The 57,671-nt window shown below is 69.6% G+C and carries 50 protein-coding genes and 2 tRNA genes (1 of these 52 running past the window's edge); 22 read left to right on the top strand and 30 right to left on the bottom strand.

Annotated features, from left to right (window positions below; all coding sequences use genetic code 11):
• The 3 genes from GY24_RS06270 to hpaD all read left to right on the top strand — a co-directional run.
• A protein-coding gene (locus GY24_RS06270; RefSeq protein WP_104474864.1) for a GntR family transcriptional regulator crosses the window boundary here: on the top strand, positions 1-605 show its 3' portion. Its footprint begins 115 nt before the window's first position; only the last 605 of its 720 coding nucleotides appear in the window; its start codon lies beyond the left edge, outside the window; it ends in the stop codon at positions 603-605.
• Positions 606-706: 101 nt separating this feature from the next.
• Entirely contained in the window at positions 707-2,203 is a 1,497-nt protein-coding gene (gene hpaE, locus GY24_RS06265; protein ID WP_104474863.1) for a 5-carboxymethyl-2-hydroxymuconate semialdehyde dehydrogenase, read from the top strand.
• Positions 2,204-2,256: 53 nt separating this feature from the next.
• Complete coding sequence (hpaD, locus tag GY24_RS06260) at positions 2,257-3,372, top strand: 3,4-dihydroxyphenylacetate 2,3-dioxygenase (protein WP_104474862.1); 1,116 nt, start codon at positions 2,257-2,259, stop codon at positions 3,370-3,372.
• 308 nt (positions 3,373-3,680) lie between these two features.
• Here hpaD and GY24_RS06255 read toward each other — a convergent pair whose 3' ends face one another.
• From GY24_RS06255 to GY24_RS06245, 3 genes are all read right to left on the bottom strand, one after another.
• Positions 3,681-4,265, bottom strand: coding sequence for an isochorismatase family protein (locus GY24_RS06255; RefSeq protein ID WP_104474861.1), 585 nt, complete (start codon positions 4,263-4,265; stop codon positions 3,681-3,683).
• A gap of 39 nt (positions 4,266-4,304) precedes the next feature.
• Positions 4,305-5,786, bottom strand: coding sequence for a D-alanyl-D-alanine carboxypeptidase/D-alanyl-D-alanine-endopeptidase (locus GY24_RS06250; protein WP_104474860.1), 1,482 nt, complete (start codon positions 5,784-5,786; stop codon positions 4,305-4,307).
• Positions 5,787-5,862: 76 nt separating this feature from the next.
• Complete coding sequence (locus tag GY24_RS06245) at positions 5,863-6,855, bottom strand: Gfo/Idh/MocA family protein (protein ID WP_104474859.1); 993 nt, start codon at positions 6,853-6,855, stop codon at positions 5,863-5,865.
• A 147-nt stretch (positions 6,856-7,002) separates the two neighbouring features.
• Between GY24_RS06245 and GY24_RS06240 the strand changes: the two genes are divergently transcribed.
• From GY24_RS06240 to GY24_RS06225, 4 genes are all read left to right on the top strand, one after another.
• Positions 7,003-7,075: transfer RNA gene (locus tag GY24_RS06240), tRNA-Thr, on the top strand.
• A 100-nt stretch (positions 7,076-7,175) separates the two neighbouring features.
• Positions 7,176-7,376 carry a hypothetical protein gene (locus GY24_RS06235; protein WP_104474858.1) on the top strand — a complete coding sequence of 67 codons (201 nt, stop codon included), beginning with the start codon at positions 7,176-7,178 and terminating at the stop codon, positions 7,374-7,376.
• A 62-nt stretch (positions 7,377-7,438) separates the two neighbouring features.
• Positions 7,439-8,443, top strand: coding sequence for an alpha/beta hydrolase (locus GY24_RS06230; protein WP_233279227.1), 1,005 nt, complete (start codon positions 7,439-7,441; stop codon positions 8,441-8,443).
• Between the two features lie 44 nt (positions 8,444-8,487).
• Positions 8,488-9,384, top strand: coding sequence for an alpha/beta fold hydrolase (locus GY24_RS06225; protein WP_233279226.1), 897 nt, complete (start codon positions 8,488-8,490; stop codon positions 9,382-9,384).
• Positions 9,385-9,444: 60 nt separating this feature from the next.
• Here GY24_RS06225 and GY24_RS06220 read toward each other — a convergent pair whose 3' ends face one another.
• Positions 9,445-10,227, bottom strand: a complete 783-nt coding sequence (locus GY24_RS06220) for a glycosyltransferase family 2 protein (RefSeq protein ID WP_104474877.1) — start codon at positions 10,225-10,227, stop codon at positions 9,445-9,447.
• 87 nt (positions 10,228-10,314) lie between these two features.
• Here GY24_RS06220 and GY24_RS06215 point away from each other — a divergent pair, with 87 nt between their 5' ends.
• A complete protein-coding gene (locus tag GY24_RS06215) occupies positions 10,315-10,506 on the top strand; it encodes a hypothetical protein (protein ID WP_104474856.1) in 192 nt (63 codons plus the stop codon).
• A 36-nt stretch (positions 10,507-10,542) separates the two neighbouring features.
• On the opposite strand, the gene GY24_RS06210 is transcribed toward GY24_RS06215, so the two are convergent.
• The 4 genes from GY24_RS06210 to topA form a co-directional block, all read right to left on the bottom strand.
• Entirely contained in the window at positions 10,543-12,114 is a 1,572-nt protein-coding gene (locus tag GY24_RS06210; protein ID WP_104474855.1) for an alpha/beta hydrolase, read from the bottom strand.
• Between the two features lie 60 nt (positions 12,115-12,174).
• A complete protein-coding gene (locus GY24_RS06205) occupies positions 12,175-13,386 on the bottom strand; it encodes a DNA polymerase III subunit delta' (protein WP_104474854.1) in 1,212 nt (403 codons plus the stop codon).
• A 194-nt stretch (positions 13,387-13,580) separates the two neighbouring features.
• Positions 13,581-14,234, bottom strand: a complete 654-nt coding sequence (tmk, locus tag GY24_RS06200) for a dTMP kinase (RefSeq protein ID WP_233279225.1) — start codon at positions 14,232-14,234, stop codon at positions 13,581-13,583.
• Positions 14,231-17,158, bottom strand: coding sequence for a type I DNA topoisomerase (gene topA / locus GY24_RS06195; RefSeq protein ID WP_104474853.1), 2,928 nt, complete (start codon positions 17,156-17,158; stop codon positions 14,231-14,233). Before topA ends, tmk begins: the two co-directional genes overlap by 4 nt.
• A gap of 220 nt (positions 17,159-17,378) precedes the next feature.
• Here topA and GY24_RS06190 point away from each other — a divergent pair, with 220 nt between their 5' ends.
• Complete coding sequence (locus tag GY24_RS06190) at positions 17,379-17,618, top strand: hypothetical protein (RefSeq protein ID WP_104474852.1); 240 nt, start codon at positions 17,379-17,381, stop codon at positions 17,616-17,618.
• Between the two features lie 90 nt (positions 17,619-17,708).
• Here the strand turns inward: GY24_RS06190 and GY24_RS06185 are convergent, their stop codons facing one another.
• From GY24_RS06185 to GY24_RS06165, 5 genes are all read right to left on the bottom strand, one after another.
• The gene (locus GY24_RS06185) at positions 17,709-18,056 is read right to left on the bottom strand and encodes an Rv3654c family TadE-like protein (RefSeq protein ID WP_233279224.1); all 348 of its coding nucleotides are present in this window, start codon (positions 18,054-18,056) and stop codon (positions 17,709-17,711) included.
• Positions 18,053-18,424: a TadE family type IV pilus minor pilin gene (locus tag GY24_RS06180; protein WP_104474851.1), complete on the bottom strand. Its 372-nt coding sequence runs from the start codon at positions 18,422-18,424 to the stop codon at positions 18,053-18,055. Before GY24_RS06180 ends, GY24_RS06185 begins: the two co-directional genes overlap by 4 nt.
• Positions 18,405-18,725 (bottom strand): DUF4244 domain-containing protein, encoded by a 321-nt coding sequence (locus tag GY24_RS18150; protein WP_104474850.1) that lies wholly within the window; start codon positions 18,723-18,725, stop codon positions 18,405-18,407. Before GY24_RS18150 ends, GY24_RS06180 begins: the two co-directional genes overlap by 20 nt.
• Before the next feature lie 113 nt (positions 18,726-18,838).
• Positions 18,839-19,978 (bottom strand): type II secretion system F family protein, encoded by a 1,140-nt coding sequence (locus GY24_RS06170; RefSeq protein ID WP_104474849.1) that lies wholly within the window; start codon positions 19,976-19,978, stop codon positions 18,839-18,841.
• Positions 19,979-19,983: 5 nt separating this feature from the next.
• Entirely contained in the window at positions 19,984-21,279 is a 1,296-nt protein-coding gene (locus GY24_RS06165) for a TadA family conjugal transfer-associated ATPase (protein ID WP_324778190.1), read from the bottom strand.
• Positions 21,280-22,151: 872 nt separating this feature from the next.
• Here GY24_RS06165 and acs point away from each other — a divergent pair.
• Together acs and GY24_RS06155 are read left to right on the top strand one after the other, a co-directional pair.
• Positions 22,152-24,101: an acetate--CoA ligase gene (gene acs, locus GY24_RS06160; RefSeq protein WP_104474847.1), complete on the top strand. Its 1,950-nt coding sequence runs from the start codon at positions 22,152-22,154 to the stop codon at positions 24,099-24,101.
• Positions 24,102-24,235: 134 nt separating this feature from the next.
• Positions 24,236-27,034 (top strand): cell wall-binding repeat-containing protein, encoded by a 2,799-nt coding sequence (locus tag GY24_RS06155; RefSeq protein ID WP_104474846.1) that lies wholly within the window; start codon positions 24,236-24,238, stop codon positions 27,032-27,034.
• Positions 27,035-27,114: 80 nt separating this feature from the next.
• On the opposite strand, the gene GY24_RS06150 is transcribed toward GY24_RS06155, so the two are convergent.
• Entirely contained in the window at positions 27,115-27,585 is a 471-nt protein-coding gene (locus GY24_RS06150; protein ID WP_083364980.1) for a RidA family protein, read from the bottom strand.
• An 11-nt stretch (positions 27,586-27,596) separates the two neighbouring features.
• On the bottom strand, positions 27,597-27,824 hold the full coding sequence (locus GY24_RS06145) for a hypothetical protein (protein ID WP_104474845.1): 228 nt from the start codon (positions 27,822-27,824) through the stop codon (positions 27,597-27,599).
• A 108-nt stretch (positions 27,825-27,932) separates the two neighbouring features.
• On the opposite strand from GY24_RS06145, the gene GY24_RS06140 reads away from it, so the two are divergent.
• The 4 genes from GY24_RS06140 (at position 27,933) to GY24_RS06125 (ending at position 32,264) form a co-directional block, all read left to right on the top strand.
• Positions 27,933-30,551 carry a transglycosylase domain-containing protein gene (locus GY24_RS06140; RefSeq protein WP_104474844.1) on the top strand — a complete coding sequence of 873 codons (2,619 nt, stop codon included), beginning with the start codon at positions 27,933-27,935 and terminating at the stop codon, positions 30,549-30,551.
• Positions 30,551-31,531 carry a metallophosphoesterase gene (locus GY24_RS06135; RefSeq protein ID WP_104474843.1) on the top strand — a complete coding sequence of 327 codons (981 nt, stop codon included), beginning with the start codon at positions 30,551-30,553 and terminating at the stop codon, positions 31,529-31,531. Before GY24_RS06140 ends, GY24_RS06135 begins: the two co-directional genes overlap by 1 nt.
• Positions 31,532-31,608: 77 nt before the next feature.
• Positions 31,609-31,682 (top strand) — tRNA-Pro (locus GY24_RS06130).
• Between the two features lie 126 nt (positions 31,683-31,808).
• Positions 31,809-32,264: a VanZ family protein gene (locus tag GY24_RS06125; protein WP_161498694.1), complete on the top strand. Its 456-nt coding sequence runs from the start codon at positions 31,809-31,811 to the stop codon at positions 32,262-32,264.
• Here the strand turns inward: GY24_RS06125 and GY24_RS06120 are convergent.
• The 8 genes from GY24_RS06120 to GY24_RS06085 form a co-directional block, all read right to left on the bottom strand.
• Positions 32,261-33,022, bottom strand: coding sequence for an HAD-IIB family hydrolase (locus GY24_RS06120; RefSeq protein WP_104474841.1), 762 nt, complete (start codon positions 33,020-33,022; stop codon positions 32,261-32,263). The genes GY24_RS06125 and GY24_RS06120 overlap by 4 nt on opposite strands.
• 49 nt (positions 33,023-33,071) lie before the next feature.
• Positions 33,072-34,037, bottom strand: a complete 966-nt coding sequence (locus GY24_RS06115) for a hypothetical protein (RefSeq protein ID WP_104474840.1) — start codon at positions 34,035-34,037, stop codon at positions 33,072-33,074.
• Between the two features lie 104 nt (positions 34,038-34,141).
• Positions 34,142-35,404 (bottom strand): sensor histidine kinase, encoded by a 1,263-nt coding sequence (locus GY24_RS06110; RefSeq protein ID WP_133161131.1) that lies wholly within the window; start codon positions 35,402-35,404, stop codon positions 34,142-34,144.
• On the bottom strand, positions 35,397-36,089 hold the full coding sequence (locus tag GY24_RS06105; protein ID WP_104474838.1) for a response regulator transcription factor: 693 nt from the start codon (positions 36,087-36,089) through the stop codon (positions 35,397-35,399). The genes GY24_RS06110 and GY24_RS06105 overlap by 8 nt, the downstream gene beginning before the upstream one ends.
• Positions 36,090-36,154: 65 nt before the next feature.
• Positions 36,155-36,799 carry a thymidine kinase gene (locus tag GY24_RS06100; RefSeq protein ID WP_104474837.1) on the bottom strand — a complete coding sequence of 215 codons (645 nt, stop codon included), beginning with the start codon at positions 36,797-36,799 and terminating at the stop codon, positions 36,155-36,157.
• Positions 36,799-37,527, bottom strand: coding sequence for a LuxR C-terminal-related transcriptional regulator (locus GY24_RS06095; protein WP_104474836.1), 729 nt, complete (start codon positions 37,525-37,527; stop codon positions 36,799-36,801). The genes GY24_RS06100 and GY24_RS06095 overlap by 1 nt, the downstream gene beginning before the upstream one ends.
• A gap of 57 nt (positions 37,528-37,584) precedes the next feature.
• Positions 37,585-38,637 carry an Rv2578c family radical SAM protein gene (locus GY24_RS06090; RefSeq protein ID WP_104474835.1) on the bottom strand — a complete coding sequence of 351 codons (1,053 nt, stop codon included), beginning with the start codon at positions 38,635-38,637 and terminating at the stop codon, positions 37,585-37,587.
• Between the two features lie 85 nt (positions 38,638-38,722).
• Positions 38,723-40,201 (bottom strand): malate:quinone oxidoreductase, encoded by a 1,479-nt coding sequence (locus GY24_RS06085; protein WP_104474834.1) that lies wholly within the window; start codon positions 40,199-40,201, stop codon positions 38,723-38,725.
• A gap of 292 nt (positions 40,202-40,493) precedes the next feature.
• Here GY24_RS06085 and GY24_RS06080 point away from each other — a divergent pair, with 292 nt between their 5' ends.
• The 5 genes from GY24_RS06080 (at position 40,494) to GY24_RS06060 (ending at position 43,808) form a co-directional block, all read left to right on the top strand.
• Positions 40,494-41,045 carry a hypothetical protein gene (locus GY24_RS06080; RefSeq protein ID WP_104474833.1) on the top strand — a complete coding sequence of 184 codons (552 nt, stop codon included), beginning with the start codon at positions 40,494-40,496 and terminating at the stop codon, positions 41,043-41,045.
• Between the two features lie 106 nt (positions 41,046-41,151).
• Positions 41,152-41,736, top strand: a complete 585-nt coding sequence (locus tag GY24_RS06075; RefSeq protein WP_104474832.1) for a signal peptidase I — start codon at positions 41,152-41,154, stop codon at positions 41,734-41,736.
• Positions 41,733-42,329 carry a hypothetical protein gene (locus GY24_RS06070; protein ID WP_104474831.1) on the top strand — a complete coding sequence of 199 codons (597 nt, stop codon included), beginning with the start codon at positions 41,733-41,735 and terminating at the stop codon, positions 42,327-42,329. The genes GY24_RS06075 and GY24_RS06070 overlap by 4 nt, the downstream gene beginning before the upstream one ends.
• Positions 42,326-42,931, top strand: a complete 606-nt coding sequence (locus GY24_RS06065; RefSeq protein WP_104474830.1) for a hypothetical protein — start codon at positions 42,326-42,328, stop codon at positions 42,929-42,931. Before GY24_RS06070 ends, GY24_RS06065 begins: the two co-directional genes overlap by 4 nt.
• A 91-nt stretch (positions 42,932-43,022) precedes the next feature.
• On the top strand, positions 43,023-43,808 hold the full coding sequence (locus GY24_RS06060; protein ID WP_104474829.1) for a response regulator transcription factor: 786 nt from the start codon (positions 43,023-43,025) through the stop codon (positions 43,806-43,808).
• On the opposite strand, the gene GY24_RS06055 is transcribed toward GY24_RS06060, so the two are convergent.
• Positions 43,805-46,090 carry a glycosyltransferase family 2 protein gene (locus GY24_RS06055; RefSeq protein ID WP_104474828.1) on the bottom strand — a complete coding sequence of 762 codons (2,286 nt, stop codon included), beginning with the start codon at positions 46,088-46,090 and terminating at the stop codon, positions 43,805-43,807. The genes GY24_RS06060 and GY24_RS06055 overlap by 4 nt on opposite strands.
• Positions 46,091-46,296: 206 nt before the next feature.
• On the opposite strand from GY24_RS06055, the gene GY24_RS18195 reads away from it, so the two are divergent.
• Positions 46,297-47,829: a chitinase gene (locus tag GY24_RS18195; RefSeq protein WP_324778185.1), complete on the top strand. Its 1,533-nt coding sequence runs from the start codon at positions 46,297-46,299 to the stop codon at positions 47,827-47,829.
• A 33-nt stretch (positions 47,830-47,862) separates the two neighbouring features.
• On the opposite strand, the gene GY24_RS06045 is transcribed toward GY24_RS18195, so the two are convergent.
• From GY24_RS06045 to GY24_RS06030, 4 genes are all read right to left on the bottom strand, one after another.
• Positions 47,863-50,250, bottom strand: a complete 2,388-nt coding sequence (locus GY24_RS06045; protein ID WP_104474826.1) for a putative bifunctional diguanylate cyclase/phosphodiesterase — start codon at positions 50,248-50,250, stop codon at positions 47,863-47,865.
• Between the two features lie 326 nt (positions 50,251-50,576).
• Positions 50,577-51,785 (bottom strand): diguanylate cyclase domain-containing protein, encoded by a 1,209-nt coding sequence (locus GY24_RS06040; protein WP_104474825.1) that lies wholly within the window; start codon positions 51,783-51,785, stop codon positions 50,577-50,579.
• On the bottom strand, positions 51,782-53,452 hold the full coding sequence (locus GY24_RS06035; protein WP_104474824.1) for an ATP-binding protein: 1,671 nt from the start codon (positions 53,450-53,452) through the stop codon (positions 51,782-51,784). The genes GY24_RS06040 and GY24_RS06035 overlap by 4 nt, the downstream gene beginning before the upstream one ends.
• Before the next feature lie 44 nt (positions 53,453-53,496).
• Positions 53,497-54,255: an SDR family NAD(P)-dependent oxidoreductase gene (locus GY24_RS06030; protein WP_104474823.1), complete on the bottom strand. Its 759-nt coding sequence runs from the start codon at positions 54,253-54,255 to the stop codon at positions 53,497-53,499.
• Between the two features lie 102 nt (positions 54,256-54,357).
• Here GY24_RS06030 and GY24_RS06025 point away from each other — a divergent pair, with 102 nt between their 5' ends.
• Positions 54,358-55,014 (top strand): GntR family transcriptional regulator, encoded by a 657-nt coding sequence (locus GY24_RS06025; RefSeq protein WP_104474822.1) that lies wholly within the window; start codon positions 54,358-54,360, stop codon positions 55,012-55,014.
• 118 nt (positions 55,015-55,132) lie between these two features.
• On the opposite strand, the gene GY24_RS06020 is transcribed toward GY24_RS06025, so the two are convergent.
• Positions 55,133-56,182: an aspartate-semialdehyde dehydrogenase gene (locus GY24_RS06020; protein WP_104474821.1), complete on the bottom strand. Its 1,050-nt coding sequence runs from the start codon at positions 56,180-56,182 to the stop codon at positions 55,133-55,135.
• A gap of 73 nt (positions 56,183-56,255) precedes the next feature.
• Complete coding sequence (locus GY24_RS06015; RefSeq protein ID WP_104474820.1) at positions 56,256-57,536, bottom strand: aspartate kinase; 1,281 nt, start codon at positions 57,534-57,536, stop codon at positions 56,256-56,258.
• Positions 57,537-57,671 lie beyond the last annotated feature (135 nt).

Raw genomic sequence — 57,671 nt, 5'->3', positions numbered from 1 at the left:
TGCTCGGCCAGATCGCCAAGGAGCTCGACGTCAGCGTCGTGCCGGTGCGCGAGGCCATCCGCCTGCTCGAGGCCGAGGGCCTCGTCACCTTCGAGCGCAACATCGGCGCGCAGGTGGCGATGATCAAGGAGACCGAGTACCTGCACACCATGCAGACGCTCAGCATCGTCGAGGGCGCGGCCACCGCGATGTCGGCGCCGCACATCTCCGCCGACCACATCGCGCGCGCCAGGGCCATCAACGAGCGCATGATCGACTGCCTCGGCGACTTCGACCCGCACAGCTTCACCGCGCTCAACCTCGAGTTCCACTCCGTCCTGTTCGAGGAGTGCCCCAACCCGCACATCCTCGACCTGGTGCACCGCGGCTGGAACCGGATGAACGTGCTGCGCGACTCCAGCTTCAGCTTCGTCCCCGGCCGCGCCCGCGCCTCGGTCGAGGAGCACGAGGAGCTGCTGCGCCTTCTCGAGGCGGACGCCCCGGCGCTCGAGATCGAGTTGGCTGCACGCGCGCACCGCACCCGCACCCTCGACGCCATGCTCGCCTACCAGGCCGAGCACAAACGGGCGGCCCCGGTCGGGGAGCTCGACGCGACCAGCGCCTAGCCGCGGCATCCGCCCCCGCCAGCGGGGCACCCCAGACAGCATCGCCAGCCCAGCCCGCACCGTGGCCAGACCACGGCCTCAGCAATGGAGTTATGAGAACCATGAGTCACTACATCCCCGAGAACCTGCCCAGCAAGATCCAGCACTTCATCGACGGCCAGTTCGTCGACTCGATCGGCGGCGAGACCTTCGACGTGCTCGACCCCGTGTCGAACGAGAGCTACGTGCAGGCCGCGGCCGGCCAGAAGGCCGACATCGAGCTCGCCGTCGCCGCAGCCCAGCGGGCGTTCAAGACCGGCCCGTGGCCGCGCATGCTCCCGCGCCAGCGCTCCCGCGTGCTGCACAAGATCGCCGACCTCATCGAGGCCCGCGACCAGCGCCTCGCCGAGCTGGAGACCTTCGACACCGGCCTGCCGATCACGCAGGCGCTCGGCCAGGCCAACCGCGCCGCCGAGAACTTCCGCTTCTTCGCCGACCTGATCGTGGCCCAGCGCGACGACACCTACAAGGTGCCCGGCCGCCAGGTGAACTACGTCAACCGCAAGCCGATCGGCGTCGCCGGCCTGATCACCCCGTGGAACACCCCCTTCATGCTGGAATCGTGGAAGCTCGCCCCCGCGCTGGCCACCGGCAACACCGTCGTGCTCAAGCCGGCCGAGTTCACCCCGCTCTCCGCCTCGCTCTGGGCCGAGATCTTCCGCGAGGCCGGCGTGCCCGACGGCGTCTTCAACCTGGTCAACGGCCTCGGCGAGGAGGCGGGCGACGCGCTCGTCAAGCACCCCGACGTGCCGCTCATCTCTTTCACCGGCGAGAGCCGCACCGGCCAGATCATCTTCGGCAACGCAGCCCCGTTCCTCAAGGGCCTCTCGATGGAGCTCGGCGGCAAGTCCCCCGCCGTCGTGTTCGCGGATGCCGACATCGAGGCCGCCCTCGACGCGACGGTGTTCGGCGTGTTCTCGCTGAACGGCGAGCGTTGCACCGCCGGCAGCCGCATCCTGGTCGAGCGCCCGATTTACGACGACTTCGTCGCCCGCTACGCCGAGCGCGCGAAGAACATCGTCGTCGGTGACCCGCACGACCCGAAGACCGAGGTCGGCGCGCTTGTGCACCCCGAGCACTACGACAAGGTGATGAGCTACGTCGAGATCGGCAAGACCGAGGCCCGCCTCGTCGCCGGCGGCGGCCGCCCGGAGGGCCTGGAGACGGGCAACTACGTCTCCCCGACCGTGTTCGCCGACGTCGCACCGGATGCCCGCATCTTCCAGGAGGAGATCTTCGGCCCGGTCGTGGCGATCACCCCGTTCGACACCGATGAGGAAGCCCTCGAGCTGGCCAACAACACCCGCTACGGCCTGGCCGCCTACATCTGGACGAACAACCTCAAGCGCGCCCACAACTTCTCGCAGTCGGTCGAAGCCGGCATGGTCTGGCTCAACTCGAACAACGTGCGGGACCTCCGCACCCCGTTCGGCGGGGTCAAGGCCTCCGGCCTCGGCCACGAGGGCGGCTACCGCTCGATCGACTTCTACACCGACCAGCAGGCCGTGCACATCACGCTCAACGAGGCGCACTCCCCCCGCTTCGGCACCGCGAAGTAACCCCTTTCACAATTTCGGCCCGAGTCCCCACTCAAGGAAGAGAACGCACCACCATGACTGAACCAATCGTCACCACCGGCAGCCCGATCGCCGCGCCGGCCAACCGCATCGCGACCCCCACGTCGCCCGCACCCGACATCCTGCGCTGTGCCTACATGGAGCTCATCGTCACCGACCTGGCCGCCTCGCGCGAGTTCTACGTCGACGTGCTCGGACTCGTCGTCACCGAGGAGGACGACGAGGTCGTCTACCTGCGCAGCTTCGAGGAGTTCATCCACCACAACCTCGTGCTGCGCAAGGGCGACGTCGCCGCCGTCGCCGCATTCAGCTACCGGGTGCGGAGCCCGCAGGAACTCGACGCCGCCGTCGCCTTCTACACCGAGCTCGGATGCCGCGTCGAGCGCAACCCGAACGGCTACAACAAGGGCATCGGCGACTCGGTGCGCGTCGAGGACCCGCTCGGCTTCCCGTACGAGTTCTTCTACGACGTCGAGCACGTCGAGCGCCTCGCCTGGGCCTACCACCTGCAGACCCCCGGCTGCCTGGTGCGCCTGGACCACTTCAACCAGGTCACCCCGGACGTGCCCCGCGCCGTCGCCTACATGGAGGACCTCGGCTTCCGCGTGACCGAGGACATCCAGGACGAGGAGGGCACCACCTACGCCGCCTGGATGCGCCGCAAGCCCACCGTGCACGACACCGCCATGACCGGCGGCGACGGCCCGCGCATGCACCACGTCGCATTCGCCACGCACGAGAAGCACAACATCATCGCGATCTGCGACAAGCTCGGCGCCCTGCGCAAGTCCGACTCGATCGAGCGCGGCCCGGGCCGCCACGGCGTCTCGAACGCGTTCTACCTGTACCTGCGCGACCCCGACGGCCACCGCGTCGAGATCTACACGCAGGACTACTACACGGGCGACCCGGACAACCCCGTCGTCACCTGGGACGTGCACGACAACCAGCGCCGCGACTGGTGGGGCAACCCCGTTGTGCCCAGCTGGTACACGGACGCCTCGCTCGTGCTCGACCTCGACGGTCAGCCGCAGCCGCTGGTCGCGCGCACCGACTCCTCCGAGATGGAGGTGACCGTCGGCGCCGACGGCTTCTCGTACACCCGCGAGGGCGACAACGAGAAGGGCTTCAAGCTCGGCAACACGCTCTAAACCGCTGCACCCGCGTCAGGCCCGGCCGTTCTCGGCCGGGCCTGACGTCGTTCGGGGCGCTGCGGCAGCCGGCATCCGCCCGCCCCTTGAGCCCGCCGAAACCCCCGCCCCGTGAGCCTCGCGAAACCCCCGCTGGTCGAGTAGCGAGGAACGAGCGTATCGAGACCCCGCACGAGACACAGCGCCCCGCGAGAAACCGATTCTCGACACGGCCCTGGCGGGCCTACTCGGCCGGCGGGATCTGCACGGCGGTGTTGGCTTCGGTCGCTGGCGCTCCCTCGAGCCAACGTGGGGAAACACGCCAGCGGCTACGGGGCGGAGTCGATGATCTCGGCCCCGGCATGGCCCAGTTCGGCCAAGGCGGCCACGGAGCTCGCGGCAGCCACGCCGGCGACGAGGTCCTGCAGCACGCGCACGTGCTGGCCGTGCTCGAGTGCGTCCAAGGCGCTGGCGCGCACGCAGTAGTCGGTGGCGATGCCGACGATGTCGATCTCGGTCACGCCGCGCTCGGTGAGCAACTCGCTGACGGTCTCGCCGTTCTCGCCGGTGCCCTCGAAGATCGAGTAGGCGGGCTTCCCCTGGCCCTTGCGGATGTGGAACGTGACGGCGGCCGTGTCGAACGCCGGGTGGTATTCGGCCCCGGCCGTGCCGGCGACGCAGTGCACCGGCCAGCTGTCGACGAAGTCCGGGGCGGCATCCGTGGCGAAGTGCCCGCCGTTGTCGTTGCCCTCGTCATGCCAGTCCCGCGAGGCGAAGATCGCGCCGTAATCGCCCGCGTGTGCGGCGAGCAGGGCACTGATGCCTGCTGCGACGTCCGCGCCTCCGACCACTCCGAGCGCACCGCCCTCGGTGAAGTCGTTCTGCACGTCAACGATGAAAAGCGCCCGAGTCATGCCCCCATTATCCCCGTCGAACGGGTGAATCGGCCGGGACTACAGGTTGGAGAGGGTATTTCCGCAGCTGTAGAAGCCGGCGGTGAGCGCGTCGATCGCCGTCTTGGCGCTGTCGTCGACGTCGTCCAGCGCGTAGATGGCGAAGGTGAGCGGGGTGCCGTCGGCGGCGTGGATGACGCCGGCGAGCGTGTACCCGGTGTCGATCCAGCCGGTCTTGGCGAACACGGAACCGTCGGCGATCGCGCTGTCCCCGCCGAACCGGTCGCTGTAGGAGAGCGAGCCGCTCTGCCCGGCGACGGGCAGGCCGTCGAAGATCACGCCGAGGTTGCCCTCGCGGGCGTTGATCTTCATGAACAGCTGGGTGAGGTAGCTCGGCGGGATGGCGTTGTCGTCGCTCAGCCCGGAGCCGTCGACGGCCACGATGCCGGTGGTGTCGATGCCGTAGCCGGCGAGGCCGGCGAGCGTTCCGGCCTGGATCGCCTCGAAGCTGTTGCCTGCGCCGGATTCCACGGCAACCAGGCGGGCGAGCATCTCGGCGATCGCGTTGTCCGAGACGATCAGCGTCTGCTGGATCAACGTCGAGACCGGCTGCGACTGCACGGAGCCGAGCACGGCTGCGCCGGCCGGGGCGGTGCCGCGCTCGACGCTGACGCCGCCGAGCTCATCGGCGAAGGCCTCGCCGGCGCGCCCGATCGGGTCCTCGCTGCGGCTGGAGGTGTTGCTGTAGGCGTTGTCGCGGTCGCCGTCGACCTGCAGCGCGGTGATCGGCGGCATGTAGCCGTCCCAGAGTTCCTTGCTGTCCCAGCTGGGCTGCCACTCGGCGCCGCCGAACAGCGAGGAGTCCAGCACCAGCTTCGTCAACGGCGGGTTGGCCGGGTTGGCGTCCCAGGCGGCGCGCACCTGCGCGGCGAGCTCGTCGAGGTGCGCGGCGCCGGCGTAGGCGGACTCATCACCGCTCGGGGTGCGGCTGAGCGTGATGTCGCCGCCGCCGACGAGCACGACGGAGCCGGGCTCAGCACCCGCGACGACGGTGGTCGTCGCCCGGTAGTCGGGGCCGAGGACGTCGAGCGCCGCGGCCGAGGTGAGCACCTTCATGACGCTGGCTGCGCGGGAGGCGGTGTCGCCACCGCGGTCGTAGAGCACCTCGCCGGTGGCGGCGTTGCGCACCTGTGCCTGAAAGCTGCCGAGCCGGGGGTCGCTGGCGAGATCGGCCACCGAGCACAGGCGCACGATGCTCGCGGCCGGTGCCGCGGCCGGCGCCGGCCGGGCCGTTTGCGTGGGGGTGGGCGTCGGGGTGTTGCTCGGGGTCGCCAGTGCGACGGATGCCGTCGCCGGGGCGCCGAACGCGCTGCCGGCCGCGACGGCGATGCCGCCGAACAGCACGAGCGCCAGCGCGCCGGCCGTGATCAGTGTGGCGCGCGGGTGCTTGCGCAGGGTGCCGAGGAAGCCGCCGTGCTCGCGCGTGGCACCGCTGCCCTGGGCGGGAGTCGGTGCAGGGCGGGGCAGGTCGGAATCTGGCATCCCGCTATTTTAGGCCGCCAGCCTGAGCGCCCCGTGGGCGCGCTCGCTCCCCGCCAGCGGGCGGCCGCGCCCCCGCCTACTCGCCCGGGTAGACGAGGCCGATCTCGGCACGCACGGCGTCGAGGGTCTCCATGATCTGCACGATCTCCGACAGCGGCAGGCGCGGGTCGTTCAGCTCGCCGCGGGCCACGAGCTCCTCGAGCGCGACGGCCTGGTAGTGCTTGCCGCCGCCATTCTGCTCGGTTGTGTACTCCTCGATCACGGCGCCTGCGGCATCCAGCACTTGGAAGCCGGTCTGGGTGTACCAGACCCCGTCGATATCGATGCGGCCCTTGGTGCCGATGACGCTGGCGCGGTTTGGGCCCTGCACGTCGCTCGCGGAGAGCGTGGTGGCGATCGCCCCGGAGGCGTAGCGGAAGGTGGTGGCGACCTGCGCGTCGGCGCCGGTCGACCGGAAGCTGGCGGTGGCCTGGATGCTCTCCGGCTGGCCGAACAGGGAGGAGGCGAAGGAGATCGGGTAGATGCCGAGGTCCAGCAGCGCGCCGCCGCCGAGCTCGAGGGCGTTCAGACGGTGGGCGGGGTCGTCGGAGAGCTTCTGGGTGTGGTCGGCGATGAGCGTGCGCACCTCCCCGATCGTGCCTGCGTCGAGGATCTCGCGGATCCGCTGCATGTGCGGCAGGAAGCGCGTCCACATGGCCTCGAGCACGACGAGGCCCTGCGCCTCGGCCAGGGCCACGACCTCTCGGGCCTCCTCGGCGTTCAGGGCGAACGGCTTCTCGACGAGCACGTGCTTGCCGGCGTTCAGCGCCATGGTGGCGTGCTCGGCGTGGAACGGGTGCGGCGTCGCGATGTAGATGACGTCGACGTCCGGGTCGGCGACGAGATCCTCGTAGCTGGCGTGCACGTTCGGGATGCCGAACTCGGCGGCGAACTGCGCCGCGCTCTCTGCACGCCGCGAACCGACGGCCTGCACCGTAATCCCGTTCGCAACCAAGTCGGAGGTCACCGCGTGCGCGATGCCACCGGTAGCGAGTATTCCCCAGCGCAGTGATGTCGTCGTTGTGTTCACGCGCCCAGCATAGTCCCGACGACGATCTCGACGAGGGCCGCGACTGGCGCAGAGCCGTCGCCGACCCGGGGCGTGTACACGAACACCCAAAACGTCAGCTAAGCTTTATTGCTGTGCCATTCACACGAGAAATCGTGCGGTTGCCACGCCGCCTTAGCTCAGTCGGCAGAGCGTCTCACTCGTAATGAGAAGGTCGTGGGTTCGATTCCCACAGGCGGCCCAGATATAAAAAGGCCAGCCGGGTTTTCCCGGCTGGCCTTTTTCGCGCCCGCCGCCGCTGGCCCCTGCCGGGATCGGGCGCCGGCTCGTAGACTCTGGCCATGACCAGCGACGACGGCTACACCGCGATCCTCTACGGCGACGAGCTCGGGGCCGTGGGGTATGACATCCGCGTGCACTACCTTCCCGGCGACACTCCCCATGAAGAGCTGACGCATGCGGGATTCACCTACCAGCTCATCGGCAGCACGGAGGACGCGGACGACTCCTTCGACTACGGCCACCCGGTGCCCGCCGACTAGGCACTCGGCCATGCCCAGCTAGCGGTGAGCGCGCTCCCAGCGCCCCGGCGTACCGTGTGGGCGTGAAGGTGCAGGGACAGGCCGAGCCCTCGGCCAGCGCGGCCGCGGGGCGTCGCGCCCGGGGAGCGCTGCGACGCGTGCCCGTCTGGGCGTGGCGGCTGCTGATGCGCGCCGTCAGCCCGGGCGAGCGGCGCCGATTCAACGTCGAACCGGTCAGCGGCGTCAGCTACTGGTTCGACATCGACTTCGTCGGCGACGGCATCCGCTCGCACCGGCTCGACGTCATGGCGCCGGCGAACACCGGCGGCCCGGTGAGCCCGCTGCCCGTCTACGTGTACTTCCACGGCGGCGGCTGGACGTCGGGAGACAAGGCGTCGCTCACGAAGTACTGCGCCACCCAGGCGGCCGACGGGGTGGTCGTGGTGAACGTCAACTACCGGATGGCGCCGCACTTCCACCTCGGCCATGTGCTGGAGGATGCCAACGCAGCGCTGGCCTGGGTGAACTCCACCATCGGCGACTTCAACGGCGACGGGCAGCGCTGCGTGCTGGGCGGGGATTCGGCCGGCGGACAGATCGCGGCCCTGATGACCGCGGCCACCTTCCAGCCCGAGCTGGCCGAGCACTACTCCCTCGACCCGGCGCTCCGCCTCCCCCAGCTGCGGGGCCTGGTGCAGCACTGCAGCATCGTCGACTTCTCGGTGTTCTTCGACAAGGGCTTCGTGATGAGCCTGAACTTCATCCGGATGCTGCTGCCGCACGGCGATGGCCGCACGGCGCCCGAGCGGCACCGCTTGCGCGAGGCCGCCCACTACATGTCGCCCATCGAGTGGCTGGACTCCCGCTGCCCGCCCGTGTTCATCACCACCTCGGAGCGCGACTTCTTCTACGCCTCCAACATGAACCTGATTGCCCGGCTGAAAGAGCACGGGGTGCCCGTGGACTCGCTGGTCTATGGCTGGGACAGCCCGAACACGGAGCACACCTGGCAGCAGAATTATCGCTACCCGGAGTCGCAGGAGGTGTACCGCCGCCTAAGCTCCTTCATAACGACGGTGGCGGCATAGCCAGAGCGTTCCGGGCTCGCCGCCCTGCGATGCGGAGGTGGGCGATGGGCGAGCAGGCGACGGATCCCGCGGCCGCGGCCGACGCCCAGCTGCCCGACATCGACTGGGCGCGGCTGCCGGACGGGGTGCGCGCGAGCACGTTCGCGGCCCCGAGCGGTTCGCTGGCCCTGATCTCCTGCGGCGACCCGGACGCCCCACCCGTGCTCCTGGTGCCGGGCGCCACCGGCTCGAAGGAGGACTTCCAGCTGATGCTGCCGGTGCTGGCCGCGGCCGGCTATCACGCGCTGAGCTTCGACCTCGCCGGGCAGTACGAGTCGGCCGCGGCCGGTCCAGAGCACCTCTCCCCGCCGCGCGAGCACTACGACTACGAGCTGTTCGTCGACGACCTGCTCGCCCTGCTCGCGGATGTGGGCCGGGCCGCGCACGTCGTCGGCTATTCCTTCGCCGGCATCGTCGCCGGACTCGCCTACGCTCGGGAGCCCGCCCGCTTCGCCAGCCTGACCTTGCTCAGCTGCCCGCCCCTGGCCGGGCAGAGCTTCCGCGGCGTCAGCCGGATCGGGCCGGTCACCGGCCTGGCCACCGGCAACATCGGGGCGGCACTCATGATCTGGGGCATCCGGCGCAACCTGGTGCCCGTGCCGCCCGGCAGACTGCGCTTCGTCCGGGCGCGCTTCGCCCTCACCCGGCGGCAGTCGGTGAGCGACATCGTGTCGCTGATGAAGCGCACCCCCGACCTCGGCCCGATCCTGCGCGAGGCGCCGTTGCCGAAGCTCGTGGCCGTCGGCGAGCACGACCTCTGGCCGACGGAGCTGCACGCCGAGTTCGCGCGCTCCCTCGACGCCGAGCTCGCCGTCTACCCGGCCGGGCACAGCCCCTGCGAGACCTCGCCGCACCAGCTCTGCCGCGACCTGCTGCGCCTGTTCGCCGCGGCCGAGCGCTAGGCGGCCCGGGCGGCTTGCCCGCACCCACTCGCCTGCCCGTCTGAGCATCCGCCCGCCCCGCTACGGCCGGTGGCTGCGCTCCCACTGTTTGCGCTCCCGCCGCCGGTTCCACGGGCGCTCCCGGCGGAACTCGTGCGCGAGCGTGGTCCACGCCTTGCCGAGCCGCAGCCCGAGAGCCCCCCACGACTCGAACGGGCGGGCAGAGACCGGCATCCGCATGGCGGGGTCCACGCGCACCGACATGTCCGGCCGCACCAGGTAGGAGACGTCGAGGTCGTCGTGGATGCGGGGCTCGTCCCGCGCGACCGCAGGGCCGATCCGCTCCCACACCGCGGCGGTCATCGCGTAGTTCGAGCCGAACACCGGCGGGTGCCCGAGCATCGGCCCGACCACGTGGAAGTAGCCGCCCAGGTAGAGCACCCGTCCCGCCCAGCGCACGAGCGCCGTTCCGCCGTAGAAGTCGCCCGGACCGGTGACGAGCGCGAAGTCGCCGGCCTCGCCGAGCCCCGCCTCCACCCGGGCGAGCCAGTCCGGGCCGGGCCGCGAGTCCGCGTCCAGACGGGCCAGGATGCCGGCGCGCGCCGCGTCGAAGCCGACCGCCGAGGCGCCGCCGACGCCCGGCGCGGCCCAGTAGATGCGCCGCACTCCCGCCGCCGCGCAGACCGCCGCCGTGTCGTCACTGCTGGCGTTGTCGACGACGATGATTTCATCGGCCGGCCGGGTCTGGGCGGCGAGGTGGGCCAGGCAGACGGCGAGAAGTTGGGCGTCGTTGCGCGACGGGATGACGACTGCGATCGTGATCGCGGTCGGCTCTGCAGGCTGAGGCTCCCCGTCGGTGCCCATCGGCACACAGTACAGCAGCGCCGGCCGCCCGGTCACGATTGGGGCACGGAACCGGTGTCCAGGCAGCCGCCCTGCTTGACTGGATGCATGGACGCGACTGGCCGCTGGGAGGAGCTCATCGTGCGGCTCTCCTGCGCGGCGCCCGCGGCCGAGTGCGCCGACACCAACCCGGGCGCGCTGGCGCCCGTCGACGCGCTCTCAGCCCTGATTCAGCTGGCTGCCCTCGTGGCTGTCGCGCTCGTGATCGTGTTCGTCGTGCGCGCGCGCAGGCAGCGCTAGCCGCGAGCGGATGCCGCTAGGCGCGAGCGGATACCGCTAGCAGCGCGGGTCGGCCGCGGGCACCGTGCCGGCGATGAGGTAGTCGTCGACGGTGTTGGCGATGCAGGAGTTCGACTTGTTGTAGGCGGTGTGGCCCTCGCCCTGATAGGTGACGAGCACGCCGCTGTCGAGCTGGTCGGCCAGGGCCTCGGCCCAGACGTACGGGGTGGCGGGGTCGTTCGTCGTGCCGATCACCAGGATCGGCGGGGCGCCCTCGGCGTTGATCGGGCCGCGCTCGCCCTGGAAGGCGTACGGCCAGTTGGCGCAGCCGATGTCGCCGTAGGACATGTAGGCGCCGATGACCGGCGCCGCCGCGGCGATCTCGGCGGCCTGCTCGCGCATCGAGGCGGGGTCGGCGTTGTAGCTGTAGTCCATGCAGTTGATGGCCATGAACGCCTCGGTGGAGTTGTCCGAGTAACTGCCGTCGGGGTTGCGGCCGTTGTAGCCGTCGGCGAACTGGAACGCCAACTGGGCGTCGCCGTGCATGACGCTCTCGAGCATGTCGCTGAGCATGCCCCACGCGTTGGCGTCGTAGAGCGGGTAGATGATGGCAGTGAGGAGGGCGTTGGAGCCGAGCTCGCGGCCGTCCTCGGCCCGGATCGGGCTGGCGTCGACGGACTGCAGCAGCGCGCCGATCGTGGCCATGCCCTGGTCGACGGTGCCCTCGAACGGGCAGGAGGTGGCCGACAGGCAGTCCTTGAGGTAGGCGCGCAGCGCGTTCTCGAAGCCGACGGCCTGCACCTTGGTCACCTCGAAGTTGCTCGCGGCGGGGTCGAGCGCGCCGTCGAGAACCAGTCGGCCGACCTTGCCTGGGAACAGCTCCGCGTAGACGGCGCCGAGGAAGGTGCCGTAGGAGTAGCCCAGGTAGTACAGCTCGCTGTCGCCGAGCACGGCGCGCAGCAGGTCGAGGTCGCGGGCGGCGCTCTCGGTGTCGACGTGTTCGAGCAGCGGCCCGGTCTCGTCGGCGCAGGCCTCGCCGAAGTCGCGGGCGGAGGTGGTCATCTCGGCGATCCAGGCGTCGGTGCCGCGCTTGGTCGTGCTCACGTCGTAGAGGTAGGCGTCCATGCCGGCGGCGTCGTAACAGGTGACCGCAGTGGAGCGGCCGACGCCGCGCGGGTCGAAGCCGACCACGTCGAAGCGCTCCTGCAGGCGCTGGTCCGTGGCGTAGTTGACCGAGTCCTTCACGAAGTCGAAGCCGGAGGCTCCGGGGCCGCCCGGGTTGACGAACAGGGAGCCGATCTTGTCACCGCTCGCGTTCTGGCGCACGATGGCCAGCTTGATGCTTCCGGATGCCGGCTCCGCCCAGTCCAGCGGGGCGTTGACGTCGGCGCACTGCATCCCGCCGCCGCAGTTGCTCCACTGCACCGTCTGGCCGTAGAACGGCGCCAGCGAGGCGTCGACGTCCTCGCCGGTCGGCGTGGAGGTGGCGGGCGGCGGCTCGGGCAGGAAGGCGGTGACGCAGCCGGTGAGCGCGAGGGTGACGGCGAGGACGCCGGCCAGTGCCGCCCCGAGGCGTCGCGCGCGGCGGCGCGGCGTGGTGGTGGGTGTGGGGCCGGTGGCAGTCGTCAACTGTCTTCGCTTTCTGTCGGCTGCTTCAGGGGTCGGCTGCGCTGGGTGTCGAGCTCGCTGCTAGCCGCGGCGGAACGACACGAGCATCGCCTCGAGCGCCAGGAGCGGGGCGACGTTCGCCTCGATCCGGTGCCGCGCGGTGGTGATCGCGTCGAGCGTAGCGAGCGTTTCTGCGGGAGTGCTGCGTGTCGCGGCCGCGGCGATCGTGCCCTCGAGCTCGCGGTTGATGACGGCATCCGTGCGGCCGAGCTGCAGCATGATCACGTCTCGGAACAAGGAGGAGAGGTCGACCAGGATGCGGTCGATGCCGTCGCGCAGGCTGCGCTTGGCGCGCCGCTTCTGGTCGTCCTCCATCGCCTTGATCTGGCCGCGCAGGCCGGGCGGGATGGCCTGGCCGGGCGCGATGCCGAGCGAGCGCAGCGTGTGCTCGCGCTCCTGGGCGTCGCGCTGCTCGGTGATGGCCTCGGCGTCAGCTCCGGCGATGGCCAGCAACCGGGCGGCGGCGAGCACCGCGTTGCTGACCGAGCGCACCTCGAGGGCGGTGGTCAGGGTCTCCTGGCGGCGGTCGCGCGCCTCGGCACTGGTGGCCAGGCGCTGCGCCATGCCGATGTGGCTCTGCGCCTCGCGGGCGGCGCGCTCGGCCAGCTCGGGACTGATGTCGTTGCGCTTGACGAGCAACTCGGCGACATCCGCGACCGTCGGCACGCGCAAGCGCACGCTGCGCACGCGGGAGCGGATCGTCGGCAGCAGGTCGGCCTCGCTCGGCGCGCAGAGGATCCAGACGGTGCGCTCCGGCGGCTCCTCGAGTTCTTTCAGCAGCACGTTGGAGGCGTGCTCGGCCATGCGGTCGGCGTCCTCGACGATGATGACGCGGTAGCGACCGACCGACGGCGAGTAGTGCGAGCGGCGCACCGTCTCGCGCACGTCAGCGATCTTGATGATGACGCCCTCGGTGGTGAGCACCTGCAGGTCGGGGTGGCTGCGCGCGGTGACCTGCGCGGCCGTCGCCTCGTCGCCGTCGGGGTTGCCGCTGAGCAGCGCGGTCGCGAAGGCGAAGGCCAGGTTGGAGCGGCCCGAGCCGGCCGGGCCGGTGATCAGCCAGGAGTGCGTCATCTGGTTCGCCGGGCCGGATGCCGCGGCACCCGACGCGCTCGCCTCCTGCGCGGCGTCGGCGCGGGCGGCGTCGCCCGCTGCCCCCGGCTGGAAGCTCGCCGCGGCGCGGAACAGCGCGATCGCCTCCGCCTGCCCCGTCAGTTCACTCCACACCGTCACCCCTCAAGGTTACCGGTGGCGGCCGAGAAGCCGTGCCGCCCACCGGCCTCGGTCGCACGCTCTCTCGAGCCGACGGAGAATGGGGCGCCGAAAAACAGGATGAGAGCGGTGCCGCACCCCGTCTCGGGGGCGGCGCCGCTCTCATCCTGTGTTTTCGCCCCGGCCCGCGAGGGGGCGGCGGCGTGCGTTTGTGGCTAGCCGAGCAGCGCGGCGACGCGGGCGCGGATCAGCGCGGCGATCTCGTCGACGGGCAGCGCGGCGTCCACGACGAGGAAGCGCTCCGGCTCGGCCGCGGCCAGCGCGAGGAAGGCCGCGCGCACGCGGGCGTGGAAAGCGCCCTTCTCGGCCTCGAGCCGGTCGAAGCGCTTCTCGGCGGCATCCAGCCGGCCACGGGCCACCGTCTCGTCGAGGTCGAGCAGCACGGTGAGGTCGGGCAGCAGCCCCTCTGTCGCCCAGAGGGAGAGCTGGCGCACCTCCTCGCCGCCGAGCACCCGCCCGGCACCCTGGTAGGCGACGGAGGAGTCGATGTAGCGGTCCTGGATGACGACCTCGCCGCGGGCGAGCGCGGGGCGCACGGCCGTCTCGATGTGGTGCGCGCGGTCGGCGGCGTAGAGAAGAGCCTCGGCCCGCGGGGCGATGTGGCCGCGGTGGTGCAGCACGATCTCGCGGATCTCGACGCCCACCTCGGTGCCGCCGGGCTCGCGGGTGCGCATGACCGTGCGGCCCTGCTCGCCGAGCCAGCCGGCCAGCAGCGCGGCCTGGGTCGACTTGCCGGAGCCGTCGCCACCCTCGAGCGTGATGAACACGCCGGATGCCGCGTCGTTCAGCTCGGTGGGGAGGCCGGTCACTCTGCCGCTCCGGCGGCCGCGGCGGCTGCCTTGTTCGCGGCACGCGTTGCGGCTGCCTTCTTCGCGGCCTCGGAGCGCGCGGCGGAGACGGCAGCCGTGGCCTTCTTGGCGGCCGGCTTCTTCGCTGCGGGCTTCTTGGCGGCCGGCTTCTTGGCGGGGGCCTTCTTGGCCGCCGTCTTCTTGGGCGCCGGCCCCTTGTCGCGCTTGATCTGCAGCAGCTCGACGGCGCGCTCGAAGGTGAGGTCGTCGACCGTCTCGCTCTTCGGGATGGTCGCGTTCGTCGTGCCGTCGGTGACGTAGGCGCCGAAGCGGCCGTCCTTCACCTTGATCGGCTTGCCGCTGACCGGGTCGGCCTCGAACTCGCGCAGCGCGCTGGAGGCGGCACGGCCGCCGTACTTCGGCTGGGCGTAGAGCTCGAGCGCACCGGGCAGGTCGATGTCGAAGATCTGGTCCTCGCTGGTGAGCGAGCGGGTGTCGACGCCCTTCTTGAGGTACGGGCCGAACTTCCCGTTCTGGGCGAGGATCTCGGCGCCCGTCTCCGGGTCGACGCCGACGACGCGCGGCAGCGAGAGCAGCTTCAGCGCGGTGTCGAGGTCGATCGTGGCCAGGTCCATCGACTTGAACAGCGAGGCGGTGCGCGGCTTGACCGCCGCGGCCTTCTTCGCGGCCGGCTTCTTCTTGGCCGCGGGCTTCGTGGCGGTGCCGGACGCCGCGGCATCCGTCGCGGCCGCCTCGATGACCTCGCCGGTGGCGGCGTCGGCGACGACCTCGGGGGCCGGGTCGAGCTCGGTCACGTAGGGGCCGAAGCGGCCGTCCTTCGCGACGATCTCCTTGCCGTTCTCGGGGTTGATGCCGATGACGCGGTCGGTGACGACGGGGGCGTCGACGATCTCGCGCGCCTTGGCCGGGGTCAGCTCGTCGGGGGCGAGGTTCAGGGGCAGGTTGACGCGTCGCGGCGTGGCATCCGGGTCTGCGCCCTCCTCGATCACCTCGAGGTAGGGGCCGTACTTGCCGATGCGCAGCGTGATGTCGTCGGTGATCGGCATCGAGTTGATGCTGCGCGCGTCGATCTCGCCGAGGTTGTCGATGACCTGGCGCAGGCCCTTGTGCTTGTCGGAGCCGAAGTAGAAGCTGTTCAGCCAGTCGACACGGTCGGCCTCGCCGGCCGCGATGTGGTCGAGGTCGCCCTCCATCTCGGCGGTGAAGTCGTACTCGACGAGATCGCCGAAGTACTCCTCCAACAGCCGGACCACCGAGAAGGCGATCCAGTTCGGGATGAGGGACTGCCCGCGCGGGGTGACGTAGCCGCGGTCGACGATCGTGGAGATGATCGACGCGAACGTGGACGGGCGGCCGATGCCGAGCTCTTCGAGGCGCTTGACGAGGCTGGCCTCGGTGAAGCGCGGCGGCGGCGTGGTCTCGTGGCCGTTGGCGTCGAGTTCGGCGAAGCTGAGCTGCTGGCCCTCGCTGAGCTGCGGCAGCTTGGACTCGCTCGGCTCGCTCGGGGCGTTGCGCTCCTCGTCGCGGCTCTCCTCGTACGCGTTCAGGAAGCCGCGGAAGGTGATGACAGTTCCGGATGCCGTGAACTCGGCGAGCGCCTTCGAGGCACGCGGGTTCTCGGACTCGCCAGTCGGGCCGGCCACGATCGTGACGGACGCGGTCTGGCCCTTGGCGTCGGCCATCTGCGAGGCGACGGTGCGCTTCCAGATGAGGTCGTAGAGCTTGAAGTCGTTGCCGCGCAGCGAGCTGGCCAGCGACGCCGGGGTGCGGAAGGTGTCGCCCGACGGGCGGATGGCCTCGTGTGCCTCCTGCGCGTTCTTGCTCTTGCCGGTGTAGACGCGCGGCTTGTCGGGGATGGTGTCCGCGCCGTAGAGGGCGGTGGCCTGGGTGCGCGCGGCGTTGATCGCCTGCTGCGAGAGCGAGGGCGAGTCGGTGCGCATATAGGTGATGTACCCGTTCTCGTAGAGAGACTGGGCAACGCTCATGGTCTGCTTGGCCGAGAAGCGCAGCTTGCGCGCGGCCTCCTGCTGCAGTGTCGAGGTGGTGAACGGCGCGGCCGGCTTGCGCGAGTACGGTTTCGACTCGACCTTGGTGACGGTCAGGTCGACGCCGGGCTGCAGCAGCGCCTCGCGCAGCGCCGTCGCGGCGGCCTCATCAAGCACGGATGCCGTGCTCTTCAGCTGGCCGTTGTCGTCGAAGTCGCGGCCGCTGGCGATGCGCTCGCCGTTCAGGCGGGCGAGCCGGGCGGAGAAGTTCGTGCCGGAATCCGCTGCCCCGTCGACGGCGGTGCTGAGGATGGCGCTCAGGTCCCAGTAGCCGGCGGCGGTGAAGGCGAGGCGTTCGCGCTCGCGGTCCACGACCAGGCGGGTGGCGGCGGACTGCACGCGGCCGGCGGAGAGGCCGGGGCCGACCTTGCGCCAGAGCACTGGCGAGATCTCGTAGCCGTACAGGCGGTCGAGGATGCGGCGGGTCTCCTGCGCGTCGACAAGTGCGGTGTCGAGCTCGCGGGTGTTGTCCTTGGCCGCCAGGATGGCGTCCTTGGTGATCTCGTGGAAGACCATGCGCTTGACGGGAACCTTGGGCTGGAGCACCTGGAGCAGGTGCCACGCGATGGCCTCGCCCTCGCGGTCCTCATCAGTGGCGAGCAGGAGCTCGTCGGCATCCTTCATCGCCCGCTTGAGCTCGGCGACGGTCTTCTTCTTGGCGTCGGACACGACGTAGTACGGCTCGAAGCCGTTCTCGACGTCGACGGAGAACTTGCCCAGCGAGCCCTTCTTCAACTCGGCCGGGAGGTTCTTGGGCTCGATCAGATCGCGAATGTGGCCCACCGACGCCAAGACCTCGTAGCCGTCGCCCAGGTACTGGGCAATCGACTTCATCTTGTTCGGAGACTCCACGATGACCAGTTTTTTCGTGCCCGGCACCAGGTTCCTCTTGTTTCTATTGAGTACGAGCGGATCGATCGCGCCCCCAGCGCATCCTGCATCGTGTGATCGGCGACCTGTAGGCCTGCCAAGGCACACCATACACATACACGTCGAGTGCGTGCCTAATTGAGACATGCTCATGTGGGCCCCGTCAACCCCTCCGCCCGGCGCGCCCTCACCCCTTGCGGTTGCATATAAAGGGAGCACAATGGCGAGCATGGAAACTACTTCGGCACGCAGCTACACCGCGAAACTCATTGACGGGCCGCTCGAGGGCAAGACCATCAGCACTGCCTTCCTCGACTCGGGAGACCCGCAACCGCTGATCGCCATCCCCGCCGAGTCGGGCGGCAAACGATTCTCCTACGCCCGCACCGCCGGGCTCGAGTTCGCCGGTGATTCCAGTGAGCTGCCGACGGCCGTCGAGTACCGCTACCGCGAGACGCTCTTCGATTGATCTGATCGACTGAGCCGTTCACGGCGCTCAGTGTGTTCACGGCGCTCGCTGTGTTCACGGCGCTCGCTGTGTTCACGGCGCTCGTTGTGTTCACGGTGTTCCCGGCGGCCCCGCCCGCGCGGCAGCGCTCAGCGCGAACACCCACCAGCCCAGGCTGACCTCGACGCGCGCGACCGCGCCGCGCAGCTCACACGCCGACAGCACGCCCCCGTTCGCGGTTGCCGCGGCCGCCGCGGCCGCGCAGGGCTCCCCGGGGAACGCTCCCGACGCGACGTCGGCCGCGGCGAGCGCCGCGGCATCTGCCGCGTTCGCCGCGCGCTGGCTGGCCAGGAACGCCCCGGCGACCGGGATCAGCGCCGTGCTCAGCGCGAGCACCGCCCCGACCATGCCCACGGCGAGCACCGCGGCGGCGCCGCGTTCACCGCACCCGGCGGTCACAAGCCACCGGCCAGCGCACAGGAGGACGCCGTCAGGCGCAGGCCGAAGCCGGCAGGCCCGAAGGACGCATCGCTGCTGAGCTCGGCGCAGACGAACTCGCCCCGCCGCTCCAGCCCGAGGCTCGCACCCGGAACCGCGCGCGCCACGAGAGCCAGCACGCGGGCCCCGTCGTCTCCACGGCCGGCCGCCCTGGCGGCATCCGCCGCCGCATCACTGAGGCGCAGTTGCTGACCCAGCAGGCTCACCGCGCCCAGACACAGCGCGAGCACCAGGAAAAGCGCCGGCATGACGACCGCGAACTCGGCGGTGACGCTGCCCCGGCTCCCCGTTGCGCGTCGGCCGGGCGCTCTACCCCACGGTGAGCGCATTGCGCACGAGCTCGGTAAGGATGCCGCGCACCTCGTCCCCGCGCAGGATCACGATGAGGAGACCGGCGAACCCCACCGCGGCCATGGTGGCCACGGCGTACTCCGCGGTCGCCGCGCCGCGCTCGCCCGCCACACGGCGCAGCAGCCGCCGGCGTGGGGAGAGCGGCTCCGGCTCGAGCGATGCCGGCGCCCGGTGCCGCGCGGCTCGGGCGAGCACGAGGCCCCCGGTCGGCGCCGTGGGCGCGTCGTCCCGGAACGGGGCGGCGTGGCGGCCGGAAGCCCCGGCAAGCGTGTCAGTCATGAGTGTCTCCTTTCGCACCCGACGAATCGTGGTGCTCCTCTGGGCCCGAGTCCCTCCAGCCTGCGCGCCCGCGGCCGGCTGTGCCGGTCCGGCGCGAATCTGTGCACTACGCCTCAGAACAGCCGGAGTGTGGAGGAGAGGACCGAGAGCAGCAGCGGAAGCACCCCGAGCAGCATGAACGCCGGCAGCACGCAGAGACCGAGCGGGATCATCAGGGACACGCCGAGCCGGGCGGCACGCTGCTGCCCGGCGCTCCGCTCCCGCAGCCGCGCCTGTCGCGCCTCGCTGCGCAGCAGCTCGCCGGCGGGAACACCAGCGCGCCGCGAGAGGGCGAGCACCGCGTCGACCACCTCGAGCTCGACGCCTCCCGCAGCCGGGAGGTACCGCTCCGCCGCGCCCGCGGCGAGCGCCCGCGCCCGCTCGGCCGCCATCCCTCCCGTCATCGCGATGGCGGCGAGCTCCACGGTCAGGCCGAGGCCTCCCTTGCCCCGGGAGGCCCGCCGCACGAGCGACGCACTCCACCGCCCGGCGGCCCAGACGAGGAGCGTGCCGAGCCCGAGGCAGGCCAACCCCGGCAGGGTGAAGAAGAGGGTGTGCACGGTGTCGAAGCCGAGGAGCGCTCCGAACAGGACGGCAATCACGGGCATCGCCCCGACCAGGCGTGCCGTCGAGCGCGGTCCGGCGAGGGCGACGGCGAGGTCCCGCTCCAGCTGCGCTTGCTCGCGGAATGCCGCCGCCAGCTCGCGCAGGGTCGCCGCCAACGGGGCTCCGGCCTCGCCCGCGACGAACCAGGCCGCGGCCAGCGCAAGCCAAGCCCGCTCGGAGCGCAGTTCCCGCCCGGTCCTGCCGGGCGGTGTGGCCGGTTCGTCGCCCGCGGAGCGGGCCGCCCCGTTGACGCCCTTCCCCGCGACCGCGGCTCGAATCGCCTCCGGAATGCTCCGCCCCTGCGCACCGGCACGCGCTGCGGCTCGCACCACCGTCGTGGTCAGTGCCGTCATCCGCTCGGCTTCGCTCGCCGAGCGGGCACCGAACCGGGCACGCAGACGCGCGCTCAAGCGGGTTGCCCGATGCGCGCGGGTGCCCACGTGCCCGGGGTGCGGCTCGCCCGCGGCGCCCCGGCCCTGACCGGCCTCGGCCGCCTCCTCCGCCAGATAGCGCCAGGCGGCGTGCGGGCTCACGCCGGCCGCGAGCAACACGGCCAGCCGCTCGGTCACGGCGGCCACGGCCTCGATCGGGGGCTCCGCCGTGCTCATGCGGCTCACCCGGCCGGCTGGCGTTCGGGCTCGACCGTCAGCCGCCCACCGGCGTCGAGCGCGAAGTGGCCGAGCGCCGCCAGCCGACGCGCACCCCCGCGACGCTCCAGGTGCAGCACCAGCCCGATGGCGCTCACCGTCTGCCGGGCGACCGCATCCGCACTCATCCCGGCGAGTGCGCCGAGCGCCTCGAGGCGGGCGGGCACATCGGCGAGCGAGTTGGCGTGCAGGGTGCCCGCGCCCCCATCGTGGCCCGTGTTCAGCGCGGCGAGCAGCTCGCGGATCTCGGCGCCGCGGCACTCCCCCACGACGAGCCGGTCCGGGCGCATCCGCAGGGCCTCCCGCAGCAGCGCGTCGAGCCCCAGCCGTCCGGCGCCCTCGAGATTCGCCTGCCGCGCCTCCAATCCGACGACGTGCGGGTGGCGGATGCGGAGCTCGGCGACGTCCTCGATCGTCACGATGCGCTCGACGGGCCGGGCCTCGGCCAGCAGCGCCGAGAGCAGCGTCGTCTTGCCGCTGCCCGCCGCCCCCGTCACCAGGATGTTCTCGTGCTCCTCGACCGCCCGGAACAGCCGCGCGCCGCGCGGGCCGTCATCGAACATGCCGTCGTCGAACATGCCCAGGCCGGCCAGCTCGGCGAGGCTGAATCCCGCCGCCTCCGGGAGCCGGATCGAGAGCAGCGTGCCCGTGCTCGACACGGGAGGGAGCACGGCGTGCACGCGGATGCCGTCGCCGAGGCGCACATCCACGCAGGGCGTGGCCTCGTCGACGTGGCGGCCGCCGAGGGCCACCAGGTGCACGGCGAGGGCGCGCACCTCGGCCTCGTCCAGGCTCCACGCCGCGACCCGCTGCGCGCCGCCGCCGCGATCCACCCAGAGCCCCGCGTCGCCGTTCACGAAGAGGTCGGTGACGGCGGGGTCTGCGGCGTAGCCGGCCAGCGGCCCGAGCATGGCCTCGCTCCGGGTGGGCGCAGGAGGACCCGACGCGGCCTCTGCCGGCATCCCCGGGGGCGGCTGATCCCGCAGGATCGCATCGAAATCGATGCGGCCCGCCGCGTGCCCGTGCTCGTGCTCGTGCTCGTGCTCGGCGTCGGTGTCGGTGTCGGCCGCCGCTGCACCAACGCCCCGCGGGCGCCAGACAGCGGGAGCATCCCGACCCGGGCTCGCCCGCGTGGCGGAGCCGGGCGGCCCGTCCCTGCCGCCCGGCGGTGCCGCGCTCTCCGGTTCTGGGCCGGCCGGCGGTTCCGCCCAGCGGAGTGACGGAGTGGGGATGAAGGGCTCAACTTCGCGAGGAACGTCCACCCGGCGAGGCTACGACTGCCGGGGCGCCGCGGCCGGAGAACGCCGCCCGCTGTGCAGAACCGTGCTCCGGCGCCGCGCTGTGCACAGCTGGCCAACGCGCGGCCGAAGTGAAGCGGAGGTGCGGCCGAAGTGAAGCGGAAGTGCTGCGTGAAACGGTTCCTCGCGGCACTCGTTATGTCTCGCGGCCCGCGACATAACGAGGGCCGCGAGACACAACGAGGGCCGCGAGACGAGACGGCAACCGCGAGGCGAGACGGCATCCGCGAGACGAAGCGGCTTCCGCGAGACCAGGGGCGGCGGGCGACCGAGCGCAGAGCCGGCCGCCGGAGCACCGGCATCCGGGCCGCCGGTTAAAAAAAGGGGGCGGCACCTATTGGGGGGAACAGGTGCCGCCTCAGCAGTGCCGGATTGGGGGGAATCGTGGGCACTGCGGTCTCTACTTGCGCAGGACGTATCTCAGTGTACGCGTCCGGGGCGAATTTGCAACACAAATGGGTGCCCCCAGAACATGCGGCACGGGGCGCCTCCCCGGCACCCGAGCGAGACTACCGCGGAATTCCGCCAGAGTCCCGCCCGTTCGCGCAAAGCCATCGGTCTAGAAACCCTCAGAATATTCACGGCGGCGCGCCCGGGAGCGGCGATTCCCGATGCTGCCTCGTCGGCGCGGCGCCGGCGAACTCGCGCGTCGTTTCACCGACGGAATGCCACCGCCCGGCGTCTCACCGAGCCGCGCAACGTTTGCGCATCGGCGAAAAGTGTAATGTCGCACAGGGCAGCTAGTCTGCCGATTGAATGCAGCGGAACGGCTGATTCACCGGAACGACATATCCACCGGCCACCGGAGCCGGAACGCAAAGGAGCGGGACTCACCAATGAGCGTCCAGATCGACACCAGCCTCGAAGAAATCCGCCGGTTCCGGCCGAGCCCCGAGTTCGCGGCGCAATCCGTCGCCAGCGAATCGCTGTACGCCGACGCCAAGGCCGACCGGCTCGGCTTCTGGGCGACGCAGGCCCGCGAGCTGCTGCACTGGAACAAGCCGTTCACGCAGACCCTGGACTGGAGCAACCCGCCCTTCGCGAAGTGGTTCGACGATGGCGAGCTCAACGTCGCCTACAACTGCCTCGACCGCCACGTCGAGGCCGGCAACGGCGACCGCATCGCCCTGCACTTCGAGGGCGAGCCCGGCGACAGCCGCTCCTACAGCTACGCCGAGCTCACCGCCGAGGTCAAGAAGGCCGCAAACCTGCTCACCGCCCTCGGCGTGCGCTCGGGAGACCGCGTCGCCATCTACCTGCCGATGATCCCGGAGGCGGTCATCTCGATGCTGGCCGTGGCCCGCATCGGTGCCGTGCACTCCGTCGTCTTCGGCGGCTTCAGCGCCGACAGCCTGCGCGCCCGCATCGACGATGCCGAGGCGAAGGTGGTCATCACGGCCGACGGCGGATGGCGCAAGGGCAAGGTCTTCCCGCTGAAGAACGCCGTCGACACGGCCCTCGAAGACGGCCTGAGCACCGTCAACCACGTGCTGGTGGTCAAGCGCGGCGAGAACGAGGTGCAGTGGACGGAGGGGCGCGACCTCTGGTGGCACGACGAGCTCGCCGCCGTTGACGCCGACCACGTCGCCAAGGGATTCCCCGCCGAGCACCCGCTGTTCGTGCTCTACACCTCCGGCACCACCGGCAAGCCCAAAGGCATCCTGCACACCAGCGGCGGCTACCTCACCCAGGCTGCGTTCACCCACAAGAACGTCTTCGACCTGCACCCCGAGCGCGACGTGTACTGGTGCACCGCCGACATCGGCTGGATCACCGGCCACAGCTATGTCGTCTACGGCCCGCTCGCCAACGGCGCCACCCAGGTGATCTACGAGGGAACGCCGGACACCCCGCACCAGGGCCGCTGGTGGGAGATCATCGACAAGTACAAGGTCACCATCCTGTACACGGCGCCCACCGCCATCCGCACCTTCATGAAGCTCGGCCGCCAGATCCCGCAGGCGTTCAGCCTGCGCTCGCTGCGCCTGCTCGGCTCGGTCGGCGAGCCCATCAACCCCGAGGCGTGGATCTGGTACCGCCACGTCATCGGCGGCGGCTCGATCCCCGTCGTCGACACCTGGTGGCAGACCGAGACCGGCGCCATCATGATCTCTGCCCTGCCCGGCCTCACCGACCTCAAGCCCGGCGCCGCGCAGGTTCCGATCCCCGGCATCGAGGTCGAGGTGCTCGACGACGACGGCAACAAGCTCGAGGAGGGCGGCGGTCTGCTCGTCATCAACGAGCCGTGGCCGGCCATGCTGCGCGGCATCTGGGGCGACCCGGAGCGCTTCAAGGAGACCTACTGGGACAAGTTCCAGGGCAAGTACTTCGCCGGCGACGGCGCCCGTCTCGACGAGGACGGCGACATCTGGCTGCTCGGCCGGGTCGACGACGTGATGAACGTCTCCGGCCACCGCCTCTCCACCGCCGAGATCGAGTCCTCGCTCGTCGCCCACCACCTCACCGCCGAGGCCGCCGTCGTCGGCGCCGCCGATGAGACCACCGGCCAGGCCGTCGTCGCCTTCGTCATCCTGAAGCAGAGCCACCAGGACGAGGTCACCGACCCCGACGAGATCTCGGCCATGCTGCGCGCGCACGTGGCCCAGCAGATCGGCGCGATCGCCCGCCCGCGCGAGGTGTTCATCGTCAACGAGCTGCCGAAGACGCGCTCCGGCAAGATCATGCGCCGCCTGCTGCGCGACGTCGCCGAGGGCCGAGAGATCGGCGACACCACCACGCTCGCCGACACCGCGGTGATGCAGATCATCACCTCCAAGGTGCGCTAGTTCTGTGACTGCAGAGGGGCGGATGCCGGCAGCTGCCGGCATCCGCCCCTTGCTTTCGCCGAATGGCGCGTGGTAGTAACGACCCAGTGCGCAACGGCGCGCATGTGGAATTCGAGTCCGTGAGAGGACCCCCCATGACCCAGACTCGTTTCCCCGCCGGGCCCCGGCGATGGCTCACCCTGGCCGTTGCCGTGGCGACGCTCACCGTCGGCGCAACCGCACCGGCCGCGTTCGCCGAACCGGGCGGAGACGCGCCAACGCCGCCAGCCGCTGCCGGTGACGCGGGAACCGAGCTCTCCATCACGGGGACGCTCGCCGTGGTCATCTCCGAACAGCCGGATGTCGGCCCGGCCGTGCTGCTGCAGGCCCCAGACGGCGCACTCGTCGAGCTGCAGGGCGTCGACCCCGCCGAGGTGCGCACCGGCGACCAGTTCACCGGGGTGATCACGCTCGATGCGGCCCTCGACGCTGCCCTCGACGCCGCCCTCGACAATGTTCAGGCGGAGGAGTCGGATGGGCTTCCGGCCCCGGCAGCCGACGAGCCGGTCGACGCCGAGTCCGCGCTCGGCCAGGAGCTGCTCGCCCAGAGCATGGCCGCCGAGCTGCCCGTTGCCGCTGTGACGGCGGAGATCACCCCGAGCACCGACACGGAACTTGGCGTCGCTTCCCGCGAGCAGGTGGTGGCCGGCGCCGTCCCCGCTCGCGCGCACAGCGTCGACATCGCCATCGTCGGCCCGAGCGTCGGCGCGACCGGATACTTCACCGACGCCCAGGTGAATGCCCTCGTCGCCGAGCTGAGCGGCTACTGGGCCGGCCAGTCCCAGGGCGCCATCCCCCAGATCACGCGGTCGACGCCGATCAAGCGCATCGCCGTCGCCAACCCCTGCAACGCCGAGGGATCCTGGGTCGCCGCGGCCCAGGCGTTCGGGCAGTCCGATCCGATCGGCTACTACGCGAGCGGCCAGGGACGGCACCTCGTCACGATCGCGACGCCCGGCACCGCACCCGGCTGCGGGGCCGGCTTCGGCCTCGGCACCGTGGGCGGCGGCGTGCACACCGGCGGCTTCAGCTGGAACTCGGTCGCCGGCCCGGACGCCGCATCGATCGTCGGGCACGAGCTCGGCCACAACTTCGGCCTCGGCCACTCCAACAGCCACAGCTGCCCGGGCGCCACCATCGTCGAGGGCATCCCGGCCGGCAGCGGCTACAGCAACGGCTGCGTCGACAATGAGTACAACGACTACTACGACATCATGGCCGGCGGGCTCGCCGTCTGCGGCGGCCAGTGCTACACGACGGACAAGATCACGGCCCTCAACGTCGCGCACAAGGCGAGCCTCGGGTTCCTCAACGCGGCGTCGCTGGCCAATCTGGTGCTGCCCTCGTCCGCCTGGTCGGAGAAGCACAGCGTCACCCTGCAACCGGCCTCCGCCGGCTCGGGTGTGCGCGGCATCCGCCTGGTGAACCCGCGCGACGGCGGTGTCTACTACGTGGAGTTCCGCAACGGCACGGGCATCGACGCCGGCGGCTTCTACACGAGCCCCGTCGGCGACGGGCCCGGCGTGCGCATCTTGCGCCTGGGCTCCGGGCTCGGGCCCGACAGCCGTGTGCTCGCGCCTCTCCCGACCGCGGGCGGGCTGCGCAACTACCTGCTGGAGAGCGGCGAGAGGTTCGCGACGGCGAACAACGGGGTGTCCGTCTCGATCACGAGCGCCACGGCGACCGCCGTGACCCTCAGCATCCAGCTGAACAAGGCAGACCCGTTCGCCAGCGTCGGCGACCCGCGACTCTCCGCGGCGACCGCGCGCTTCGAGGCGGCCCTGACCGTGACGCCGGGTGCCGCGAGCCCCGCCGCGACGGGCACGAGCTACCAGTGGCGGCGCAATGGCACCGCCATCCCGGGGGCGACGGGAAACCGGTACACGCCGACACTGGGCGACGTCGGGGCCAAGCTCTCCGCGACGGTCACCCTCACCCGCGCCGGCTATGTGCCGACGGCACGCACCACCCCGGAGACCAGCGCCGTGACCGGCCCCGTCGTGCAGCGAGTCGCCGGCGCCGACCGCTACGCGACGGCCGTTGCGATCTCCAAGCAGGGCTATCCGGGCACTGCGGATGTCGTCTATGTCGCGACCGGCGAGAACTTCCCTGACGCGCTGGCTGCCGCACCCGCCGCCGCGACGTTCGGCGGACCGTTGCTGCTCACCCCCGCCGGAGGCCTGACCGAACAGGTCAAGGCCGAGATCCAGCGGCTCAAGCCGGCCCGCATCGTCGTGGTCGGCGGCCCGAGTGTCCTGGGCGACGCCGTGATCAAGCAGCTCAAGGCGCTACAGAAGAACACGGTGCGGCTGGCAGGCGCCGACCGCTACGCGACGGCGCAGGCGATCATCGACGACGCGTTCCCCGGACCGGTGAGCGAGAGCTGGCTGGCGACCGGCGCGAACTTCCCCGACGCCCTCTCGGCGGCGGCCGTGGCGGGCAGCCGCGGCGTCCCGGTGGTTCTGCTGGACGGGGCGCGCCCCGGCGTTGACCGCGGAACCAGCGCGCTTCTGAACCGGCTGAAGCCGACGAAGCTCGCGATCGCGGGCGGCACCGCCGTGGTGAGCGTCGGAATCGAGGCGGCGCTCAAGCAGAGCAAGTTCGGGGTGACGCGTCACGCCGGGGACGACCGGTACACGACCAGCCAAGCCGTGAACGCGTCGACGTTCAGCAACCCGAAGGTCGTCTACCTCGCGACCGGCGGCGGGTTCGCCGACGCCCTCGCCGGTGCCGCCATCGCCGGGGCGACCGCCGGACCGCTCTACGTGATCCCTGGCCACTGTGTGCCGGGCGCAGTCGTCGACAAGATCTCGGCGTGGGGAACCAGCCGCGTCGTCATCATCGGCGGGACGAGCGTGCTGACGCCCGCCGTCGAGAAGCTCACCCGCTGCTGAGCGCGGCCCCAACAGGCAGCGAAACAGCAGAGGGGCGGATGCCGGTTCAACCGGCATCCGCCCCTCGTGGCGTGTCTGGGTTACGCGAAGGCGACGATCAGCTCGACCTCGACGGGCGAGTCCAACGGAAGCACTGCAACGCCGACGGCGGAGCGCGCGTGCACGCCGATGTCGCCGAACACCTCGCCGAGCAGCTCGCTGGCGCCGTTGATCACGCCGGGCTGGCCGGTGAACGACGGGTCGGATGCCACGAAGCCGACGACCTTGACGATGCGGGTCACCCGGTCGAGCGAGCCGATCTGCGCGCGCACGGCGGCGAGGGCGTTCAGCGCCGACAGACGGGCGTACTCCTTGGCGTCGGCGGCGGGAACCAGCCCATGGCCGTCGCCGACCTTGCCGGTGGCCGGCAGCGCACCCGCGACGAACGGCAGCTGGCCGGAGGTGAAGACGAGGTCACCGTGCTCCACGGCGGGCACGTAGGCCGCGACGGGAGGGGCGACATCCGGAAGCACCAGGCCCAGCTCAGCCAGGCGGGACTCGATCTGCGACATGCGGTGCTCCTTTAGTTGTTGTTCTCGAATGCCGCGGCAGCCACACTGGCGGCAGCGGCTCCTGCTGCGGCAGCGGCGGAGGTCTCGCCGCCGACGGGGCGCTTGAGGTAGGCAACGAGGCCGCCCTCTGGGCCGGTGACGACCTGCACCAACTCCCAGCCCTCCGAGCCCCAATTGTTGAGGATCGCGGCCGTATTGTGGATCATGAGCGGCGTCGTGATGTATTCCCAGCGAAGCATGGAGATGCCTTTCAGAACGGGGGTTTGCGGGGTCTCCGAGCGGCTCGAGCGTGTCACGCGCGGGCCCGCTACGGTGGTTTTTCAGCTTTTCGCCTTAGGCTCCACTATATGTCTGAGCAAAAACGTACGGCCGGTCGCGCCCTTGGTGGGTTCCTCGGCTTCATCGGTATGAGCGCCGTCGCCGGTGTCCTTGTTGCCGCAGCAGTGACCCCAGCCATCGCCCTCACCGGCGTCGCAGCAAACGGCACCATCGACATGTTCGAGAATCTGCCCAACTACCTGGAGATCACCGACCTCGCCGAGAGTTCCAACATCTACGCCCTCAACGGAGAGGGTGAGCAGGTCCACCTCGCGACGTTCTACGATCAGAACCGCCAGTCCGTCGGCTGGGACCAAGTCTCCCAGTTCGCCAAGGACGCAGCCGTATCCGGTGAGGACCCCCGGTTCTACGAGCACGGTGGCGTCGACCTGCAGGGAACCGTCGCAGCGACGATCGGCTACCTGGTGCCCGGCGGCAACGTGCGCGGTGGCTCATCGATCACGCAGCAGTACGTGAAGAACGTGCTCATCGAGACGAACATGAGCAAGGCCACGACCGAAGAGGACAAGCAGGCGGCCTACGAAGAGGCCACCAAGGAGTCCCCGGACCGCAAGCTCAAGGAGATGCGCTACGCGATCACCCTGGAGAAGTCGTACTCCAAGGACGAGATCCTGCTCGGCTACCTGAACATCGCCCTCTTCGGAGGCCGTGTCTACGGCATCCAGGCCGCGGCCGAGTACTACTTCGGCGTGAGCGCCGCCGAGCTCAACATCGAGCAGTCGGCTGCTCTGCTCGCGATCGTCAACAACCCGGACAACCTGCGCCTCGACCGGCCAGACAGCGAGGAGAACGGCGCGGCCAACGGCTACGCGAAGACCCTCGAACGCCGCAACTACATCATCGACAAGATGCTCCAGCACGACAAGATCACGCAGGAGCAGTACGACGTCGCGTACAACACGCCGATCACGCCGAACATCGTCCAGCCGAGCACCGGATGCCAGACGGCCGGCGGCTCTGCCTACTTCTGTGACTACGTCACCAAGATCATCGAGAACGACCCGGCCTTCGGTGCGACAGAGGACGACCGCATGGCGCTGCTGCGCCAGGGTGGCATGGAGATCATCACGACGCTCGACCTCGACCTCCAGGTGGCATCCGAGAACGCCATCGCGAACTACGTGCCGTTCTCTGCCGAGGGCATCGATGTCGGAGGCGTGATGGTGAGCGTTGAGCCCGGAACGGGCAAGGTCCTCGCCATGGCGCAGAACAAGATCTACAGCCAGGACAGCGAGGTTCTCGAGCAGAACCCTGACCACTCGGCCATCAACTACAACACCGACTTCGAGTACGGCGGGTCCCTCGGATTCCAGCCGGGCTCGACCTACAAGGTCTTCACCGTCGGCGAATGGCTGAAGGAGGGCCACTCGCTCAACGAGAGCATCGACGGCCGCAAGCGCAGCGACTGGGGATCATTCCGCGCCAGCTGCGCCCCCGGCGGCACCGAGAGCTATCCCGGATACGCCCCGGGCAACGACGAGGGCGGCAACGGCGGCACCTACACCGCGCTCAGCGCCACGACGAGCTCGGTCAACACCGGCTTCATCGCGATGGCCAAGCAGCTCGACCTCTGCGGCATCAAGACCACCGCGGAATCGTTCGGCGTGCACCGCGCCAACGGCGACCCGCTCGGCTACAGCGCGAGCACCGTGCTCGGCACCGAGGAGATCGCCCCGCTGACGATGGCCAATGCCTTCGCGAGCATCGCCGCGAACGGCGTGGTCTGCAAGCCCAACGCGATCGCCAGCATCACGCACCGCGACGGCACCCCGGTCACGTTGAAGGACGGCTCCGAGCTGAAGATCCCCAACGGCGACTGCGCGCAGGCCGTCGCGCCGGAGGTCACCTCCGGAATGGCCTACGCCATGCAGAAGGTCATGAGCGGCGGAACCGGCTCATCCTCGGCCAACCGCGTCGACACCTGGGTTCCGATGATCGGCAAGACGGGAACCACCGACGACAACGAGGCCACCTGGATGAGCGGCGCAAGCACCAAGGTTGCCACCGTTGCCGGCGTGTTCAACACCTCGGGCCACGTCAACCTGCGTCGCACCTACTTCAACGACACGCAGGCCGCCGTGCTCCGCCACTACATGTGGCCGGCCGTGATGTCCGTTGCCAACGCGAAGTACGGCGGAGACGCGTTCCCCGAGCCGCCGACCTCGGCGCTGAAGACGGTCTACGCGGCGGTGCCCGATGTGCGCGGAAAGAGCTTGGACGAGGCACGGAGGCTCATCGAGGGCGCAGGCTTCGGCTTCGAGGATGGCGGCCCCGCCGACTCCGAGCTGCCCGCAGGCCAGGTCTCCGGCACCAACCCGGCCGGCGAGGCTCCCCGCGGCTCTGTCGTCAGCGTGAACACCAGCAACGGCCAGATGGTTCTGCTGCCCAACGTCGTCGGAAAGAGCTTCGACGAGGCCCGCAACTCGCTCGGCGGATTCAACGTCAGCAAGTCTGAGCAGTCCGTGACCGACAAGAAGCAGGACGGCAAGGTCATCTCCAGCGACCCGGCGGCCGGCAGCCCGGTCAAGTCGGGGCAGAACGTGACCCTGACGGTCGGCAAGTTCGAGGACAAGGGCAACAACGGCAACAACGGCAACGGAAACGGCACCGGAGAGGGCAACAACTAGTGCCATCCGGCGCGCTCTCCCGGTCCGCTGCGGTGGCCACCTCGGTGGTCGCCGCGGCGGGACTCGCCGCCCTCGCATGGGGCTCGCTGGTGGAGCGCAAGCGTTACACCCTCCGTGAGGTCACCGTGCCCGTTCTGCCGGCCGGCTCGGAGCCGCTCAAGGTGTTGCACCTCTCCGACCTGCATATGGCGCCCTGGCAGCGCGACAAGCAGGAGTGGGTGCGGGGCCTCGCCGATCTGGAGCCCGACCTCATCGTCGACACCGGCGACAACCTCGGCCACCCAGACGGCATCAGCGGCATCGCCCGCGCCTTCGAGCGGTTCCGCGGCATCCCCGGCGTGCATGTCAACGGCTCCAACGACTACTTCGGGCCCAGCCCGAAGAATCCGCTGCTCTACTTCGGTGGCCCCTCCGGCGTGCCTCGCAAGGTCGCGCACCTCGACATCGATGCCCTGCACCGCGTGTTCGACGAACTCGGCTGGGTCGATCTGAACAACAAGGCGGCTGCGCTCGACATCCGCGGGACGCACTTCGAGTTCTTCGGTGTCGACGACCCGCACCGCGGCTACGACAAGCTCGAGCTGATCACCGGGGCCATCGACGAGCTGCGCGCTGAAGACCCGCTGTTCGACGAGCAGTGGCCCGCTGGGCCGGATGCCGGGGCGTTCCGCCCGACCGTCACCATCGGCGTGATGCACGCGCCGTACCAGCGCGTGCTCAACTCCTTTGTGAACCACGGCGCCCAGCTGATCCTCGCCGGCCACACGCACGGCGGTCAGGTCTGTGTTCCCGGATTCGGCGCGCTGGTGACCAACTGCGATATTCCGCGCGACAAGGTCAAGGGCCTGAGCCTCTGGCAGCACGGTCTGCGCACCGCGTTCCTCAATGTTTCCGCGGGTCTTGGCACCTCCATCTACGCCCCGGTGCGCTTCGCCTGCCCGCCGGAGGCGACGTTGCTCACCCTCGTCGCCGCTCCCTGACCGGGCCAGTGGTCAGAGCACCCAGAAAAATCGGGTATTCTTATTGAGGTCGTTAGCGACTATGGCTTTCGGGTCATCGGGGTATGGCGCAGCTTGGTAGCGCGCGTCGTTCGGGACGACGAGGTCGCAGGTTCAAATCCTGTTACCCCGACATGCAAGAGGATCAGGGCTTCGGCCCTGGTCCTCTTTTTTGTGTGCCAGGCTTGCCGGCTCTGAGCGCCCGGCCAGCGCCCCTCCCGCCGGGATCGCGTATATTCGGACCGTGCGAGCAGCGGCGGTGAGATGGGGCGTGTTCGCCGTCTATCTGGCCGCGCTGGCCTGGATCGTCTTCGCCCCCGGCGACGACGCGGAACGGGCCACCGGCATCGTCGCGATCGTCGCCCACGCCATCGAGGCCTGGGGCGTGCCGTTCGAGCTCGGCTACGGCGTGCTCGAGTTCACTGCGAACATCGCCCTGTTCGTGCCGTTCGGGATCTTGCTCAGCCTGAGCGCCCCGCACTGGCATCCGTGGCTCGTCATCGCCGCCGGCTTGGCCTCCAGCTGCCTGATCGAACTCGTGCAGACCGGGCTGCCCACACGCGTGGCGAGCCCAACAGACCTCCTGGCGAACACGGTGGGCACCGCAGTCGGTGTCGGGCTGTTCCTGGCCTGGGAGCGCCTCAGAGGGCGCTCCAGGGCCGCCTCCCGGGCGCGCAGCACGCGGCTCAGCGCAACCGGTGGCAGCGGCGGCTAGGCCGCGAAGCGCTGTTCGAGCAGGTCCGTGACGACGCCGACGGTGTCCTGCCAGCCGTGCACGGCGATGCAGCGCACGCCCATCGCCTTGACCGGGTAGTCGTTGCCGCCCTCGTCGAGGCGGTCGCCGATGAAGAGCATGTTCTCGAGCGGGATGCCGGTGGCCTCGACGAGCTTGTTCATGCCGTAGGCCTTGTCGACGCCCCGCTTGGTGATGTCGATGGAGGTGGAGCCGCCGGAGCGCACCTCGAGGTCGAGGAGCTCCAGGGCGACGGCGTCGCGCAGTGCGCCCTTCTTCACGCCGTCGGCGTCCCACGCGGCCTTGGCCTCGACGGGGGCCTGCTGGCCGAGGGCCGAGAAGGTGATCTGCGAGCCGCGGTCCTCCAGGATCGGGCCCCAGGTGTCGCTCTCCCAGTAGCCGAGCGCCTGCGCGTTGCGCTCCACCGATTCCAGCGCGCGCGCCTTCTGGTCGTCGCTCAAGACCTCGGCGTAGCGCTGCGCCCAGGCACCCTGCTCGAAGCGCAGGTACTGTGTGCCGCAGGTCGGCATGAGGTGCAGGCGCGCGAGGAGCTGCTCGTCGTCGATGTCGAGCACCCGGAGAACCTGGTTCTGGAACTGGGCATAGTTGCCGCCGGAGATGATGCACACCTCGGCCACCTCGAGCAGGCGCAGGAGCACGGTCGCCATTTCGGGGTCCATCGGCGACTTCGATGCCGCCAGGGTGTCGTCAAGGTCAAAGGCTACGAGCTGAGTAGTCATGGTTTCCCCAGCTTAGCCGCGACGGGCAGCGGCATCGCGCCCGCCCCTCCTAGCGCACGCGCCCGTCGTGCTCGACCACGAGGATGCGCGCCGCGCCCTCGGCGGGGGCGATCACGATCGACGCCAGCTCGCTGCGCCCCGGCGGCTGCAGACGCGCCGTCAGGCTGCCGGACCGCAGCTCGCCCAGCTCCCGCGTGATCAGGGCCGCGACCGGCGCCGGGTCACCCGTGCCGTCGGAATCGTCCAGCAGGGTGACATCGACCCCGCGCGCCCGTGCCTCGTTGACCGCGGCGAGCACGGTTGGAACGGCCAGCGTGCGGCCACGCACCAGGTCGCGCAGGGAGGCCTCGGTCAGCAGGCACTCGCGCTTCTCGGACGCGCTCAGCGGGGCGCCGCTGGCCACCCGCTCCATGAGTGGCCGCGCCAGCTGGTCCAGACGGGCGACCTGCTCGAATCGTTCCTCCTCCGCGGCCTGGGCGGTGGCCACGGCGGCCGCCTCATGAAGGCCGCGTCGGTTGAACGCCCCGATGCGCCGGGCGGTGCTGAGCAGCCCGAAGTAGATCGCCGTGCCGATGATGAGCGTCGCGGCATGGCGCACCAGCAGGTCGAGGCCGCCGCCGAGGCCGTGGCCGGTCGCGCTGGTCCACGCCAGCGTCGCGGCCGCCATGCCCAGGTATCCGACCCAGCCGACGAGCACCCTCCCGCGCAAGATCAGCATGAGGAGAACCGTGGTGACCGCCCCGAGATGCCACGTCGCAGAGAGGGGCGCCCCGGGCGGCAGCGGCTGCACGCTCTGCACCACCACGGTTCCGATGCAGAGGGCGAGGATGCCGGCCCACCACGGCCTCGGAAACGGGTCGGCTGCCGGCTGCATCACCCAGATCGCGGCGGCTGCAAGCGACGCGAATGCGAGGGCGGACGCCCACGGCGCGTTCGACTCGCCGGCAAAAGCCAGCAGCGCCTGCGTGACGAGGAAGAGCACGAGGATGACGGACGCGTGCGCACCGTGCAGCATGAGCAGGCTGGAAACGTCAACGAAGTTGCGGGCAGCGGGTTCGCGTCGGGGATCGTCTGATGGCGCCGAACGTGGCGAGCCGGAGCGCAGACCACGCAACGCCGTCATCGTCGGAGCCAACCGAGCGTGACCAGGGTGCCCCGCCCCGGCCGCGAGTCGACAACGGCATAGCCGCCCTGCACCTCGTTCATCCGCCCGACGATGCTGCGGGCGACGCCCATGCGCTCCGGGCGCACCCGCTCCGGGTCGAATCCGACGCCGTCATCACGGACACCGAGGACCACGACATCCGCATGGAGCCAGAGCTCGGCGCGGCGTTCGACCCGGCGGGCCGGCTGCCGGAGTGCGGACACGCCACTCTGGCGCCCCGCGGCGTGCGCGATGGAGTTGCGCATCGCCTCACCACCGGCCGCGAGCATCGCCTCGACGACCTCGGCCGGCATCCGGAGGTCGTCGACAGAGGTCTCCTCACCGACCTCGACGACGAATCGCACAGCGTGCTGAGTCGCAAGCCTGCGCATCTCGAAGATCACGCGCTCCGCCGACAGCACACCGGTGGCGCTTGTCCCGCTCGCGATGCGCTCCATCTGCGCCAGCGTGTTCCTCGCCTGTCGCACGTGGTCACCGTGCAGCTGGTCTGCACGGCCGGCCATCAGCAGCGTCGACAGCACGCCGTCGTGGATGAGCCCGTCGAATCGTGCGCGCTCCGCCTCACGCGCGACTCGGGCGGCGTTGCGGGCAGCGCCAACCCGCTCCCCCGCCTGCAGGAGGTCGAGCCGCTCGGCGCTCTGCAGCCCGACGAGCACGAGTCCGACGAAGATCGACGAGAAGGATGCCGCGTACAGCCCGGTCTGGATGGCCAGCAGCAGCGCGTCCTCTGCCGCGTTGGAGACGAACATGACGTAGACGGTGAGGGCCCCGATCAGCCCGAGGTAACCCCAGACGAGCGCACCCCGCGCGACCACTGCCAGGCACACGATCGGCAGCGCCGAGATGCCGAGCGGCCACGGGATGCCGTGCGACTGGAGGCTCGCGTCGCCGTGGGCGAGCGGCCAGGTGACAAGCACGAGGGGCAGCGCAACGGATTCCAGGGCGGCCAGCGTCATGAGCACGCGCAGCGGCGCCCAGCTGCCCCACAGCCCGATCGCCACGGGAAGGCCGACGAGCACGGCGAAGCTCAGCACGGCCAGGGGCCGTATCTCGTCCTGGTGCTGTTCGACGAACGGCCCGATCGCGAGGATTCCGAAGACCAGGCCGGCCAGGCCGACTGCTCCGGCCGTCATCCGCATCAGGCGCAGCTGCGTCGGGCCCGGGTGCAGCCGCAGCCTGGACGGGCGGAACGCCCCCGGTGGGCTGTACTCAGTCACCGTCTGCAACCGCGGGTCGCTGAGCGCGCCGGCCACCGGGGACAGGCAGGATGCCGTCTTCCAGAGCGCGCTTGTACAGGTCGACCTTGGTGCTCGCCGGCCGCCCGACACGCTCGTACTTGGAGCGAATTCGGCGGATGTAGTCGATCACCGTCGACTCGGTGACCCCCGCCGTCGCGGCGACGAGCGGGGCCTTCGCCCCGGCCGCGTAGAGCGAGAGTACCTGGCGCTCGCGCGCGCTCAGGCCGGCGTCGGAGAGCTCCGGATCACCATCGAGGGCCGCCGCCCACTCGGTGGAGGCGACCGTCTCGCCCACCGCCGCCTGCCGCACGGCGTCGAGCAGCACCGTCGTCGGCTCAGACTTGCGGATGACGCCGAGCACGCCGCTGTGCGCGGCGGAGCGCACCAAGGAGGCGTCGTCGCCGCCAGTGAACGCCAGCACGGCGGAGCCGGCCTCGCGCAGGCGGCGGACGTTGAGTGCGGGTGTGGACCCGTCGGCCAGGCGCAGGTCGAGGATCACGAGGTCCGGGGCCGGCTGCGCAGTGCGCTGCAGCAGCTCGAGCAACTCATCGACGGTGCGCGCGAGGGCGATCACCGAGATTCCCGGGGTGCTGGCGAAGAGATCGGCAAAACCCCTGGCCACGATTTCGTGGTCATCGACGAGTGCTACGCGGAAGGTGCTCATTTGTCCTCAGAGACAAGCTACCGCACGGGCGGAGGTTCCCCTCCCCCTCGTACGGGGCGCCTCGCTCAGACGGACGAGCTGATCGCCTCGCGCTGCGCGCGCCCGTTGAGCATGCCGTGGGACTCCTGGAGGTAGCACGAGCCGCAGAGCGACTCATAGCTGACGGCGTCCGTGGCGTCGATGGCCACCTGAGCGCCGTCGAAGACATAGCGGTCGCCGATCTTGCGGCCGTTGAAGACGGCCTTGCGCCCGCAGCGGCAGATCGTCTTGAGCTCCTCGAGGCTGTGCGCGACCTCGAGCAGGCGACGGCTCCCGGGGAAGGCGACGGTCTGGAAGTCGGTGCGGATGCCGTAGGCGAGCACCGGGATGCCCTCGAGCACGGCGATGCGCAGCAGGTCGTCGACCTGATCCTCGGTGAGGAACTGGGCCTCGTCGATGAGCAGGCAGCTCACATCCCGGTTCGTCGCCTCCAGCACCCGGCGGCGGTGCTCTTGCAGGAGTCCGAGCGTGTCGGCATCCGGGGCCAAGACGAAGTCGACGCTGCGGCTGAAGCCGAGTCGCGAGAGGATGCCGAGATCGCCTTTGGTGTCGACGGCCGGCTTGGCCAGCAGCACGGCGTGGCCCCGCTCCTCGTAGTTGTATGCGGCCTGCAAGAGCGCGGTGCTCTTGCCAGAATTCATGGCGCCGTAGCGAAAGTAGAGTTTGGCCATTACTGCAGATACCCGTCCTCAGCGGCTCGAATGATGAGTTCGGCGCGCCGACTCGCGGGCCGGTTTGCCCTGGCGTACTTCTCGCGCACGCGTCTCAAGTATGTCTTGGCCGTCTCGTATTTCACATTCATCAGCCGCGCGACGGCCGCCGTGGTGTTGCCGGCGGCGTAGAGGCGCAGCGATTCCAGCTCGCCCGGGCTGAGTTTGGGCCGGATGATCTCGGCTGCCTCTTCGGATGCCGCGGCGCCCGCTCCCGCAGCTGCCGCGGCACGGCCGGTCGCCGGCGCGTCGGCCGTCACCGGCTCGCGCGGGTCGAGCCCCATGGCCTGCCGCGCGACAGCGTGGAACGTCTCCATCGAGTCGGCCTTGGAGAGGAAGGCGACCGCCCCGGCTGCCAGGGCGCGCTCTGCGGCGCCCTCCGCGTCCTGGGCGCTCATCACGATCACCCGGGCCCCGGCTGCGCGGCAGGTGCGAATGCGCGCCTCCAACGACACCTGCTCTGTCGGAGCTTCCCCCATCAGCACCAGCGCGGTCGGGAAGTTCTCGTTCCGCACGAGATCGATCCACCTCTCGGCGCGCACGACGACGTCGAACTCCGGCGCTTTCTCGATGATCCACGCCGCGATGCTGTCCAGCAGCAGCACGCGCTCGTCGCAGATGCCGATGCGGATCGGCCGAGTGGATGCGGCCGAGCGCCGCGTGCCGCCCGGGGCGTCGATCCTGGTCATAACTGAATTTTAGTCGCAGTTCGGGGGCGTCCGGCACGAACGAGCGGCCCTGGACGCTCAGAACAGCGTCGGCTCCGGCTCCGCAGGCGGTGCGGCGAAGGCGGGCTTCGCCCGGATGGTGCCCGGCAGGGCGACGCCGCCCGTCGCGGCCGAGGTCTCACCGCGCAGCAGGCCATGCGCGCGGATCAGCGGCTCGATGCGGTCGGCGAGCCACCGCCGGTACTCCTTCGGGGCATAGGCGCCGCCCGCGTAGAGCTGGGTGTAGCGCGGAAGCAACTCGGGGTGCTCCTCACCGAGCCAGTGCATGAACCACTCCCGCACGCCGGGCCGCAGGAACAGCGCGGTGTAGACGACGGAACTGGCCCCGGCCGCGTGCGCCCGGCGCAGTGCCTCATCGAGGTGGGCTCTGGTGTCGGTGAGGAAGGGCAGAATCGGCATCAGGAACACCGAGCAGTTCAGGCCGGCCTCGCGCACCGCCGTCACCGTCGCCAGCCGCGCCGTCGTGCCCGGGGTGCCCGGCTCGATCGACTGCTGCAGGGCGTCGTCATAGATGGCGATCGACATGGCGATGCTGACGGGCACGGTGCGCGCGGCATCCGCGATCTTCGCCAGGTCACGGCGCAGCAGGGTTCCCTTGGTGAGGATGCTGAAGGGTGTCCCGCTGGCCGCCAGGGCGTCGATGATGCCCGGCATCAGGGCGTAGCGGCCCTCCGCCCGTTGATACGGATCGGTGTTCGTGCCGAGGGCCACCGGGTGCCGCTGCCAGCTGGGCTTGCGGAGCTCGGCGCGCAGCACCTCGGCGATGTTCGTCTTGACGATCAGCTGGCGGTCGAAGTCCTCGCCGGTGTTCAGGTCCAGGTAGCTGTGCGTCGGCCGTGCGAAGCAGTACACGCAGGCGTGCGAGCAGCCGCGGTAGGGGTTGATCGTCCACTCGAACGGCATCGCGCTCTGGCTCGGCACCTTGTTCAGCGCCGATTTGGCGAGCACCTCGTGGAAGGTCATGCCGGCGAACTCCGGCGTCTGCACGGAGCGCACCAGGTTGCTCAGCCGGGCGAGCCCCGGCAGGGTCGAGGGCTGCTCAACGTCGAGTTCTTGCGCGCTCCACCTCATACGACAATTCGAACACATATTCGCGTGAAATGCGAATGTGTGTTCGAATTATCGAACGCTTTGAGCCCGCGGACCGGCGCGAAGACTACGCCGGGATGTTCAGCACCTTCGCGGTCGCCGCGAGCGAGGCCGCCGCGACCTCCGGGTTGTCGGAGAGCTTGGTGCCGTAGCTGGGGATCATCTCGCGGATCTTGGGTTCCCAGCCCTTCATCTGCGCGGGGAAGCAGCGGGCCAGCACGTCGAGCATGATCGGCGCGGCGGTCGAGGCGCCCGGCGAAGCACCGAGCAGGCCGGCGATGCTGCCGTCGGCGCCGGTGATGACCTCGGTGCCGAACTGCAGCACGCCGCCCTTCTTGGCATCCTTCTTCATCACCTGCACGCGCTGGCCGGCGGTGATGAGCTCCCAGTCCTCCATCTTGGCGGTGGGCATGAACTCCTGCAGCGCCTTGAGCTTCTTCTGGCGGCCGGCCGTCAGCTCGCCGGCCAGGTACTTGACGAGGTCGAAGTTGTGCCAGGCGACCGCGAGCATCGGGCCGATGTTGTGCCAGCGGATCGAGAACGGCAGGTCGAACCAGGTGCTCGTCTTGAGGAACTTGGGCGTGAAGCCGGCGTACGGGCCGAACAGCAGGGCCGACTCACCGTTGACGACGCGGGTGTCGAGGTGCGGAACCGACATCGGCGGGGCGCCGACGGCGGCCTTGCCGTATACCTTGGCCTGGTGCTGCGCGACGATCTTGGGGTTCGTGGTGCGCAGGAACTGTCCGGAGATCGGGAAGCCGCCGAAGCCGCGGATCTCGGGGATGCCGCTCTGCTGCAGCAGGGCGAGCGCGCCGCCGCCCGCGCCCACGAACACGAAGCGGGCCGTGACCTGCGAGGGAGTGTTGCCCACGAGGTGCTTGAGCTTGAGCTTCCAGAGCCCGTCCTTCTGGCGCTTGATGCCGGTCACCTGGTGGTTCACGTGCACCTCGCCGCCGCCCTTGACGACGTCGTCGAAGAGGTAGCGGGTCAGCGCGCCGAAGTCGACATCGGTGCCCGCTTCGATGCGGGTGGCCGCGATCTTCTGCTTCGGGTTGCGCTTCTTCGTGATGAGCGGGGTCCACTCGCCGATCTCCTCGGCGTCGGTGCTGAACTCCATGCCCTGGAACAGCGGCTGGTCCTTGAGCGCGTCGAAACGCTTCTGCAGGTAGTCAATATTGGACTGGCCGCGGACGAAGGTCATGTGCGGCGCGACGTTGATGAAGTTGTGCGGCTCCGGCAGCGCGCCGGTCTCCACGAGGTGCGCCCAGAGCTGACGGCTGATCTGGAACTGCTCATTGATGCTGACGGCCTTGCTGGCGTCGACGCTGCCATCCGGCGCGGCCGGCATGTAGTTGAGCTCGCAGAGCGCGGCGTGGCCGGTTCCGGCGTTGTTCCACGGGTTGGAGCTCTCTTGGGCCACCTCGCCGAGTCGCTCGTATGCCCGCACAGTCCAGTCGGGTTGCAGCTGCTTGATCAAGGCGCCGAGGGTGGCGCTCATAATGCCGCCACCGATGAGAACGACGTCGACAGGTGTCTCAGAATTCACGAATGTCAGTCTACCGGGGCAAAACTGTGCGATTGACCGGCGGTGCACCCGCCCCCAGTTCGCGGGTGAAACTTTGGGAAACGCCGCGGGAATCCGGGCTTCTGTGGATTCTCAAGTGCGCCGATTGCAGTCTTGAGGCGAACTTTGGGGCGCGCTGAGGAGGTTTCTCTAGCGTGGTGCGCACAGTCGGGGGGCGACGGTGGGAGGTCCCACCCCGCTCCTCGGCTCTAACCGACCTCCAGCGAGACACGGACCCTAACCCGCCCTCGCCGAACCCAGAAAGGCAAGCCGAATGACTGCCAGCACCTCCTCCAAGCGCACCAAGCGCAGCACCGCCATCCGCCTCTCCCTCGCCGGCCTCGCGCTGGTGGGCATCGGCGCCGCGGCCACCACGGCCGCCTGGACCGACAACGTCTTCTTCTCTGCGAGCGCGACGAGCGCCACCTTCGACCTCCAGGGAAGCGTCAACGGAACGGACTTCCTCGATGGAGCCACCGAAGCGGGCGCAATCTCGTTCGCGGTGGCCCCCGCCGCCTTCGAGAACATCAAGCCCGGCGAGACCCGCACCACGTCGATCTGGATCAAGAACAACAGCTCGATCGACGCGAAGCTCGCCGCCCCGGTGGTCACGGGAACCGGCGCTCTGTTCACCGACGCCGCCCAGCCGCTGACGGCCTCCGTCGCCAAGACCGCGGGCGGCGCCATCGCCGCCGGCGACACGCTCGCCAGCGGTGCGACGCTGCAGCTCACCGTGACGGTCGTCGCGCCGAACTGGACCGACGCGAAGTTCAAGGGTTCAACGGGCAACACCCTGAAGATCCAGTTCGCTGGCGCCTCCTCCTAGCCCGCCAGCCCCGGTTGAGCCTGTCGAGTCCCCCGGCCTCGGCAGGCTCAACCCGTAGGCTCCCCGCCCATTCTCCCGTCGTCGGTCAGCTCGGAAGGAGCACTCCATGCGCGCACTGCGCTCACTGGGCAACATCGTGCTCTGGCTGCTCGCCGCAGCCGGAATAGCGGCCGGCGGCCTCTGGGTGGCCAACACCGCGGGCCTCGTGCAACCGCTCTTCGTGGTGTCAGGCTCGATGGAGCCGGGAATCATGACCGGTGACCTCCTGTTCTCCACCCCCAAGGATGCGTCTGAGCTCAGCGTCGGCGATGTCGCCACGCTGCCATCGACGCTGACCAACAAGCTGGTGACCCACCGGGTGATCGAGATCACGCCCGGCGGCGCCGGGGAGTTCCTCGTGAAGATGAAGGGCGACAACAACGAATTCGCCGACAGCGAGGAATACCTGGTGACCGGCTCCGTCCTCGTCCCGGCTGCCCAGGTCGCCGGAGGCGGCTACTTCGTTGCGACCCTGTCCAAGCCCGGCGTCGCGCTCCCCCTCGCCATCACCGTGTTCGCCCTCATCGCGCTCAGCCTGATGCCACGACCAGAGAACGAGAGTTCCCTGGAGCAGCCGGCCTGCTCAGATCAGCCGGTCGACGACGACGACACCCACCCCCTTTCGCCCGAGCTCTCGGAGGCACGAGCATGAAGCTGCACAACACCCACCGGGGCATTCGCGGGGCGGCATCCGCCCTCGCCGTCCTCGGCCTCGCGACCGGCCTCGCCGTGGCTGGCGCCAGTGCCGGCCACGCCGCTGAGATCCCCATCCCGGTCGCCCTCGACTTCACCGAGCTGCAGCCGAACACCCCGGTCTCGAAGACGATCACCTTGGAGATCCCCCGCGCCGGCGAACTCGACTCCCTGACCTGGGTCGAGCGCACCGGCATCCTGAGCTCCGCCACGATCGAGTTCGAGGTCTGCGACAAGACCGGAACGTGCGTTCCCACGGCGAGCCTGCCCAAGCCTGTCGCGGTGCCTGCAGGCCCCCAATCTGTGCGCGTGACCGTCACCGTCTCCGAACAGGGCAGCGGCACCGCCCTCGGCCGACTGACGCTGAACAGCACTGCTGATCCGGTGCTCGACGCCGGCGGCGGAAGCGGCCTCGCCTCGACGGGCAGCATCGCGTCGACGCTCGCCCCGTGGGCGGTCGCCGTTCTCGCCCTCGGCACCCTCGCCGTCATCTGGCCGCGCGCCGTCATCGCGGCCAGGCGTCGCCCCAACAACGAGGAAGGCACGAAGTGAACAAGCGCACCATCACAGCACTCGGCGCGATCTTTGGCTCCCTGTTCCTCGTCCTCGGCATGCAGCAGGCCGTCGTGGCGACCACCGCAGCGTGGACCGACCGGGTTAACTTCACCGCACCTGTCAGCTCAGGCACCTGGACGACGACACCGCCTGCCGGCACACTTCCGTTGAAGTTCAACACACCGCCCCGGATTGAGAACTCGAACTCCCGGGCCCCCTCCTTCCACACCCAGATCCAGAACGACGGCACCGCGGGAATGGGCTCGCTGTCCCAGGTCACAGTGGCGCTCACGTTCCCGGCGACATTCACAGGGACGATCGCCGTCAGCAGCGTGGCACCTGCGACGAAATGGGCATCAACCGGCTCGACGGTCGCGAGCAGCGGCGCGCGGACATTCACCTTCGAATACACCGGATCAGCTATCGCGTCGAAACAGAACACCGACGAGCTGAGAGCCATCTTCGCGGTGAGCTGCTCGGCGAGCGACAAGGGCAAGAGCTTCGCGACCACAACTGTGGTGTCGTCGGCCCAGGCGATCGCACCGATCACGGGAACGGCCAACTTCGCGATCCCGACCTGGTGGAACGGCTGCGTATAGCACGTCGTCGCCATTTACCCTGCTTCCCCCGACTACACTGATCGTCAAACGCAGCTGCGGAGCGAACAATGTTGTTGGGGGGCCAGGGCACGTGACGGAAAACCGGATTGCCGTTGTCATTGAGGACGACGCTGATATTCGGCAACTCTTGGCCACGGTGCTGGAGCAGGCCGGGTTCGAGACTGTGCTCACCGGCAACGGAGCCGACGGGGTGAGCGCAGTGCGCGAGCACAACCCCATCGTCACGACGCTCGACGTCAGCATGCCCGGCATCGACGGTTTCGAGACCGCCAAGCAGATCCGGGCGTTCAGCAGCACCTACCTCATCATGCTCACCGCACGCGCGGAGGAGATCGACACGCTGCAGGGCCTCGAGGCCGGCGCCGATGACTACGTGACGAAGCCGTTCCGCCCGCGCGAGCTGCGCGCGCGCATCGAAGCGATGCTGCGCCGACCCCGTGCCGGCGGTGAGCCGGCCGGTGCGGCGGACGCCGCCCGCCCAAGCGGCCCAGACTCCGGGCCCGCCACGGCGACGACCGCTGGGCCAGGCGACTGGCGCGAGCACCGCGGCCTCCGCCTGAGTTCAGCCGAGCGCCGCGTGCGCCTGGACGACTCCGACATCGAGTTGACCCGCACCGAGTTCAATCTGCTCGAGGCGCTGCTGAGCTCCGGCCGGCGTGTACGGAGCAAGACAGAACTCGCCGGGCTGCTGCGCACCGAGGACTCCGCTTTCTACGTGAGCGAAGCCGACAGGCGCGCCATCGAGGTGCACCTGGCGAACCTCCGCCGCAAGCTCGGGGACTTCCCCGCCGCGCCGCGCTGGATCGAGACGGTCCGCGGGGTTGGGTACCGCCTGACCGCGCACGAAGAGGGCTAGCGCACCCCGACCCGGCGCCGGCGGTCGCCCTTGCGGCGCAGGTCGCGGTTGAGCCTGCGGTCGCCGTGGTAGAGGATCGACGACCAGTCGACGGGCTTGCTGGGGTCGACGAGCAGCGGCGCCGCGACCGGTGCCTTCTTCTTGTCCACATACAGCCAGTTCAGGAGCGCGAGCCAGACGTCGACGATGGAGTTGCGGACGCCGATGTACATCCACGTCGCGTAGGCCGCCAGCGTCGCGTTGAACGCGGCGAACAGAGCGTTGCCCCAGTTGTGGGCCTGCAGATCGCGCGCGAAGGTCAACACGGAGAACGCGATGATCAGGTAGGGCACGATCACGTAGAGCGCCGGCGCCGCGGTGCGGTCCTTCACCTTCGGCGTGCGCACGAAGGGGATCTTCTCCCCCGTGATCGCCTGCTGCAACGACTTGATCACCCCGGCGAGGTTGACCGGCAGCAGAACCAGGTTGAAGCCGTAGATCCGGAAGATGTCGCCAAAGCGGTGCCCACAGTCGCGCAGGTCGCTGCCCATCGCGAGGAAGTACGGCAGCGCGGCCAGGAACACGACGGGCGAGAGCAGCCTGCTGTCATACGGATAGGCCAGGAGGAACAGCAGACCGAAGCTGGCCCACGCGATGGAGGCCATGTAGTTGACGCGCAGCCACAGCTCGCGCGCCAGCACGCGCTCACGGCGGAAGCGGCGCTCCGACACCTGGTTCCACAGCTTCGGCAGGATCAGCAGGCCACCGTTGGCCCAGCGGCGCCGCTGCACGATGAGGGAGCCGAAGTCCGGCGGGGTGGCCGAGTAGCTCAGGCGCTCCGGGTAGTTCATCAGCGTCCAGCCGTGGGTGCCCAGGTCGATGCTGGACTCCGTGTCCTCGATCACGGTGCGGTCCTGCACGTAGGTGACGATCTCGAAGCCGCCGACGCTCTCCACCTCGGCGATGTCCTCGATCGCCTGCTTGCGGATGACGGCATTGGCGCCGACCCAGAAGGTGGCGCCGTAATGGCTCATCCCCTGGTGCAGGATGTGCTGGAGGTCGGTGGTGGCACCGGCGATGCGCTCGATGCGCGTCGGCGCCCCACGGAACGAGGAGTACGGGGTCTGGGTCACCGCGATGCGCTCGTTGCCCGGCTCCTCCAGGAAGTACACGAGACGCAGGCAGTAGTCGCGCAGCAGCAGGGAGTCGGCGTCCAGCGTGAGCAGGTAGGGGGTGTCCGGCACGATCAGGTCGGCGTCGGCCGCGTCCTCGACCGGGCGCAGGATGACGCCGCCCGCCGTGTGCTCCTCACGCCAGTCGCGCCCCATCAGCGAAATGTACGAGTTGAGGTTCATCGCCTTGTTCGCCTCGTGCGACAACGACGCGTAGCTCTTGCGTTGGAAGCTGGTGAGCTTCGCCGTGAAGGTGCGCTCCAGTCGGAGCTGCAGCTCGAGCACTCGATCCGCGTCCGGGTAGGACGCCTGGTCGAGCGATGCGCGCAGCGCGAGCAGGCTGAGCCGCAACTCAGATGCCAGACCCATCAGCACCTGGTCGATGAAGAACTCATCGACGTGGTCCTCCATCGGCTCGTTCTCGGCCATGTCCTCGAGCCAGATCGCGGCGGCCTCATAGTCGCCGGCCAGGTTCTCGATGTGGCGCCGCTCGACGACCACGCCGGCCGCGCGCTCGGCGGCGAATGCCTCCCGCGCTCCGGCAAATCTGGACCGCGGCCCCTCCAGCGACTCCTCGATCTGAGCGGGCAGGGCCAGCGTCGCATCCAGCCGGGCCCGGGCGGCCGGGTCCTTCTGATTCGGGGAGTCATCGACCAGCAGCACGACCCTCACATTGGTGAACTCCTGCAGGGCCGCCGACCAGAGGGTCCCGCGCACGACGGCGGGCTCCTCCGCATAGGAGGGGACCAAAACGGTCACTGCGCTGTCGTAGTCGCGGAAGTGCCGGTCCAGCTCGGCGCGCGGCACCCGCACGTGGGCCCGGAAGCGGTAGAGCGCACCCTGCCTGGCCAGCAGGTACATCAATGCAGAGAATGTCAGGAAGGTGACGACAATCAGGTAGCCGACGGCCTCCATCGTGAAACGGAATCCGCCGCTGCTCTCGATGAACTGTCGGATGATCGTGGTCACCACGTAGATCGCCCAGAAGACCACGGTGGCGAGGATCGCGATGCGGCCCCACATGACCTTCCGCACGCTGGGCCGGGGGTGCATGATCGAGAGCGGCTCCGAGCGCCGTTCCGATCCCCACTGGCGCCTGCGTGTGCGTGTCTGTTGCTCTTGAGTTGTCATTGCTCCGGTCAATTCCGCCTGATTCCGACTCCGCCGTCTTTTTGAAGGATAGAGCAGCCGGGCCGACAGCGGTGTCGGCGCTATGGGAGCATAAGCGTTGTGGCATTCAGCAGCCACCGCGCTTCATCATCATGGCGGGGCCCTCCCGCACCACCCACTTGCGAGGTCTTGTGTCCCGGCGTTTCCCTGATCGGCGTCTCTCCCCTGTGCGCCTCACCATCCTCATCGGCGTGCTCACCGGCCTTGTATTCGCCGGATTTCAGGGCTGGAAGTGGTTCGAGAACGAGACGACGCCGACGCGCGCGGCCTGGTTCGCCGGCTACGTCGATGTGACCGCAACCCCGCAATTCGGCTTCGAGCAGCCGCGGAGCGACGCCGACAAGAACGTCGTGCTGTCCTTCGTCGTCGCCTCGCCGGACGAGCCGTGTACCCCGACTTGGGGTGGCGCCTACAGCCTGGACGAGGCGAAGGACCAGTTGGATCTCGACCGCAGGCTCGCCCGCCTGCGCCAGCAGGGCGGGGAGGCCATGGTCTCCTTCGGCGGCCAGCTCAACGACGAGCTTGCCGTGTCCTGCACGAACACGGGACAGCTGAAGAAGGCCTATGCGAGCGTGCTCGACCGGTACGAGCTCGACGCGATCGACCTCGACATCGAGGGCGAGGCGCTCGGGAACACGGCGGCCAATGCCCGCCGTGCCAGCGCGATCGCGGCGCTGCAGACCGAGCGCGCCGCCGCAGGTTCCCCGCTCGCCGTGTGGCTGACCCTGCCGGTCACGCCGGAGGGTCTCTCGCCCGACGGCACCACGATCATCGCCGACGCCCTGGCGGCCGGTGTGGACCTCACCGGCGTGAACATCATGACGATGGACTACGGCCAGAGCAAGGCGAAGAACCAGTCGATGGGCGACGCCGCGGAGGCCGCGCTGACCGCCACCCAACGGCAGTTGCGCGTGCTCTACGACCGTGCCTCGCTGCACCTCACCGATGCCACCCTGTGGGCGAAGCTCGGCGCGACGCCCATGATCGGGCAGAACGACATCCGCGGCGAGATCTTCACCCTCGAGGATGCCGCCCAGCTGAACGCCTTCGCGCTCACCCAGCGAGTCGGCAGGCTCTCGATGTGGTCCTCCAACCGTGATGCCACCTGTGGCCCCAACTACGACGACTTGACGCGCGTCTCCGACGCGTGCAGCGGGGTGGACATCGGCGAATCGAGCTTCTCCACCGTGCTGGGTGCGGGCCTCGTGGGCACCCCGGACTCCGGTTCGGGTGTCGTCACAGAGTCGGAGCCGCTGGCGGAGCAGGACCTCACCGACGACCCGAAGACCAGCCCGTACCCGATCTGGGACGCGGACGCCTCCTACCGGGAGGGCACCAAGGTGGTCTGGCACCGCAAGGTGTACCAGGCCAAGTGGTGGACGAAGGGCGAAGTGCCGGACAACCCCGTGCTCCAGTCGTTCGAGACGCCGTGGACGCTGATCGGCCCGGTTCTGCCCGGAGAGACTCCGATTCCCGTGCCGACGCTTGAGCCGGGGACGCTGCCGGAGTGGTCGGGCAGCACCGTCTACGAGAAGGGCGCCAGAGTTCTTCTGGACGGGCTCCCCTACGAGGCGAAGTGGTGGACGCAGGGCGACAGCCCGCAGGCGGCAGAGACCGAGCCGGACAGCTCGCCGTGGCTGGCGTTGGACGCCGCAGCCGTGCTCGCCACGCTCGCGACGGCTCCACCCGCCGCTGGCTAGGCCCGCGCGCCCGGCCGATTCTCCGAGAACGGCCTAGGCGCCCGCGGCCTCGGTCTCGGCCTCGGCGAGGGCGCCGGCCGTGATGCGTTCGTCCGGCACGACGGCGGCGTTGCCGTGCCGGTGCAGGCGCTCGGCCGTGGCCTCGGCCGAGGCCGGCACGCCGTAGTAGAAGCCCTGGGCGCTGCGCACGCCGACACTCTGCAGGAGGGCACCGGTGTCCGGACTCTCCACGCCCTCGACGACAAGCGCGTAGTCGAGGGTGTCGCCGAAGCCCTGCAGAGCGCGCAGCACCTCGAGCTGACGGATGTCTGCCAGGTCATCGATGAGCGAGCGGTCGATCTTCAGGATGTCCATCGGCATGCGCACCAAAGCGCCGACGGAGGAGTTCTCCGAGCCGTAGTCGTCGAGCGCGATCATGATGCCGAGGTCACGCAGGTGGTCGGCCTGACAGCGCAGTTCGTTGCTCACCACGCTGAGCGATCGCTCGTTGAGCTCCAGGCAGAGGGTCAGCTCCGGGAAGAGCTCGGGCAGCGTCTCGAGGAACCCGCCCATCCGGGCGGGCAGGATCTGCTTGGCCTCGACGTTGACGGTCACACAGTTGACTCGGGAGTCGATCTCCGCGAACCCGCGCGCCGCCGTCAGCGCCTTGAGGATGACCTGCCTCGTCAGCTCGTCCAGCAGCCCAAGCCGTTTGGCCTTCTCGATCAGCGAGGCCGGGGAGATCGGCCCGATCTCCGGATCGGTGTAGCGCACCAGGGCTTCGAAGGCCCAGATGGTGTCCTCGACGATGCTCACGATGGGCTGGAAGAACACCGTCAGCCCGTCGCTCTCGATCGCACGCACCACGCTGTCGTTCACCTGCGAGGAGCGATGGGAGGAGATGCTGACGCTGCCGCCGCTGCCGGGGCCGCCCTGCTTCCGCGACTTCTTCGCGGCGAGCATGGTGCGGTCGGCATCCTCGATCAGCCGCTCCAAGTCGATCTCCCGGTGGGCGGAGAAGGCGAGCCCCACACTGATGCTCGGTTGGAACGCAACCTCGCCGAAGACGACCCTGGCCCCGCAGTTCTCGACGATCCGCTCGGCGATCGACTTCGCCTGCCGCAGGCTGGTGAGCTCGGTCAGCACGATGATGAACTCGTCCCCGCCCACGCGGGCGACGACATCCGTCGGTCGCAGGGTGTTGACGAGGCGCTGCGCAACCTCCTTGAGGGCGAAGTCCCCCGTTGCGTGTCCGTGTCTGTCGTTGAGCTTCTTGAAGTTGTCGAGGTCGATGAAGAGCACCGCGATGGCCTCTGCATAGCCGCGGTTGTCGTTGATCGCGCGGAGCGACTCCTGGAAGGATCCATAGTTGGGCAGGCCGGTGAGGCTGTCGGTGCTGGCGCGGAGCCGGAGGCCATCCACGCTCTCCTTCACCCTGGAGACCTCGCTGCCGATGTGCGCAAGCGCGTCGACCACGCGCTGGTCCCCCTCCGTGAAGGCGGATGCCGCGATCGCGCGGCGCACGACCAGGTACTGGTCCTGGCCGGTTCCCAGGCTGATGCGGGCGCCGATCTCGGCTCGGCCGGGCCGCTTGGAGCGGATCTCCGTGGACTCGGCGTTGGCGGCCTCCTGCGCGAACTCCTGCACCAGGGAGTCGACCCTCCCCTTCTCCTCCCAGGGCAGCGCGAGGGAGGCTTCGACCAGGCCCTCCAGCCGGCGGGTGACGCTCTTGAGGTTGTCGCGGACGGCGAGGAGGACGAGCACCATGGCGCTGCCGACGATCAGCAGCACGTTGATCACCGATTGCGGGTTGGTCAGGTGCGAGGAGACCAGCGTCATCTTGGCCAGGTGCAGGATGCCGGAGAGCGCGGTGATCAAGAGCCACACCCGTACCAGCCTCACCCAGCTGATCGCCTTGATGCCGAAGCTGCTTTGCCCCTCCCCGTTCCACCGCCCCTTCTGGCGGGCGAACTCGATGAGCAGGACGACGAGCAGGTAGCTCGCGGCGGCAAGCGGGTAGGCGAGGAACCCCGCCGGGCCGCCGTCGAACGCGAGCAAGGTGAGCACGTAGCCGCCCGCGCCGAGAGCGGACACCCCGCCCGCGTACAGGGAGAAGAGCGGGACGCGAATGATGTAGAGGTAGGAGACGAAGATGCCGAAGGTGAACAGGCCGATGAGCAGGAGCGGGCGCTGAATCAGGTCGGATGCCGAGAGCACCGCGACGGCCAGGCCGGGCAGCGGCACGCCGGACTGGCGTGCGATGGGCACGCGGAAGATGCCCGCGGCGGCGAAACCGACCACCGCGAACAGGGAAAGGAGCCAGCCGCCGAGCGTCAGGCTGGGCAGGCTCAGCAACGCGGCCATCATCATTGCGAGTGCGTACAGGATCACCGGCACCAGAAAGGCCATGTCCCACGGGGTCACAATGCGCGCGAACTTCACAGGTCAACATTAGCCAGTGCCGCCCGGTGGGCCGACTGCCCCGCGGGCCGCGCCCTCAGTGCGGGCACGAGAGGCCAGCCGCTGGGCAGCGAAAAGCCGCATCCAGATCGTTCTCGTTGGGCGAGAACGCTTCGGGTTCGGGAGCGAGAAGCGGTATCGGCCAACGACTCACGCGACACGAGCAAGCCCGTGAGCGAGAAGCGAACGCCCGGATGCGGCGATTCTCGTTGCTGAAACCAGTCTGTCCGGCCAACCACAAGATCAGCTTGAGTATTGGAGTCCCAACCTCAAGATTTGCTTAAGAATTGCTCGCGCGGGCGGCGCGCTCAGCGCTGGCCGGATCCGTCAACCGTTGCCGGCACGGCGCCGGCGTCGAACACCACGCGGTTGCCGCCGGCATCCGAGGCCCTCTTGCAGGCGCTCCGCGCGGCGCGGTCGAGGCGCTCAAAGTCGAAACCGGTGTAGTCGGTGAGCGCGATGCCGATGCTGATCGTCGGGCGCAGACCCGCGAACTCGGCGAGCGAGTCCTCCAGCAGGCCCGACTGCAGGGTCTGGGCGATCGCCCGCGCCTCGTCGCTGGAGGCCACGGGGGCAAGCAGCGACAAACGCCCGGTTCCGGTGCCGCCGATCGCCGCGTGCGGCGGCCCGAACTGGCGCACGACCGCAGTGTACCTCGCGAGAATCGCGTTGCTGTGCGCCGGCCCGAATGCGGTGTTGATCTCGCGGAGATCGTCCAGGTCGATGTGGAGCAGCGCCAGCTGCTCATCGTGGTACTCCGAGCGATCCAGCCAGTCGCTGACGATGCGCCCGAAAGCACCCGCCGTGAGGACGTCGTCGACGGTGTAGCAGCTGTGCCCGTCGGTGCGGCGGCCCGCACGCGGCGCCGACTCGGCGACGGCACCCTGGGCGAATCGGATCAGGGACATCGAGTTGAAGAGCACGACCGACATGAGCATGGTGACGAGTGCCAGCGCAGACGAGCCGAAGAACAGGCTGAAGACGTCCGAGTCCGGGCCGCCGACGGTGAAGAAGACGAGCCGACCGGCGAAGAATGCGGCCTGCACGCTGAACACGACGAACATCGGCCGCGAACCGCGCGCCCGCCGCATCTCACCTCGCGAGCACTCGACCGCGGAGAGAACGGCGAACAGCACGATCGCCGCGAAGTAGACCTGCGCGCCGGCCCATTCATCGCTGCCCGGCCCGGGGATCAGCCCGGCGACGAGCACCACGAAGCTGCCAACCGTCGCCGCCCAGTTCGGCCCGCGCCGCCCGTTGTGGCGGCGGCATCCCAGCCAGAAGAAGGCGGTGCCGGCGACGAATCCGGCATTGCCGACGGCAGAGGCCCACCACAGCTCCGGGGAGAGCTGCCACGCCAGGTAGCTGGTCGTCGTGAGGATGCCCGCCAGATAGCCGGCGGCCCACAGCCGGCCTGCCGAGCTGTCTTTGTGCACGATCGTTCCGCCCACGAAGAGCGCGGCCGTCACGACCACGATGAGTGCGCTGGCCAACGAGATGGTCCAACCGTCGATCATGCCCTGTCCCTGTCTTTCGGAAGGGTGACGAGCACGGTGGTGCCCTCCCCCTCGACGCTTTGCACGGTGAGATCGCCGCCATGCAGCCGGGCGATCTCCCTGCTGATGCCCAGGCCGAGCCCGCTGCCGTGCACGGTGGAATTGCGCACGGACTCGGAGCGGAAAAACCGCTCGAACAGCCGGGGCTGCTCCTCGTCGGCGATGCCGATTCCGGTGTCGCGCACGATCAACCACACCATCTTCTCGTCGCTGGTGAGGCCGATCGAGACCGCGCCCCTGTCGACGTTGTACTTGATCGCGTTCGAGATCACATTGTCGATCAGCTGGCGCAGGCGCGAGCCGTCCGCGATCAGCGATGTCGCCTCGGCCGCAGCGCAATCGATGCGGATCTCGCGTTCACTCGCCCACGGCAGGAGCGACTCGATCGACTGCTCCACGACGTCGAGCAGCGCGCACGGGCCGGGTTGCAACACCATCGGCTGTTCCGCCCCGTTCGAGGCGGCCAGGATATCGGCGAGCAGGTCGAGGAGCCGGTTGGCGTTCTTGTGGGCGACCTGCAGCTGCACCTCGGCCGCGGGCGGGAGGCCGCCCCCGTCGAGGGTGAGCTCGAGGTAGCCGAGCACCGAGGTCAGCGGAGTGCGCAGCTCATGCGACACCGAGGCGACGAGGTCGTCGCGGTCGCGCAGGGCCATCACCTCGGCGGTGACGTCGCGGGAGACGACGATGCTGCCGTCGTACTCGCCGAGCTTGCTGTGCAGGTGGCGCGCGGTCACCGAGAGCGCAGCCTTCTCGCCGTTGGGCGCCTCAAGCCACACTGTCTCCGGCTCGAACTTCTCCCCCCGCATCGCTCGTTGCAAGGGCGTCGCGGCGGCGAACTCGCCCGTCCCCCCGGCGGGGAGCGCGGTGGCATCCGCCAACCGCTCGTCGAGCTGCATGCGCATCTGGGCCTCGTTGACCATGTTGATCTGGCCGGACTTGTCGATGCGGACCACGCCGAAGTCGACCGTGTTCAGCACCTCGGCGAGCAGTTCCTCCTGGCGCCGCGCCTGTGCGAGCGCGCCCTCGAGCAGGCCGGACTGCTTGCTGAGAAGCAGCCGCTGCGCCCGGTTGCGGCGGGTGTGCAGGCGACCGGAGACGGCGACGAACACCAGGGTGATCGGCAGGAAGATGAGCGTCTGCATGGCGGACAGCGTGACCGGGAGCCCGCGCAGCGCGAACTCGGCCACCACCAGCGCGCAGATGGATATGACGCTCGCCGTGATGCCGACAACCCCGACGAGCGTCGAGATCCACAGCACGGGAAACACCCAGAGCAGCCCGAGACCGAGCTCGGGCTGCGCGTGGCGCATACAGGCGATCGCGAAGATGTCGAGGACCGGCAGGACCAGCACCAGATGCGGGGCGTGGGCGGACCAGCGCATCAGGATCGCCGCGAGGCAGGCGGCAAAGGTGAGCAGCAGCCCCAGATAGAACGTGACGCTGCTTCCCTCGCCGGGCCCGAAGACCATGACCGTGGTGAAGACGGTGAGCGCGGCCGCGCCGAAGAGCAGCTGCGTCAGAACGATCGAGCGGTCCTGCGTGGCCGGGTCGGTGTCCAGCACCGCGTCGAGCCAGTCAGAACGGCGACTGCTGCGGCCTGCCCGGGGCCCGGTCGCGCGTTCTGTCATGGCTTGACTGTACCGCGACGGCGGGCCCGATTCCGGATGCCGGATCAGGCGATGCCGCCGCCGTCGACGACGAGCGCGGAACCGGTGACGTAGGAGGACTCGTCGCTGGCCAGCCAGACCACAGCGGCGGCGATCTCACTCGGCTCGCCCATCCGCCCGAGCGGCCGGTCGGCGGACTCGGCGAGGAACGCCTGTGCGTCCTGGTCGAGCTGCCGGGCCTCCTCCAGAAGCATGCCCGTGTTCACGTCGCCCGGGTTCACCGAGTTGACCCGGATGCCCTGCGGGCCGTGGTCGATGGCGAGTGCGCGCGTCATGTTGACCACGGCCCCCTTCGATGCGCAGTAGGAGATCGCCTGGCCGCCACCCTTCAGCCCCCAGCCGGAACCGGTGTTGACAATGGAGCCGCCGCCGGCCGCCGCCATCACCGGCACGATGTGCTTGCACATCAGGAAGATCGACTTCACGTTGACGCCGAAGACCAGGTCCCACTCCTCGGCAGTGGTCTCGACCGCCGTCGTGCGCCGGATGATGCCGGCGTTGTTGAAGACGACGTCGACGCCGCCGAACGCCGCGAGCGTGGTGGCGATGACGCGCTGGATGTCGGCCTCGCTCGACACATCTGCGGCGACGGCGATGGCGGTGCCGCCGTGCGCGCCGATCTCTGCGGCCACAGCGTCTGCGGCATCCGCCCGCAGGTCGACGACGGCGACCCGGGCGCCTTCCGCGGCGAAGGCCAGCGCCGTGGCCCGGCCGATGCCGCCCGCCCCGCCGGTGACGATGGCATTCTTGTCGGCCAGACGCATGGGTGCTCCTCGGTTGGGGGTCGGTGCATTAAGCATGCCGGATGCCGGCTCGGCGGCACGCCGTAAACTGATCGGGTGGCCATTCGGCTCAGAGAGGGTCTCATGGCTATCGAACGTCGCACACTCCGCTCCCAGGTGCGGGAGGAGCTGCTTGCGCGCATGCGCAATGGCATCGTCCAGCCGGGCGAGCGCATCAACGAGGTGCAACTGGCCAGCGAGCTCGGCGTGAGCCGCACCCCGCTGCGCGAGGCGCTGATCGCCCTCGAGAGTGAGGGGCAGATCGAGAGCGAGAGCGGCAAGGGCTTCCGGTTCGTGCCGCTCAGCGCGCGCGAGTTCGAGGAGCTCGCACCCATCATGGCGAACCTCGAGTCGCTGGCGCTCTCGCTGACGGATCCCGCCGAGCTGCCGGCCATCGGCGCCCGGCTGACCCAGCTGGCTGCCGACTTCGACCAGGAGGTCGCGGTGCACGCGCTCGTCGCCAGCAAGGACGACGAGTGGCACACAGTCATGCTGAGTGGCTGCCCGAATGGGCGTCTGCTGCACCTGATCGCCGGCATGCGGCAGGCCTATCATCGCTACGAGTCGCTGCTGGTCGCTGACGAGGTCATGATCGAGCGGGTGGCGGCCGAGCACAGCCTCATCGCCAGCCACCTGGTCGATGGCGACGTCGCCGCGGCATCCGTCGCCCTGCACGCGAACTGGATGAATGGCATGCGCCGCCTGCTCGCGACCGCGAGCAGCCAGTACCTCACGGCTTAGCGCGGCGCCGGCGAGGCGAGGGCGGCACAGAAACACAGGAGGAGAGCGCCGCCGGGATGTGTACAGCCTCGGCGGTGCTCTCCTCCTGTGTTTGCGTGCTTCGAATGCGGGCGGGCGCCTACAGCGAGGCGGCGACGAGCTCCGCGATCTGCACGGCGTTCAGGGCCGCGCCCTTGCGCAGGTTGTCGTTCGAGATGAACAGCGCGAGCCCGCGGCCATCGGGCGCGCCCTCGTCCTGGCGGATCCGGCCGACGTAGCTGGGGTCGGTGCCGGCGGCCTCGAGCGGGGTCGGCACGTCGCTGAGCTGCACGCCGGGGGCGTTGGAGAGCAGCGCGGTGGCCTGCTCGACGGTGATCGGGTTGGCGAACTCGGCGTTGACCGAGAGCGAGTGACCGGTGAAGACGGGCACGCGCACGCAGGTGCCGCTCACCAGCAGGCCGGGCAGGTCGAGGATCTTGCGGCTCTCGTTGCGCAGCTTCTTCTCCTCGTCGGTCTCGAAGGAGCCGTCATCGACGATCGAGCCGGCCAGCGGGATCACGTTGAAAGCGATGTTCTTGGCGTAGACGGTGGGCTCGGGCATGGTGACGGCGCCGCCGTCGTGCACGAGGCCCTGCACGTCGCCGTCGAGGGCGGCACGGACCTGGGTCTCGAGCTCGGTGGCGCCGACGAGGCCGCTGCCGGAGACGGCCTGGTAGGTGTTCACGACGAGACGCTCGAGGCCTGCTGCCTCGTGCAGCACCTTGAGCACGGGCATGGCCGCCATAGTGGTGCAGTTGGGGTTGGCGATGATGCCCTTCTTGGCCTGCTTGATGGCCTCCGGGTTCACCTCGCTGACCACGAGCGGCACCTCCGGGTCCATGCGGAATCCGCTGGAGTTGTCGATGACGATGACGCCGGCCGCCGCGAAGCGGGGCGCCTGTGCCTTGGAGAGCGTGGCGCCGGCTGAGAAGATGGCGATGTCCAGACCCGTGGGGTCTGCCGTGGCGGCATCCTCGATGACGACGTCCTCGCCGCGCCAGGGCAGGGTGCTGCCGGCCGAGCGGGCCGAGGCGAAGTAGCGAATCTGCGCGACGGGGAAGTCGCGCTCCTCGAGGAGGCGACGCACGACGGCACCGACCTGCCCGGTCGCTCCGACGACGCCGATGTTGATGCCCTGGCTGCTGCTCACGAGTACCCCTTGTGTTGTGGTGCTGTGGATGCCGCGACGGGCGGCATCCCGGTGGAAATCAGGTGGTGGCCGACTAGCGGCCGGTGCCGCCGTGCACGACGGCTGCCTGCTCCGCGTCCAGGTCGAACGCGGTGTGCACGGCGCGGAGGGCCTCGTTGACCGAGTCGGCGCGGGTGACGACCGAGATGCGGATCTCGCTGGTGGAGATCATCTCGATGTTGATGCCCGCCTTGTTCAGCGCGTCGAACAGCTTGGCGGAGACGCCTGCGTTCGTGCGCATGCCGGCACCGACGAGGGCCAGCTTGCCGATCTGGTCGTCGTACTGCAGGCTCTCGAAGCCGACCTCGGCCTGGGCGTTGCTGAGCGCCGTGAGCGCCGCCTGGCCCTGGCTCTTGGGCACGGTGAAGGAGATGTCGGTGAGGCCGGTGGCCGCGCTCGAGACGTTCTGCACGATCATGTCGACGTTGGCGTCGGTGCGCGCGACGATCGTGAAGATCTCGGCGGCCTTGCCGGGGATGTCGGGCACCCCGACGACGGTGATCTTGGCTTCGCTCAGGTCGCTGGCAACACCAGCGATGATCGGGTCTTCCACGTTGCTCTCTTCTCCCTCGGGGCTGGGCGCCGGGTTGTAGACGATGGTGCCCTCGTTGTTGTTGAACGAGGAGCGCACGTGCAGCGTGACGCCGTGGCGGCGCGCATATTCCACTGCACGAATATGAAGGACTTTTGCCCCGGATGCCGCGAGCTCCAGCATCTCCTCGCTGGTGATGCGGTCGATCTTGCGGGCCAGCGGCACCACGCGCGGGTCGGAGGTGAAGACGCCGTCGACATCGGTGTAGATCTCGCAGATGTCGGCGTCCAGCGCGGCGGCGAGTGCGACGGCCGTGGTGTCGGAGCCTCCGCGGCCGAGGGTCGTGATGTCCTTGGTGTCGCGGTTGAAGCCCTGGAATCCGGCGACGATGACGATCGCGCCCTCGTCGAGGGCCTCTCGCAGGCGCACCGGCGTCACGTCGACGATGCGGGCGGAGCCGTGGTGGGCGTCGGTGATCATGCCGGCCTGGCTGCCCGTGAAGGAGCGCGCGTCGTGGCCGAGGCTCTTGATCGCCATGGCGAGCAGCGCCATCGAGATGCGCTCGCCGGCGGTGAGCAGCATGTCCAGCTCGCGCGGCGCGGGAATCGGGGTGACCTCGTGGGCGAGGTCGAGCAGCTCGTCGGTGGAGTCGCCCATGGCGCTCACAGCCACGACGACGTCGTTGCCGGCCTTGCGCGTCTCGACGATGCGCTTGGCAACTCGCTTGATGCCTTCGGCATCCGAGACGGAGGACCCGCCAAACTTCTGCACGATCAAAGTCACGTATAACTCCTGAGGATTGCGGCAGACACTGCCAGATTCTCCATCATAAGACCTGCCAGATTCTGCTTCGGCTATGTGACGGAGGCCCGCCAGCGCCGTGCGGGGCGCGGACCAGGGCTAGCCGACGACGCGGCG

Origin of the sequence: Microterricola pindariensis, from assembly GCF_002936985.1 — a bacterium.
GTDB lineage: Bacteria > Actinomycetota > Actinomycetes > Actinomycetales > Microbacteriaceae > Microterricola > Microterricola pindariensis.
The sequence above is the reverse complement of the archived record's forward strand: the minus strand, read 5'-3'. Positions and strand labels throughout refer to the sequence as shown.

Bases quoted from the DNA above. Each gene is read 5' to 3' on its own strand.
- hpaE (WP_104474863.1), top strand. From the start codon at position 707: ATGAGTCACTACATCCCCGAGAACCTGCCCAGCAAGATCCAGCACTTC.
- hpaD (WP_104474862.1), top strand. From the start codon at position 2,257: ATGACTGAACCAATCGTCACCACCGGCAGCCCGATCGCCGCGCCGGCC.
- GY24_RS06255 (WP_104474861.1), bottom strand. From the start codon at position 4,265: ATGACTCGGGCGCTTTTCATCGTTGACGTGCAGAACGACTTCACCGAG.
- GY24_RS06250 (WP_104474860.1), bottom strand. From the start codon at position 5,786: ATGCCAGATTCCGACCTGCCCCGCCCTGCACCGACTCCCGCCCAGGGC.
- GY24_RS06235 (WP_104474858.1), top strand. From the start codon at position 7,176: ATGACCAGCGACGACGGCTACACCGCGATCCTCTACGGCGACGAGCTC.
- GY24_RS06225 (WP_233279226.1), top strand. From the start codon at position 8,488: ATGGGCGAGCAGGCGACGGATCCCGCGGCCGCGGCCGACGCCCAGCTG.
- GY24_RS06220 (WP_104474877.1), bottom strand. From the start codon at position 10,227: ATGGGCACCGACGGGGAGCCTCAGCCTGCAGAGCCGACCGCGATCACG.
- GY24_RS06215 (WP_104474856.1), top strand. From the start codon at position 10,315: ATGGACGCGACTGGCCGCTGGGAGGAGCTCATCGTGCGGCTCTCCTGC.
- GY24_RS06190 (WP_104474852.1), top strand. From the start codon at position 17,379: ATGGAAACTACTTCGGCACGCAGCTACACCGCGAAACTCATTGACGGG.
- GY24_RS06180 (WP_104474851.1), bottom strand. From the start codon at position 18,424: ATGCGCTCACCGTGGGGTAGAGCGCCCGGCCGACGCGCAACGGGGAGC.
- GY24_RS18150 (WP_104474850.1), bottom strand. From the start codon at position 18,725: ATGACTGACACGCTTGCCGGGGCTTCCGGCCGCCACGCCGCCCCGTTC.
- GY24_RS06170 (WP_104474849.1), bottom strand. From the start codon at position 19,978: ATGAGCACGGCGGAGCCCCCGATCGAGGCCGTGGCCGCCGTGACCGAG.
- acs (WP_104474847.1), top strand. From the start codon at position 22,152: ATGAGCGTCCAGATCGACACCAGCCTCGAAGAAATCCGCCGGTTCCGG.
- GY24_RS06155 (WP_104474846.1), top strand. From the start codon at position 24,236: ATGACCCAGACTCGTTTCCCCGCCGGGCCCCGGCGATGGCTCACCCTG.
- GY24_RS06150 (WP_083364980.1), bottom strand. From the start codon at position 27,585: ATGTCGCAGATCGAGTCCCGCCTGGCTGAGCTGGGCCTGGTGCTTCCG.
- GY24_RS06145 (WP_104474845.1), bottom strand. From the start codon at position 27,824: ATGCTTCGCTGGGAATACATCACGACGCCGCTCATGATCCACAATACG.
- GY24_RS06140 (WP_104474844.1), top strand. From the start codon at position 27,933: ATGTCTGAGCAAAAACGTACGGCCGGTCGCGCCCTTGGTGGGTTCCTC.
- GY24_RS06120 (WP_104474841.1), bottom strand. From the start codon at position 33,022: ATGACTACTCAGCTCGTAGCCTTTGACCTTGACGACACCCTGGCGGCA.
- GY24_RS06115 (WP_104474840.1), bottom strand. From the start codon at position 34,037: ATGCTGCACGGTGCGCACGCGTCCGTCATCCTCGTGCTCTTCCTCGTC.
- GY24_RS06105 (WP_104474838.1), bottom strand. From the start codon at position 36,089: ATGAGCACCTTCCGCGTAGCACTCGTCGATGACCACGAAATCGTGGCC.
- GY24_RS06100 (WP_104474837.1), bottom strand. From the start codon at position 36,799: ATGGCCAAACTCTACTTTCGCTACGGCGCCATGAATTCTGGCAAGAGC.
- GY24_RS06095 (WP_104474836.1), bottom strand. From the start codon at position 37,527: ATGACCAGGATCGACGCCCCGGGCGGCACGCGGCGCTCGGCCGCATCC.
- GY24_RS06090 (WP_104474835.1), bottom strand. From the start codon at position 38,637: ATGAGGTGGAGCGCGCAAGAACTCGACGTTGAGCAGCCCTCGACCCTG.
- GY24_RS06080 (WP_104474833.1), top strand. From the start codon at position 40,494: ATGACTGCCAGCACCTCCTCCAAGCGCACCAAGCGCAGCACCGCCATC.
- GY24_RS06075 (WP_104474832.1), top strand. From the start codon at position 41,152: ATGCGCGCACTGCGCTCACTGGGCAACATCGTGCTCTGGCTGCTCGCC.
- GY24_RS06070 (WP_104474831.1), top strand. From the start codon at position 41,733: ATGAAGCTGCACAACACCCACCGGGGCATTCGCGGGGCGGCATCCGCC.
- GY24_RS06055 (WP_104474828.1), bottom strand. From the start codon at position 46,090: ATGACAACTCAAGAGCAACAGACACGCACACGCAGGCGCCAGTGGGGA.
- GY24_RS06040 (WP_104474825.1), bottom strand. From the start codon at position 51,785: ATGATCGACGGTTGGACCATCTCGTTGGCCAGCGCACTCATCGTGGTC.
- GY24_RS06035 (WP_104474824.1), bottom strand. From the start codon at position 53,452: ATGACAGAACGCGCGACCGGGCCCCGGGCAGGCCGCAGCAGTCGCCGT.
- GY24_RS06030 (WP_104474823.1), bottom strand. From the start codon at position 54,255: ATGCGTCTGGCCGACAAGAATGCCATCGTCACCGGCGGGGCGGGCGGC.
- GY24_RS06025 (WP_104474822.1), top strand. From the start codon at position 54,358: ATGGCTATCGAACGTCGCACACTCCGCTCCCAGGTGCGGGAGGAGCTG.